61 protein-coding genes (2 of these 61 only partly in view) are annotated in these 54,652 nt (G+C 63.0%); 38 read left to right on the plus strand and 23 right to left on the minus strand.

Going from position 1 to position 54,652, the window contains the following annotated elements; genetic code table 11:
* From ABDW57_RS06300 to ABDW57_RS06310, 3 genes are all read left to right on the plus strand, one after another.
* Positions 1-1,670 carry the 3' portion of an EAL domain-containing protein gene (locus ABDW57_RS06300; protein ID WP_343729348.1) on the plus strand. Its footprint begins 514 nt before the window's first position, so only the last 1,670 of its 2,184 coding nucleotides appear in the window; its start codon lies beyond the left edge, outside the window; the stop codon is at positions 1,668-1,670.
* 15 nt (positions 1,671-1,685) lie between these two features.
* Positions 1,686-3,458 carry a DUF885 family protein gene (locus ABDW57_RS06305; protein WP_343729349.1) on the plus strand — a complete coding sequence of 591 codons (1,773 nt, stop codon included), beginning with the start codon at positions 1,686-1,688 and terminating at the stop codon, positions 3,456-3,458.
* A gap of 69 nt (positions 3,459-3,527) precedes the next feature.
* On the plus strand, positions 3,528-4,823 hold the full coding sequence (locus tag ABDW57_RS06310) for a DUF945 family protein (protein ID WP_343729350.1): 1,296 nt from the start codon (positions 3,528-3,530) through the stop codon (positions 4,821-4,823).
* Here the strand turns inward: ABDW57_RS06310 and ABDW57_RS06315 are convergent, their stop codons facing one another.
* Complete coding sequence (locus ABDW57_RS06315) at positions 4,824-5,468, minus strand: sigma-70 family RNA polymerase sigma factor (protein ID WP_343729351.1); 645 nt, start codon at positions 5,466-5,468, stop codon at positions 4,824-4,826.
* A 148-nt stretch (positions 5,469-5,616) separates the two neighbouring features.
* Between ABDW57_RS06315 and clpP the strand changes: the two genes are divergently transcribed.
* Positions 5,617-6,213, plus strand: a complete 597-nt coding sequence (gene clpP, locus ABDW57_RS06320; RefSeq protein ID WP_343729352.1) for an ATP-dependent Clp endopeptidase proteolytic subunit ClpP — start codon at positions 5,617-5,619, stop codon at positions 6,211-6,213.
* Positions 6,214-6,302: 89 nt separating this feature from the next.
* Here the strand turns inward: clpP and ABDW57_RS06325 are convergent, their stop codons facing one another.
* Positions 6,303-6,824 (minus strand): spore coat U domain-containing protein, encoded by a 522-nt coding sequence (locus tag ABDW57_RS06325; RefSeq protein ID WP_343729353.1) that lies wholly within the window; start codon positions 6,822-6,824, stop codon positions 6,303-6,305.
* A gap of 224 nt (positions 6,825-7,048) precedes the next feature.
* Positions 7,049-8,020 (minus strand): hypothetical protein, encoded by a 972-nt coding sequence (locus ABDW57_RS06330; RefSeq protein WP_343729354.1) that lies wholly within the window; start codon positions 8,018-8,020, stop codon positions 7,049-7,051.
* 172 nt (positions 8,021-8,192) lie between these two features.
* Here ABDW57_RS06330 and ABDW57_RS06335 point away from each other — a divergent pair, with 172 nt between their 5' ends.
* The 8 genes from ABDW57_RS06335 to ABDW57_RS06370 all read left to right on the plus strand — a co-directional run bounded on the left by ABDW57_RS06335 (position 8,193) and on the right by ABDW57_RS06370 (position 13,896).
* Complete coding sequence (locus tag ABDW57_RS06335; RefSeq protein WP_343729355.1) at positions 8,193-9,056, plus strand: urease accessory protein UreD; 864 nt, start codon at positions 8,193-8,195, stop codon at positions 9,054-9,056.
* 13 nt (positions 9,057-9,069) lie between these two features.
* Positions 9,070-9,372, plus strand: a complete 303-nt coding sequence (locus tag ABDW57_RS06340) for an urease subunit gamma (protein ID WP_155462509.1) — start codon at positions 9,070-9,072, stop codon at positions 9,370-9,372.
* An 11-nt stretch (positions 9,373-9,383) separates the two neighbouring features.
* Positions 9,384-9,710, plus strand: coding sequence for an urease subunit beta (locus ABDW57_RS06345; RefSeq protein ID WP_343729356.1), 327 nt, complete (start codon positions 9,384-9,386; stop codon positions 9,708-9,710).
* Positions 9,711-9,718: 8 nt separating this feature from the next.
* Positions 9,719-11,419, plus strand: coding sequence for an urease subunit alpha (ureC, locus tag ABDW57_RS06350; protein WP_343729357.1), 1,701 nt, complete (start codon positions 9,719-9,721; stop codon positions 11,417-11,419).
* A 2-nt stretch (positions 11,420-11,421) separates the two neighbouring features.
* A complete protein-coding gene (ureE, locus tag ABDW57_RS06355; RefSeq protein ID WP_343729358.1) occupies positions 11,422-11,922 on the plus strand; it encodes an urease accessory protein UreE in 501 nt (166 codons plus the stop codon).
* A gap of 109 nt (positions 11,923-12,031) precedes the next feature.
* Complete coding sequence (locus ABDW57_RS06360) at positions 12,032-12,712, plus strand: urease accessory protein UreF (protein WP_343729573.1); 681 nt, start codon at positions 12,032-12,034, stop codon at positions 12,710-12,712.
* Between the two features lie 10 nt (positions 12,713-12,722).
* Positions 12,723-13,337, plus strand: coding sequence for an urease accessory protein UreG (gene ureG / locus ABDW57_RS06365; protein ID WP_343729359.1), 615 nt, complete (start codon positions 12,723-12,725; stop codon positions 13,335-13,337).
* A gap of 10 nt (positions 13,338-13,347) precedes the next feature.
* The gene (locus ABDW57_RS06370; protein ID WP_343729360.1) at positions 13,348-13,896 is read left to right on the plus strand and encodes a HupE/UreJ family protein; all 549 of its coding nucleotides are present in this window, start codon (positions 13,348-13,350) and stop codon (positions 13,894-13,896) included.
* Positions 13,897-13,899: 3 nt separating this feature from the next.
* Here ABDW57_RS06370 and ABDW57_RS06375 read toward each other — a convergent pair whose 3' ends face one another.
* Positions 13,900-14,517, minus strand: coding sequence for a 1-acyl-sn-glycerol-3-phosphate acyltransferase (locus tag ABDW57_RS06375; protein WP_343729361.1), 618 nt, complete (start codon positions 14,515-14,517; stop codon positions 13,900-13,902).
* Positions 14,518-14,658: 141 nt separating this feature from the next.
* Between ABDW57_RS06375 and ABDW57_RS06380 the strand changes: the two genes are divergently transcribed.
* From ABDW57_RS06380 to ABDW57_RS06410, 7 genes are all read left to right on the plus strand, one after another.
* Positions 14,659-15,996: a sigma-54 dependent transcriptional regulator gene (locus ABDW57_RS06380; protein WP_343729362.1), complete on the plus strand. Its 1,338-nt coding sequence runs from the start codon at positions 14,659-14,661 to the stop codon at positions 15,994-15,996.
* 180 nt (positions 15,997-16,176) lie between these two features.
* Positions 16,177-17,136, plus strand: a complete 960-nt coding sequence (locus tag ABDW57_RS06385) for a hypothetical protein (RefSeq protein ID WP_343729363.1) — start codon at positions 16,177-16,179, stop codon at positions 17,134-17,136.
* A 50-nt stretch (positions 17,137-17,186) separates the two neighbouring features.
* On the plus strand, positions 17,187-17,483 hold the full coding sequence (locus tag ABDW57_RS06390) for a hypothetical protein (RefSeq protein WP_343729364.1): 297 nt from the start codon (positions 17,187-17,189) through the stop codon (positions 17,481-17,483).
* Positions 17,480-18,142, plus strand: a complete 663-nt coding sequence (locus ABDW57_RS06395; protein ID WP_343729365.1) for a C39 family peptidase — start codon at positions 17,480-17,482, stop codon at positions 18,140-18,142. The genes ABDW57_RS06390 and ABDW57_RS06395 overlap by 4 nt, the downstream gene beginning before the upstream one ends.
* Positions 18,143-18,155: 13 nt before the next feature.
* Complete coding sequence (locus ABDW57_RS06400) at positions 18,156-18,551, plus strand: hypothetical protein (RefSeq protein ID WP_343729366.1); 396 nt, start codon at positions 18,156-18,158, stop codon at positions 18,549-18,551.
* 9 nt (positions 18,552-18,560) lie between these two features.
* Complete coding sequence (locus tag ABDW57_RS06405; protein WP_343729367.1) at positions 18,561-19,619, plus strand: acetate kinase; 1,059 nt, start codon at positions 18,561-18,563, stop codon at positions 19,617-19,619.
* Positions 19,620-19,678: 59 nt separating this feature from the next.
* Entirely contained in the window at positions 19,679-20,623 is a 945-nt protein-coding gene (locus ABDW57_RS06410) for an MBL fold metallo-hydrolase (protein ID WP_343729368.1), read from the plus strand.
* A gap of 4 nt (positions 20,624-20,627) precedes the next feature.
* Here the strand turns inward: ABDW57_RS06410 and ABDW57_RS06415 are convergent, their stop codons facing one another.
* The gene (locus tag ABDW57_RS06415; protein ID WP_343729369.1) at positions 20,628-21,683 is read right to left on the minus strand and encodes an alkene reductase; all 1,056 of its coding nucleotides are present in this window, start codon (positions 21,681-21,683) and stop codon (positions 20,628-20,630) included.
* An 11-nt stretch (positions 21,684-21,694) separates the two neighbouring features.
* Entirely contained in the window at positions 21,695-21,985 is a 291-nt protein-coding gene (locus tag ABDW57_RS06420) for a metalloregulator ArsR/SmtB family transcription factor (RefSeq protein ID WP_343729370.1), read from the minus strand.
* A gap of 127 nt (positions 21,986-22,112) precedes the next feature.
* On the opposite strand from ABDW57_RS06420, the gene ABDW57_RS06425 reads away from it, so the two are divergent.
* Positions 22,113-23,111, plus strand: a complete 999-nt coding sequence (locus tag ABDW57_RS06425) for a hypothetical protein (protein ID WP_343729371.1) — start codon at positions 22,113-22,115, stop codon at positions 23,109-23,111.
* Positions 23,112-23,115: 4 nt separating this feature from the next.
* Here ABDW57_RS06425 and ABDW57_RS06430 read toward each other — a convergent pair whose 3' ends face one another.
* Genes ABDW57_RS06430 through ABDW57_RS06450 form a run of 5 tightly spaced genes read right to left on the minus strand, consistent with a single transcriptional unit; the run spans position 23,116 to position 28,351 of the window.
* Positions 23,116-23,313 (minus strand): hypothetical protein, encoded by a 198-nt coding sequence (locus ABDW57_RS06430; protein ID WP_343729372.1) that lies wholly within the window; start codon positions 23,311-23,313, stop codon positions 23,116-23,118.
* Between the two features lie 2 nt (positions 23,314-23,315).
* Positions 23,316-23,675, minus strand: coding sequence for a DUF1304 domain-containing protein (locus ABDW57_RS06435; RefSeq protein WP_343729373.1), 360 nt, complete (start codon positions 23,673-23,675; stop codon positions 23,316-23,318).
* 21 nt (positions 23,676-23,696) lie between these two features.
* The gene (locus ABDW57_RS06440) at positions 23,697-24,656 is read right to left on the minus strand and encodes a succinylglutamate desuccinylase/aspartoacylase family protein (RefSeq protein WP_343729374.1); all 960 of its coding nucleotides are present in this window, start codon (positions 24,654-24,656) and stop codon (positions 23,697-23,699) included.
* A gap of 51 nt (positions 24,657-24,707) precedes the next feature.
* Positions 24,708-25,079, minus strand: coding sequence for a hypothetical protein (locus tag ABDW57_RS06445; protein WP_343729375.1), 372 nt, complete (start codon positions 25,077-25,079; stop codon positions 24,708-24,710).
* Entirely contained in the window at positions 25,076-28,351 is a 3,276-nt protein-coding gene (locus ABDW57_RS06450) for a winged helix-turn-helix domain-containing protein (protein ID WP_343729376.1), read from the minus strand. The genes ABDW57_RS06445 and ABDW57_RS06450 overlap by 4 nt, the downstream gene beginning before the upstream one ends.
* A 147-nt stretch (positions 28,352-28,498) precedes the next feature.
* On the opposite strand from ABDW57_RS06450, the gene ABDW57_RS06455 reads away from it, so the two are divergent.
* Genes ABDW57_RS06455 through ABDW57_RS06465 form a run of 3 tightly spaced genes read left to right on the plus strand, consistent with a single transcriptional unit; the run spans position 28,499 to position 30,571 of the window.
* Positions 28,499-29,113 (plus strand): glycoside hydrolase domain-containing protein, encoded by a 615-nt coding sequence (locus ABDW57_RS06455; RefSeq protein ID WP_343729377.1) that lies wholly within the window; start codon positions 28,499-28,501, stop codon positions 29,111-29,113.
* Positions 29,114-29,115: 2 nt separating this feature from the next.
* Positions 29,116-29,403, plus strand: a complete 288-nt coding sequence (locus ABDW57_RS06460; RefSeq protein ID WP_343729378.1) for a hypothetical protein — start codon at positions 29,116-29,118, stop codon at positions 29,401-29,403.
* 13 nt (positions 29,404-29,416) lie between these two features.
* On the plus strand, positions 29,417-30,571 hold the full coding sequence (locus tag ABDW57_RS06465) for an acyltransferase (protein ID WP_343729379.1): 1,155 nt from the start codon (positions 29,417-29,419) through the stop codon (positions 30,569-30,571).
* On the opposite strand, the gene ABDW57_RS06470 is transcribed toward ABDW57_RS06465, so the two are convergent.
* Positions 30,534-30,983, minus strand: coding sequence for a hypothetical protein (locus ABDW57_RS06470; protein WP_343729380.1), 450 nt, complete (start codon positions 30,981-30,983; stop codon positions 30,534-30,536). The genes ABDW57_RS06465 and ABDW57_RS06470 overlap by 38 nt on opposite strands.
* A gap of 127 nt (positions 30,984-31,110) precedes the next feature.
* On the opposite strand from ABDW57_RS06470, the gene ABDW57_RS06475 reads away from it, so the two are divergent.
* Together ABDW57_RS06475 and ABDW57_RS06480 are read left to right on the plus strand one after the other, a co-directional pair.
* Positions 31,111-31,539 carry a hypothetical protein gene (locus ABDW57_RS06475; protein ID WP_343729381.1) on the plus strand — a complete coding sequence of 143 codons (429 nt, stop codon included), beginning with the start codon at positions 31,111-31,113 and terminating at the stop codon, positions 31,537-31,539.
* Positions 31,536-31,796, plus strand: coding sequence for a hypothetical protein (locus ABDW57_RS06480; protein ID WP_343729382.1), 261 nt, complete (start codon positions 31,536-31,538; stop codon positions 31,794-31,796). Before ABDW57_RS06475 ends, ABDW57_RS06480 begins: the two co-directional genes overlap by 4 nt.
* 59 nt (positions 31,797-31,855) lie before the next feature.
* On the opposite strand, the gene ABDW57_RS06485 is transcribed toward ABDW57_RS06480, so the two are convergent.
* Positions 31,856-32,725 carry a pirin family protein gene (locus tag ABDW57_RS06485; protein WP_343729383.1) on the minus strand — a complete coding sequence of 290 codons (870 nt, stop codon included), beginning with the start codon at positions 32,723-32,725 and terminating at the stop codon, positions 31,856-31,858.
* Positions 32,726-32,740: 15 nt separating this feature from the next.
* Positions 32,741-33,340, minus strand: coding sequence for an NAD(P)H-dependent oxidoreductase (locus ABDW57_RS06490; protein WP_343729384.1), 600 nt, complete (start codon positions 33,338-33,340; stop codon positions 32,741-32,743).
* A 119-nt stretch (positions 33,341-33,459) separates the two neighbouring features.
* On the opposite strand from ABDW57_RS06490, the gene ABDW57_RS06495 reads away from it, so the two are divergent.
* The gene (locus tag ABDW57_RS06495) at positions 33,460-34,368 is read left to right on the plus strand and encodes a LysR family transcriptional regulator (RefSeq protein ID WP_343729385.1); all 909 of its coding nucleotides are present in this window, start codon (positions 33,460-33,462) and stop codon (positions 34,366-34,368) included.
* Here the strand turns inward: ABDW57_RS06495 and asd are convergent.
* Positions 34,361-35,206: an archaetidylserine decarboxylase gene (gene asd / locus ABDW57_RS06500; protein ID WP_343729386.1), complete on the minus strand. Its 846-nt coding sequence runs from the start codon at positions 35,204-35,206 to the stop codon at positions 34,361-34,363. The genes ABDW57_RS06495 and asd overlap by 8 nt on opposite strands.
* Before the next feature lie 180 nt (positions 35,207-35,386).
* On the opposite strand from asd, the gene ABDW57_RS06505 reads away from it, so the two are divergent.
* From ABDW57_RS06505 to ABDW57_RS06535, 7 genes are all read left to right on the plus strand, one after another.
* Positions 35,387-37,588, plus strand: coding sequence for a TonB-dependent receptor (locus ABDW57_RS06505; protein WP_343729387.1), 2,202 nt, complete (start codon positions 35,387-35,389; stop codon positions 37,586-37,588).
* A 41-nt stretch (positions 37,589-37,629) separates the two neighbouring features.
* Positions 37,630-37,974, plus strand: a complete 345-nt coding sequence (locus tag ABDW57_RS06510; protein ID WP_343729388.1) for a hypothetical protein — start codon at positions 37,630-37,632, stop codon at positions 37,972-37,974.
* Positions 37,971-39,047, plus strand: a complete 1,077-nt coding sequence (locus ABDW57_RS06515) for a GAF domain-containing protein (RefSeq protein ID WP_343729389.1) — start codon at positions 37,971-37,973, stop codon at positions 39,045-39,047. The genes ABDW57_RS06510 and ABDW57_RS06515 overlap by 4 nt, the downstream gene beginning before the upstream one ends.
* Complete coding sequence (locus tag ABDW57_RS06520) at positions 39,048-39,962, plus strand: LysR family transcriptional regulator (protein WP_343729390.1); 915 nt, start codon at positions 39,048-39,050, stop codon at positions 39,960-39,962.
* Between the two features lie 171 nt (positions 39,963-40,133).
* A complete protein-coding gene (locus tag ABDW57_RS06525) occupies positions 40,134-40,424 on the plus strand; it encodes an H-NS histone family protein (protein ID WP_343729391.1) in 291 nt (96 codons plus the stop codon).
* A gap of 101 nt (positions 40,425-40,525) precedes the next feature.
* A complete protein-coding gene (locus tag ABDW57_RS06530; RefSeq protein ID WP_343729392.1) occupies positions 40,526-41,725 on the plus strand; it encodes an amidohydrolase family protein in 1,200 nt (399 codons plus the stop codon).
* A gap of 34 nt (positions 41,726-41,759) precedes the next feature.
* A complete protein-coding gene (locus tag ABDW57_RS06535; protein WP_343729393.1) occupies positions 41,760-42,380 on the plus strand; it encodes an LON peptidase substrate-binding domain-containing protein in 621 nt (206 codons plus the stop codon).
* Here the strand turns inward: ABDW57_RS06535 and ABDW57_RS06540 are convergent.
* Positions 42,377-43,336, minus strand: a complete 960-nt coding sequence (locus tag ABDW57_RS06540; RefSeq protein WP_343729394.1) for a DMT family transporter — start codon at positions 43,334-43,336, stop codon at positions 42,377-42,379. The genes ABDW57_RS06535 and ABDW57_RS06540 overlap by 4 nt on opposite strands.
* A gap of 83 nt (positions 43,337-43,419) precedes the next feature.
* Here ABDW57_RS06540 and ABDW57_RS06545 point away from each other — a divergent pair, with 83 nt between their 5' ends.
* On the plus strand, positions 43,420-44,769 hold the full coding sequence (locus ABDW57_RS06545; protein ID WP_343729395.1) for an erythromycin esterase family protein: 1,350 nt from the start codon (positions 43,420-43,422) through the stop codon (positions 44,767-44,769).
* Here the strand turns inward: ABDW57_RS06545 and ABDW57_RS06550 are convergent.
* Together ABDW57_RS06550 and trpS are read right to left on the minus strand one after the other, a co-directional pair.
* A complete protein-coding gene (locus tag ABDW57_RS06550; RefSeq protein ID WP_343729396.1) occupies positions 44,699-45,025 on the minus strand; it encodes a DUF1294 domain-containing protein in 327 nt (108 codons plus the stop codon). The genes ABDW57_RS06545 and ABDW57_RS06550 overlap by 71 nt on opposite strands.
* Positions 45,026-45,036: 11 nt before the next feature.
* On the minus strand, positions 45,037-46,086 hold the full coding sequence (gene trpS / locus ABDW57_RS06555; protein ID WP_343729397.1) for a tryptophan--tRNA ligase: 1,050 nt from the start codon (positions 46,084-46,086) through the stop codon (positions 45,037-45,039).
* A 253-nt stretch (positions 46,087-46,339) separates the two neighbouring features.
* Between trpS and ABDW57_RS06560 the strand changes: the two genes are divergently transcribed.
* Together ABDW57_RS06560 and ABDW57_RS06565 are read left to right on the plus strand one after the other, a co-directional pair.
* Complete coding sequence (locus ABDW57_RS06560; protein WP_343729398.1) at positions 46,340-46,552, plus strand: hypothetical protein; 213 nt, start codon at positions 46,340-46,342, stop codon at positions 46,550-46,552.
* A gap of 105 nt (positions 46,553-46,657) precedes the next feature.
* Complete coding sequence (locus ABDW57_RS06565) at positions 46,658-48,460, plus strand: CocE/NonD family hydrolase (protein ID WP_343729399.1); 1,803 nt, start codon at positions 46,658-46,660, stop codon at positions 48,458-48,460.
* A 6-nt stretch (positions 48,461-48,466) separates the two neighbouring features.
* On the opposite strand, the gene ABDW57_RS06570 is transcribed toward ABDW57_RS06565, so the two are convergent.
* From ABDW57_RS06570 to ABDW57_RS06580, 3 genes are read right to left on the minus strand one after another with little or no spacing between them, the layout of a single operon-like run.
* Positions 48,467-49,261 carry a transporter substrate-binding domain-containing protein gene (locus ABDW57_RS06570; RefSeq protein ID WP_343729400.1) on the minus strand — a complete coding sequence of 265 codons (795 nt, stop codon included), beginning with the start codon at positions 49,259-49,261 and terminating at the stop codon, positions 48,467-48,469.
* Entirely contained in the window at positions 49,258-50,478 is a 1,221-nt protein-coding gene (locus tag ABDW57_RS06575) for a TCR/Tet family MFS transporter (RefSeq protein ID WP_343729401.1), read from the minus strand. Before ABDW57_RS06575 ends, ABDW57_RS06570 begins: the two co-directional genes overlap by 4 nt.
* 17 nt (positions 50,479-50,495) lie before the next feature.
* Positions 50,496-51,155, minus strand: coding sequence for an HD domain-containing protein (locus ABDW57_RS06580; RefSeq protein ID WP_343729402.1), 660 nt, complete (start codon positions 51,153-51,155; stop codon positions 50,496-50,498).
* A 169-nt stretch (positions 51,156-51,324) separates the two neighbouring features.
* On the opposite strand from ABDW57_RS06580, the gene ABDW57_RS06585 reads away from it, so the two are divergent.
* Together ABDW57_RS06585 and ABDW57_RS06590 are read left to right on the plus strand one after the other, a co-directional pair.
* Entirely contained in the window at positions 51,325-51,819 is a 495-nt protein-coding gene (locus tag ABDW57_RS06585; protein WP_343729403.1) for a chemotaxis protein CheW, read from the plus strand.
* Between the two features lie 71 nt (positions 51,820-51,890).
* Complete coding sequence (locus ABDW57_RS06590) at positions 51,891-53,519, plus strand: methyl-accepting chemotaxis protein (RefSeq protein ID WP_343729404.1); 1,629 nt, start codon at positions 51,891-51,893, stop codon at positions 53,517-53,519.
* A gap of 56 nt (positions 53,520-53,575) precedes the next feature.
* Here the strand turns inward: ABDW57_RS06590 and ABDW57_RS06595 are convergent, their stop codons facing one another.
* Together ABDW57_RS06595 and ABDW57_RS06600 are read right to left on the minus strand one after the other, a co-directional pair.
* Entirely contained in the window at positions 53,576-54,247 is a 672-nt protein-coding gene (locus tag ABDW57_RS06595) for a ribonuclease HI family protein (protein WP_343729405.1), read from the minus strand.
* Positions 54,247-54,652, minus strand: the 3' portion of a protein-coding gene (locus tag ABDW57_RS06600) for a hypothetical protein (protein WP_343729406.1). The gene runs 338 nt beyond the window's last position; only the last 406 of its 744 coding nucleotides appear in the window; its start codon lies off the right edge, out of view; the stop codon is at positions 54,247-54,249. The genes ABDW57_RS06595 and ABDW57_RS06600 overlap by 1 nt, the downstream gene beginning before the upstream one ends.

Genomic DNA, 54,652 nt, shown 5'->3' on the forward strand with positions numbered 1-54,652 from the left:
TTGCCAGCCAGGTGTTTGAGGCTACCCAAGATGCCATTGTGGTGACTGATCGCGATGCCCGCATCGTCGCCACCAATCCCGCTTTCACGCAAATTTCCGGCTACACCGCCGAGGAAGTCAAAGGCCAGAACGCCGGCCTGCTGTATGCCGGCGAACAGGATTCCTCCTCCTTTGGCGCCATGGTGCAGTCGGTGGTGACCACCGGCCACTGGTCGGGCGAGATCCTGGCGCGCCGTAAGAACGGCGACACCTATCCCGGCCTGCTGAGCGCTTCCGTGGTGCGCGACGAGCACGGGCATGTCGTCAACCACGTGGCGGTGTTCATGGACATCACCGAACGCAAGGCCGAGCAGCACCTGATCGATTTCCTGTCCAACCACGATGCGCTGACCGGCCTGCCGAACCGCATGCTGGCGCGCCAGCGCTTCGTGCAGACGCTGGCTGCCGCGCGCCGCGAGGGCCGCTGCGTGGCCGTCATGTGCCTGGACCTGGACCGCTTCAAGAGCATCAACGATTCGTATGGCCACGACATGGGCGACAAGGCGCTGCAGGTGGTGTCCAGATACCTGAGCGAGACCGTGCGCGAGAGCGACACCGTCACGCGCCAGGGTGGCGATGAATTCCAGATCATTGTCGACGACGATACCCAGCTCACCACCACCATCGCGCTGGCGCAAAAGATTCTGGCCGGCCTGCGCAAGGAACTGGTGATCGACGGCCAGCAGATTACCGTCACCTCCAGTATCGGCATCGCCGTCAGCCTGACCGATGGCGAGAGTTTCGATGAGCTGGTGCGCAACGCCGACACGGCGCTGTTCCGCGCGAAGGAAATCGGCCGTGACAACTACGCCTTCTTCACCGAGCGCATGGATGCGGAAATCCGCGACAAGCTGGCGATCCAGAGCCAGCTGCGCGGCGCCATCGCGCGCGACGAGTTTGAGGTTCACTACCAGCCGCAAGTCTGCCTGAAGACTGGCGCCATGGTCGGCGCCGAGGCGCTGCTGCGCTGGGATAACGCGGTGCTGGGCAAGGTGCCGCCGAACCGCTTCATCCCGCTGGCCGAGGAGTATGGCCTGGCCAACTCGATCGGAGAGTGGGTGCTGGAGAGCGTGTGCGCGCAGATGAAGGTGTGGCACGACCAGGGCCTGGGCAAGATCAAGGTCGCGGTCAACCTGGCGGCGGGGCAGTTTGCCAACGACGCCACCGTGCCTTACGTGGAAAGCACGCTGCGCAAATTCGGCGTGGCGGCGGAATATCTGGGCCTGGAAATCACCGAAGGCACTGTGATGGGCGACCCGAACAAGGCCGTGGCGGCGCTGCGCCGCCTCAAGGACATTGGCGTCAGCATTTCGCTGGACGACTTTGGTACCGGCTATTCTAGCCTGAGCTATTTGAAGCGCTTCCCGATCGACGTGCTGAAGATCGACAAATCCTTCGTCGACGACGTCACCACCAACAGCGCCGATGCGGCGATCGCGCTGTCGGTGATCTCGCTGGCGCACAACCTGAATATGCGCGTGATTGCGGAGGGCGTGGAAACGCGCGAGCAGGTGCAGTTCCTGACCGAACGCGGTTGCGACGAGATGCAGGGGTATTATTTCAGCCGTCCGGTCAACGCCGACAGCTTCACCGCGCTGCTGCGTGAACGCCGTAATTTATTGAACATGTAATCGATCTGGAGATCTATGGATAAGAAGTTCAGCACCGCCATTGCCGGTGCAGTGATGCTGGTATGTCTCAACGCTGGCGCGGCCGCGCCGGCAGTCAAGGCCGGCCCGGCCGACGCCCAGTTCAAGGCGGTCTACACCCAGGAATGGAAATGGCGCCTGAGCCAGAAGCAGGAGGATGGCGAGGACGATGACGACAGCGGCGTATCGCCATCGCTGCCGCGCATCGACGCCGCCACCCAGAACAAGCGTCTGGCTTACTGGCAGGGCGTGATGAAAAAGCTGGACGGCATCAAGGAATCCAGTCTGTCGGCGCCGGAGCGCATCAACTATCAGGTGTACAAGGCGCAGATCGCCGCCTTCATCGCCGCCCAGCAGTTCCGCGAATATGAAAAGCCGCTGAATGCCGATACCGCCTTCTGGTCCAACATGGCCGGCACCGCGCGCCGCCCGATGACCAAGGAAAAGGAGTTCCGCGACTACCTGAAGCAACTGGCCGATGTGCCGCGCTACTTTAACGAGGAAATCGTCAATATGCGGGCCGGCATGGCGCGCGGCTTCACGCCGCCGAAAGTCACGCTGGTGGGCCGCGACGGTTCCATCACCTCGGTGACGGAAGCGAAAACCCCGCAGGACACCGTGTTCTACCTGCCGTTCAAGGCCATGCCGGCCACCATGCCGGCGGCGCAGCAGGAAGACCTGCGCGCGCAGGCGGTGAAGGTGATCCGCGATACCGTGATTCCGGCGCACCAGTCGCTGCTAAAGTTCATGCGTGAAGAGTACGTGCCCAACGCACGCGAGGAACTGGCGGCCGAGAGCCTGCCGGACGGTAAAGCTTACTACCAATCGAAGATCGTCGAATTCACCACCACCTCGCTGACGGCGGACCAGATCCACAACATCGGTCTGGAAGAAATGGCCAAGATCCGCGCCGAGATGCAGGACGTGATCAAGCAAGTCAAGTTCCAGGGCGATCTGCCGGCCTTCCTGCAGTTCCTGCGTACCGATCCGCAGTTCTACGCCAAGACGCCGGAGGAACTGCTGATGCGTTCCGCCTGGGTGGCCAAGAAGTTTGACGGCAAGGTATCGCAGTACTTTGGCTATCTGCCGCGCCGCCGCTTTGCCGTGATTCCAGTGCCGGATGATCAGGCGCCGTTCTACACTTCGGGCCGCGGCGGTCCGGGCGTCTATCTGGTCAACACCTACAACCTGCCTTCGCGCGCACTGTACAGCATGCCGGCGCTGACGCTGCATGAATCGGCGCCGGGCCACGCTTTCCAGATGCCGATTGCGATGGAGCAGAAGGGCCGCCCGCCATTCCGCAATGCCTATATCTCGGCGTATGGCGAAGGCTGGGCGCTGTACAGCGAACGCCTGGGCGTGGAAATGGGCATGTATGAAACGCCGTACGAAATCTTCGGCATGCTGAGTTATCAGGCCTGGCGCGCTTCGCGCCTGGTGGTGGATACCGGCCTACATAGCAAGGGCTGGACGCGCAAACAGGCGCAGGATTACCTGCGCGAGAATACCGCGCTGTCCAATCACGAGATCGAAACGGAAGTGGACCGCTACATTTCGTGGCCAGGCCAGGCGCTGTCCTACTATCTGGGCGAGATGAGCATCATCAACGCGCGCAAGAAGGCGGAGAAGGCACTGGGCCAGAAGTTCGACATCCGCGCCTTCCACGACACCGTGCTGCAACTGGGCTCGGTGCCGCTGCCGGTGCTGGAAGCGCGCATCGATCAGTTCATTGCTGAAGGCGGCAAGAACCCGTATCCAGACCTGCAGTGACAAAGTGCGTATTTCCGGGGCGGGTCGGGTGGCTACAATAGCGCACTTTTGACTTTCCCCGGTATCGCTTTGAAAAAGACTCTCCTTGCACTCACCACGGCCGGCGCCTTGCTGGCCATTCCCGCCCACGCTGACCAAGCCAGGCAGTTTCCGGAACTGCTCACCAAGGAACACGCCGCCACGCTGTCGCAGGCGATGAAGGAACTGCGCGCTGCGCAAGGCAATGAGCGCAATATGGTCAAGCTGCTGGACGCGCAGAGCAAATTTGAATTCTCGCCTGAGCTGCGCCCCAAGCTGAAGGAGATCTTCGGCACCGAACGTCCGTTCCCGATGCAGCGCGTGCCGGGCGCCAAAGGCCAGATCAATTACGTGGCCAAGCTGGCCCCCTACCTGTGGGTGCAAGGTAACGGCACGGACTTCAGCTGGACCGAGCTGACGGCAAACATCTCGACCGACAAGGCAGGCCGCGGCGTCAATGCGACCATGAAGTGGCCATCGCTGGTGATCGCGCGCCAGGAAGGTTCTGCCAACTTGCAGAACATGAGCATGGCCACCAGGCAGCAGCGCGGCGCTGATGGCGTTTCGTATGGCACCGCCACCTTCGGCATCGCTGCCATCATCGTGCGCGATGCGGCGGTGGGCGGCAAGGAAGCCAGGGAATTGATACGCTTTGAAGACATGCAGGCGCGTTCGGAATCCGTGCGTCGCGGCAGCATGGCCGAAATCGGCTATCGTTCGTCCACCAAGGCGATTGTGTTTGGCGCCGAGCGCGTCGAACGCGTCAACCTTGCCTTCCGCCTGACGCAGATTCCGGCCAAGGCAATGGCGGAACTGGACCAGTCGCTGCGCAAGCAGGAGGAAAGCCAGCTGGCGCCCGAGGCGCAGCAGGCGCTGATGATGCGCAAGCTGACGGAGTTCGGCAAGCGCCTGGTTCAGGCGGGTGCAGTGCTGAATATCGACGACATCAGCGCGGCGTATCGCGGCAATGTGGCGGCAATCAAGGGCCGCATCACGTTCCAGAAAGTGGTGGAGGCGGATTTCGACAGCGTGGCCACGCTGATGAAAAAACTGGTGGCGCATGTTGAGGTGCGGGTGCCGGTGGCGCTGATCCGTGAGGTCGGCCGCGCCATCACTAGCAAGTCGCTGCCTCCCGATACGCCGGATGCCACGAAGCAGATTGATGCCGCCGCGGATGGCCTTGTCAGCATGGTGGTCGGCAAGGCCGTGACTGGCGGCTTTGCCGTGGTCGAAAAGGACGAGCTGCGGTCAAACATCGACTTCAAGAACGGCCAGCTGACCATCAATGGCAAAGCCGTCGATCTGCCGAAAGTGAACTTCGGCGCCCAGCAGGCGCCCAAGGAATAGTCAGGCGGCCAGGGCGAGGCAGTACGCGGCATCGTTGGCGCAGGCGCTGACCGATACCGGCTGCCCATCGCCCAGCAGGGTGATCACCGCCGGCACGTCCATGCCGTTGATGGCGGACTGGAAGCGGCGCACCAGTTCGCGGTTGAGTTGTTCATCGCGTTCGGCTTCAGCGGCGTTTTCCCGCAGCCGGCGGCGTGCGCGTGCCACGTACTGGCGCGCATTTGCCGGCCGGGTGCCGAGCGCCGCGGCGATGTCGGCGTGTTCGCAGTCAAATACCTCGTGCAGCACCAGGGCCAGGCGCTCGGCCGGCGACAGGCATGACAGCATGCGCGCCAGCGCTGCGCCCAGTTCCGCGCGGCGCAGCAGTTCATCTTCCGGCAAGGCGGGGGCGGTCGCGGGCGTCAGCTCGGCAGCGGCGTGGGCCGCCGCTTCGTCGCGTACGCGCTTGCGCAGGCGGTCTATCGATTGATGCTGCACGACGGTGGTCAGCCAGGCGGCGGGGGTGATCAGCGCCGTCTGGTCAGCGCTCTGCCATTTGAGAAAACAATCCTGAACGATATCTTCCGCCTCCGCGCGGCTGCCGACGATGCGGCTGCTGATGGCTTCCAGGCGTGGGCGTAGTTGTTCAAACAGGGCGGCATCCATGGCGAATCTCCGGTGAGGGCTGGCTTGCCATGACGCCTGGCGCGGCGCGAATGTGACACGTTGGCGAGATATTTTTTCGCGCGTCACACGGCGGCGGGCGTCAAGCGTCAAGCGGGCAGTGATCCCACTTTACCGCAAAAGGACTGCCATGACTGCACTGATCCCAACCGTCATCGAACAAACCGGGCGCGGCGAACGCGCATTCGACATTTACTCACGGCTGCTGAAGGAACGTGTGATTTTCCTGGTAGGGGAGGTGACCGAGCAATCGGCCAACCTGCTGGTGGCGCAATTGCTGTTTCTTGAATCGGAAAATCCGGAGAAGGATATTTCCTTGTACATCAACTCACCGGGTGGCTCGGTGTACGCGGGCATGGCGGTGTACGACACCATGCAGTTCATCAAACCGGACGTGTCGACCCTGTGCACCGGCTTTGCCGCCAGCATGGGCTCCTTCCTGTTGGCGGCCGGCGCCATCGGCAAGCGGTATGCCTTGCCGAACGCCCGCATCATGATCCATCAGCCGCACGGCGGCTCGCAAGGCGTGGCGGCCGATATCGAAATCCAGGCGCGCGAGGTGCTGTATCAGCGGCAGCGGCTGAACACCATTCTGGCCGAACGTACCGGCAAGACGCTGGCGCAGATCGAAAAAGATTCGGACCGCGACAATTACATGTCTGCCCGTGAAGGTGCCGAATATGGTTTGATCGATCGCGTGCTGGCCGTGCGCGAGCAGGAACAATAACGAAACAAAAGGAGATTGGCGCGGGTTTGGGCGCTGGATGCTGCTGAAACGCGTAGCCTGATTTGAGGGCGACGGTCGGGGAAATCTGCTTAGAAGTACACGGTGGCCTGGATGGTCGACTTGTAGGTATCAGGTTGCGGCGTGGCCTGTGCCGGGATGGAGCCGAACACGGTGAGATTTTGCACGGTGCCGCTGCCGGTGCCGGAGACGGTGTCGGTGCCTTGCGTATTGCCCCAGTTGGCGCCGCCCGCGCTTTGACTCAGGGTGAAGGACACGGTGCTGGTGTTGGCGCCGGTGCCGCTCATGACGCGCGAGGCGACGCTGGAGCCAGTGCCGGTGCCGGCGTTCAGGCCGACGTTGTACGGGGTGGTGTTGGTGCAGGTGATATTGAGCGTGGTGTTGACGTTGACCGCGGTTGCCAGCACGCCTTGCGATTGACCGAAGTCCAGCGCATTGGCGGCGATGGTGCAGTCCGCGATGATTTTCAGCGAGACGTCGAAGTTGGCGCTGCGGCTGCCGTTGCTGTACGAGGCAGCACCGCTCAGCAGCGGCAACAGCGTGGCGCCGACCGCGGTAACGAGTGCAACGCGGGACAGGGACTTACTCATCATAATGACCTCCATAGGGTTAAGGGATGAGCGCGTTAAAAACTTTTATTTCCGCGCCCCAATGGAAGCCATTATTCTCCAGGTGCTGCAAACTCGCTTTTGTCCTATGCGAAACAAGTTTTGAGTCCGTAGAAAGCCCCAAAATATTTTGCTGAGCGGCACTTTTTTACAACAGCCGCCTTTTGCCGGAGGCGACAACGCTTGGCAATGCGGTGAAACGGCAGCTATCAGTCCCTGAACTTGACGATAAACGGGTAGCGCATGGCACAAGGCGTGCCATTACACCGGGCTGGCGAGAACTTCTGATTGAACAGGACAATCTTGATGACCTCAGTCAGCTCTGCGCTTGGCGAGGAGTAGATGGTCATGGTGCTGGCTTTGCCACTGGCATCCACATCGACGATGGCGCTGAATTCCCCCTGTGCCCTGACATTGCCCTGCGCTTTCGATAGCCAGCCCATGATCTCCGCTGTGCCTTTCTCCGGGTAAGGCGGCACATCGTCCGGATGCAGGAAAGGATAGTGCCGGCGGAACTGTTGCTGCTGTTGAGGCGTCATCTGCGCGTAGCCTTTGTCGAATGGCACGGCAGTCCCGTATGCCACATCGTCCGCAAACCGCTTGATGCTGTTGAGCGTGTTCTCTTTCAACCGGAATTTTTGTACTTCGCCGTCATCCTCTGGCGGTGGCACGAATTCGCTGGCGCTGACGGTGCGCAGACCGCCGGCGTAGGTGATTTTTCCATCGCCACCGCTTGGGTGGTCGTCCAGCCACGGGCCGTCGTAGCTGCCGCCCACCGGGTAGTTGATCACGCCACGGCCGTTGCGCAATCCGGCGCGCCATTCGCCGTCGTAGCGTACGCCATCCCTGGCGATGGCGCTGCCTTTGCCATCGCGTAGGCCTTTCTTGTACTGGCCTTCGTACTGTGCGCCATCCGGCGTCCTTTCGTAGCCCTCGGCCATCATGCCCTCGGCCATGCGGCCTTCAAAGCTGCCAATCTGCTGCTGCTTCACGAAGCGCCGCAAAGTGCCGGCGCCGTCGGCATAGCCGTTAAGGCAGGGACCTTTCCATTCGACGGTTTCGTTGGCCACCTCCACCTGGGTGGGCAGGATGACGCGGCAATGTTCGGCGCCCACCGTGGCGGCCTGGGCGCTGCCCATAGCCAGGAGCGCCAGGATGGCGGAAAAACGTGATGTTGACATGCGCTTATTATATGAACATTTCTGCGCATCAATACTATCCGATTCTAACGGCCTGTCGCACCAGTCTGGTGCGTTGTGCTGCTTAACGGTGCGTGGCGCGCGTGAAGAGGAGATTTTCTGCTGGCACAAGGATTGCATGGGACAGCACATTATTTAACATGTATGTGATTCCATGCCTGACTGCACCGCCCCGCGTGACCACGCCGCCAGTACTGGCCACAGTGCCTGGCAGGCCAGTCTCACCCTCGGGTTTGCGGACGATGCCGGCACCACGCGGCTGTTTAACAAAATCCATTACGGCCCGCTGCGCGTGCAGAAAGCCCTTTACCCGGAAGACGCCAGGGTCTGCCAGGCCATCATCGTCCATCCGCCGGGCGGCGTGGTTGGCGGCGATCAGCTGGCGATCGACATCGGCGTGGGCGACCACGCGCATGCCTTCATCACCACGCCCGGCGCGGCCAAGTGGTATCAGGCCAACGGCAAGGTGTCACACCAGGCTGTGCACTTGCATGTGAACGAAAACGCCGCCCTCGAATGGCTGCCGCAGGAGACCATCTTCTTTGATACCGCTAACGTGGTGCTGGACCAGCATGTGGAACTGGCGGCCGGCGCCACCTTCCTCGGCTGCGAAATCCTGTGCATGGGCCGCAGCGGTTCGGGCGAAGTATTCAACACCGGCAGCATCCGCCAGCGCAGCAGCATCCGCCGCGAGGGACGGCTGATCTGGTGGGAGCAGGGCGACATGATCGGCGGCCGGCTCGATAGTCCGCTCACGCTCAACGGCAGCACCGTGTGCGCCACGCTGATCGCCGCCAGCAAACCACTGCCTGCCGCTGTGCTGAACGACATCCGCGCCGACATCGCCGCCGACGGCGATCACGTTTTCGGCGTCACCCAAACCAAGGGCGTGCTGGTGGCCCGTCACCTCGGCGGCGACAGCGAAACCGCGCGCCGCCTGATGCTCACCGTATGGCGCCGCCTGCGCCCGCATCTGCTTGGACGCGAGGCCGTCACGCCGCGCATCTGGCAAACCTGAGAGAGAACACGATATGGACCTGACTCCACGCGAAAAAGACAAGCTGTTGATTTTTACCGCAGGCCTGGTGGCGGAACGCCGCCTTGCCCGCGGCTTGAAGTTGAACTACCCGGAAGCGGTGGCGCTTATCACCTGCGCCATCATGGAAGGTGCCCGCGACGGCAAAACTGTCGCAGAACTGATGTCCGACGGCACGCGCATACTCACGCGCGCCGACGTCATGGAGGGTATCCCCGAAATGATCCCTGACATCCAGGTCGAAGCGACGTTCCCCGATGGGAGCAAGCTTGTGACTGTCCACAACCCCATCCCCTAAAGGAGTTCATCATGATCCCAGGCGAATACAAGCTTGAAGAGGGCGAGATCGGTCTTAACGAAGGCCGCGAAACCACCACTGTCGTCGTCACCAACCAGGGCGACCGTCCGGTGCAAATCGGCTCGCATTTCCATTTTTTTGAAGTCAACTCCGTGCTCAAGCTGGAACGCTGGAAGGCTTACGGCATGCGCCTGAATATCGCCGCCGGCACCGCCGTGCGCTTCGAGCCGGGCCAGCAGCGCACCGTGGAACTGGTGAAGCTGGACGGCGATCAGGAAGTCTATGGCTTCAACGGCAAGGTAATGGGCAAACTGGCTTCCACACCACCCAAGGCATAAAGGCTCTCATGGCTACAATCTCGCGCCGCGCCTACGCGGAGATGTTCGGCCCCACCACCGGGGACCGCATCCGCCTGGCCGATACGGAACTGTTTATCGAAATCGAGAAAGACTACGCCATCTACGGCGAGGAAGTGAAGTTCGGCGGCGGCAAAGTGATCCGCGACGGCATGGGCCAGTCGCAGCGCGTGGCCGCCGATGTGATGGATACGGTGATCACCAATGCGGTGATCGTCGATCACTGGGGCATCGTCAAGGCGGACATCGGCCTGAAGAACGGCATGATCGCCGCCATCGGCAAGGCCGGCAATCCGGACATTCAATCGCATGTGACGATGGCGATCGGCGGCGCGACCGAGATTATTGCGGGCGAGGGCATGATCGTCACCGCCGGCGGCGTCGATACGCACATCCACTTCATCTGCCCGCAGCAGATCGAGGAGGCGCTGATGAGCGGCGTGACCACCATGATCGGCGGCGGCACCGGGCCTTCGGCCGGCACCTCGGCCACCACCTGCACGCCGGGGCCGTGGCATCTGCATTCGATGCTGCAGGCGGCGGACGCGTTTCCGATGAACCTCGGCTTCCTCGGCAAGGGCAATGTCAGTTTGCCGGCGCCGCTGGAAGAGCAGGTGCGCGCCGGCGCGATCGGCCTGAAGCTGCACGAGGACTGGGGCAGCACCCCGGCCGCCATCGACAACTGCCTGACGGTGGCCGACAACATGGACATCCAGGTCGCGATTCACAGCGATACGCTGAACGAAGGCGGCTATCTGGCCGACACGCTGGCGGCGTTCAAGGACCGTACCATCCACACCTTCCACACCGAAGGCGCGGGCGGCGGCCATGCGCCGGACATCATCGCAGCGGTGGGCGAGGGCAACGTGCTGCCATCATCGACCAATCCTACGCGGCCGTACACGGTCAACACGCTGGATGAGCACCTGGATATGCTGATGGTCTGCCACCACCTCGATGCGGCCATCACCGAAGATGTGGCGTTTGCCGAATCGCGTATCCGCCGCGAGACCATCGCGGCGGAAGATATCCTGCACGATATCGGCGCCATTTCGATGATGTCGTCCGACTCGCAGGCCATGGGCCGCGTGGGTGAGGTCATCATGCGCACCTGGCAGACGGCGCACAAGATGAAGGTGCAGCGCGGGCCGCTGGCGCCGGATAGCTCGCGCGCGGATAACTTCCGCGTCAAGCGCTATGTCGCCAAATACACCATCAACCCGGCCATCACCCACGGTATCGCGCACGCGGTGGGCTCGGTGGAAGTGGGAAAGATCGCGGACCTGGTGCTGTGGAAGCCCGCGTTCTTCGGCGTGAAGCCGTCCACCATACTCAAGGGCGGCATGATCGCCGCCGCGCAGATGGGCGATCCGAACGCCTCGATTCCAACACCGCAGCCGGTGCACTACCGGCCGATGTTCGGCTCCTACGGCGGCGGCTTGAAGAAGTCGTTCACCTTTGTGTCGCAGGCCGCGTATGACGCCGGGATCGGCGATGCGCTCAAGTTGAACAAGACGCTGATCGTGGCCAAGGGCATGCGCGCGCTGCGCAAGTCGGACATGATCCACAACGCGCTGGCGCCGAAGATGGATGTCAATCCCGAAACCTATGAAGTGCGCGCCAACGGCGAGCTGCTGGTGTGCGAACCGGCTGCCGTCCTGCCGATGGCGCAACGCTATTTCCTGTTCTGATTATGCTGACCTTACATACCAAGATTCCTCATGCCGATGCGATTGCCGCGCAACTGGTGCTGCCGTATGAACTGCGCGAGAAATGCCGTCTGCGCGCCACGCTGGACACCGGCGAAGACGTGGCGGTGTTCACCGTGCGCGGCACCGTGCTGCGCGATGGCGATCTGCTGACCGGCGAAGACAAGCGCGTGGTGCGTGTGGTGGCCGCGCCGGAGCCCACCTATAAAGTGACGTGCGCCGATGCGCACGCACTGCTGCGTTGCGCATTCCATCTCGGGAACCGCCATACGCAGGCGCAGGTGGGTGACGGCTTCCTGCGCATCCGCGCCGATGCGGTGTTGAAGGAGATGCTGGCGGGGCTGGGCGCGACGGTGGTGGAAGAGTCGGCGGCGTTTGAGCCGGAGTCCGGCGCGTATGGCGGCGGCCACGCGCATCATCACGATGGGCCGCTGGCGCCGATTCCGCTGCGCCAGAAGATCCACCGCCCGGGCGATCCGAAATGACGACCGGCGTGTCGTCCCGGCGCAGGCCGGGACCCATGCTGAGCATCGGGGCACGCGCTCCATGGGCCGCAGCGGCGGACCGCACCGCCTGCGCCGGGGCGACGTGGTGATGCAGGCGGCGGCGCTGCTGCATCTGCTGCAATTCGCCAGCCCGGCTTTGCCGATTGGCGCATACAGCTATTCGCAAGGGCTGGAGGCGGCGCTGGAAAGCGGCGCGGTACGCAACGCCGACAGCGCGCGCGCCTGGATCGTGCGCCATCTGCACGAGGTGGTGGCGCAATGGGAAGCACCCATCGCATGGCGTCTGATGCAAGCCTGGTCGGCGCGCGACTGGCACGCCGTCAGCGACTGGAGCGAAAAATTCATCGCCTCACGCGACAGCGCCGAATTCCGCGCCGAGACCATCCAGATGGGCTACTCGCTCACCAAACTGGTGGCCGAACTAGGCATTACCGATGCCGACATGCTGGCCCAGCTCCAGCGCGAGCCGGAAGTCGCTCTGCCCACCGCTTTCGGCTGCGCCGTCGCGGCCTTGCAGATCCCGCACGCGGAAGCGCTGCTGGCCATGCTGTTCGCCTGGGCCGAGAACCAGGTGCTGGTGTGCGTGAAGTCGGTGCCGCTGGGGCAGGTGGCAGGCCAGCGCATGCTGCTGTCGCTGCGTGAAGAAATCGAAGCCGCTGCCCGCCACGCGCAAACCGTCAGCGATGACGACATGTGCAACTGGGCGCCGGGCCTGTCGCTGCTGTCGATGCAGCATGAAGTGCAATACAGCCGTTTATACAGATCCTGAAAGACTACTTATGAATACTTCCAATCCTCTCCGCGTCGGCATCGGCGGCCCTGTGGGCTCCGGCAAGACCGCGCTGTGCGAAATGCTGTGCAAGGGCATGCGCGACCATTACGACATGGCCGTCATCACCAACGACATCTACACCAAGGAAGACATGGAAATCCTGCTGCGCGCGGACGCGCTGCCGGCCGAGCGCCTGATGGGCGTGGAAACCGGCGGCTGCCCGCACACGGCCATCCGCGAAGACGCTTCGATCAACCTGGAAGCCATCGCCCGCATGCAGGCCGACTTCCCCAACCTGGATCTGATCCTGGTGGAGTCGGGCGGCGACAACCTGGCCGCCACCTTCAGTCCGGAACTGTCCGACCTCACCATCTACGTGATCGACGTGGCGGGCGGCGAGAAGATTCCGCGCAAGGGCGGTCCCGGCATCACGCGCTCCGATCTGCTGATCATCAACAAGACTGACCTGGCGCCGCACGTTGGCGCAGACCTGGACATCATGGCGCGCGACGCCAGGCAGCAGCGCGGCAGCCGTCCCTTCATCTTCACCAATCTGCGCAGCGGCGAAGGCGTGACCAAGGTCATCGACTTCATCCGCGAACAAGGCCTGCTGGGCCACTAAGGAGAGAACCATGAAAAAAACCGTCACCGCTATCACGCTGGCCGTCGCCAGCACCGCCGCCATGGCACACACCGGCACCGGCGCGCACGCGCACGGCTTCCTGGCCGGCTTTGCGCACCCGTTCACCGGACTCGATCACCTGCTGGCCATGCTGGCAGTGGGCGCGTGGAGCGTGCGCCAGCCGAATGCCAAATGGCTGCCGGCCACGTTCATCGGCATGCTGTTGATCGGCATGGCGACCGGCGCGGCGGGCCTCACCGTGCCGGGACTGGAAACCGGCATCGCCCTGACGGTGGCCCTGATGGGCGTGCTGCTGGCTGCGGCCGCGCGTCTGCCGGCAGCCGTCAGCGCCGTGATGATCAGCGCCTTCGCCATCTTGCACGGCAACGCGCACGGCCACGAACTGCCGCAGACGGTCAGCGCGGTCGGCCTGCTGGCCGCCAGCCTGTTGCTGGTCTATGGTGGGAATCTGCTGGGCCGCGTCAGCCCGGCGCTGGCCGTGAAGGCCTCGGGAGCGGCCATCGCCGCCACCGGTGTGATGCTGGCGGCGACGGTGTAAGACTTACTTGCGCTCTTCGCTGCGGCGTTCCTGCAGCACGATGGGCGCTTCGTTTTTTGGATACAGGCCGCGATGGCCCGCGTACACGGCGGCAATCGCGGCCATGTCGGCCTGCTGGTCGCCGGTCAGATGCAAGTGATCGACCACGCCCAGCGTCTTGTTGGGATAATCGATATACACCAGGCACAAAGGCACCTTGGCTTCCAGCGCCAGGTGATAGAAGCCGCTCTTCCAGTGCGGGCGATAGCTGCGCGTGGCTTCCGGCGTGATGGCCAGCCAGTACCAGTCGGCCGCGTTCATGCGCTCGGCCTGCGCGCGTATCATGCCTTGCGGCGCGCTGCGGTCCACCGGCTCGCCGCCCAATGAACGGAACCAGCCGCCCAGCGGCGTCTTGAACAGCGAATCCTTGGCCAGCCAGCGGAACGGCAGGTTCAGCGCCCACTTGCCGAACAGGCCGACCATGAAGTCCCAGTTCGACGTGTGCGGATACACCACCACGATGCCGCGCGGCCCGGGCAGGGGGCGATACAGCATGCGCCAGCCGAACAGGTTCAGCGTGCGCAGCGCTGCGCGCTGGCTCCAGTTGGGCAGCGTGGCCGGCTTCAATTCGTCGTCGTTCATCTCACTACATCCCGTTTTTTTAATTTATGTGAACTATTGACAGGTTGTTATTCACCTGTTCAAAAAAGCAGCGCGCATTCTATATTGGGCTCGGCAGTGGCACAAGCTTGAACTTTTCACATCATTGCCCGTCCAACCAGCATGACGACGAAATCGATACTGTGCGTGGGCGTCGGCGTACCGGGTTTGCCGGAGGGCTGGGAAATCATCCAGGTGGCGACCCCGGCGGACGCGCGCCGTCATGTGCAGGCGCGGCCCTGCGCCGTAGGCCTGCTGCTGGTGCGGGAGGCCGACCAGCGCGACGTGCTGCACGGCTTTTTGCAGGAGCACTGGGCGCAGCACTGGATTGCCGTGCTGCCGCCGGCCCTGCTGGCACAGCCGGCGTGGCGCCAGCTGGTGCGCGATCACTGCGACGATTACCATACCTGGCCGGTGGACAACCAACGGCTGCGCCATGCCCTGGGCCACGCGCTCGGCATGGCGGTCTTGCGCGCGGACGATGCTGCTCCGCGTGCCGTGGGCGACGCCGCGCTGACCGGCCAAAGCGCTGCCATTACACGTCTGCGGCGGCAAATCGCCAAGGTGGCGGCGGCCAGCGCGCCGGTGCTGATCTGGGGCGAGAGCGGCAGCGGCAAGGAACTGGCCGCGCAAGCGGTGCACGCGCATTCGCCACGCCGCAAAGGCCCGTTCGTACCGATCAACTGCGGCGCCATTCCGGCCGCGCTGATTCAATCGGAGTTGTTCGGCCATGAGCGCGGTGCTTTCACCGGCGCCGCGCGCGACAAGCGCGGCCTGCTTGAAAGCGCGCAGGGCGGCTCGGTGTTCCTTGACGAAATTGGCGATCTGCCGATGGAACTGCAAGCCAACCTGCTGCGTTTTTTGCAGGAGAAGACCATCTATCGCGTCGGCGGCACGCGCAGCATCGCGGTTGATGTGCGCGTGATCGCCGCGTCGCACGTCAACCTGGAACAGGCGGTGCAGCGCGGTGCTTTTCGCGAAGACCTCTATTACCGGCTGAATGTGCTGGCGCTGGATGTGCCGCCGCTGCGCGAGCGGCGCGACGATCTGCTGCCGCTGGCCGAACATTTTTTCCATGCCTTCTCCGGCGAGCGTGCGCCGCGCGTGAAAGGATTCAGCAGCCGCGCGGCGCAAGCCATCCGTGAACATGACTGGCCCGGCAATGTGCGCGAACTGATTAACCGCGTGCGCCGCGCCATGGTCATGGCCGAAGGGCGCCTGATACTGCCGCAAGACCTCGGACTGAAAGGCACTACGGCGCCGGCGCCGCTGGCGCTGGACGACGTTCGCATCCGTGCCGAGCGCGACGCCATCGATGCCAGCCTGCTGCGTGCCGGCAGCAATATCACGCTGGCGGCGCGCGATCTCGGCGTATCGCGCATGACGCTCTACCGTCTGCTGGCCAAGCATGGCATCAACGCGCCGTCACGCGCTGGTTACACCGATGGACAGAGTGAATAAGCCACTGCACTGTCACGCAGGCGTGACGCGTTGCCGCTGTCCGGCGTGCGCCGCGTGCCGTGCCGGCAGAGATAGGCCTTGCAGATCAATGCTTTGCAAGCGGTGGCACCAAGTTTGCGAAAGAAGCCGGACCGGGATAGCTCCCGGTCCCATTCCTCAAACTGCAAGGTAGGAGCAACTATGAAAAAAACTCTGATCGGCGCCATGATTGCGCTGGCTTTTGGTGCGCAGGCTTACGCGCAAACGGCAACCACGCAATCGGGCGCAGGCCCGGCCGCCAACGACAACTCCAGCGCCACGCTCGATAACAGCACCCGCAACCAGAACAACAATAACAACAGCAGCGGCGCCGCCAGCGCCAGCGCGCTGGCGGGCGTGGCGGCCAATAACGGCGGTACGGCCACTTCGGCGTTCAGCAACTCGTTCAACACTTCCAGCGCCCACGCCGTCAGCACTTTGAACGGCACGGTAGGCGGCAATATGGTGAGCGGCATCGGCAATTACGCTGACAACAGCGGCAACAGCCGCGGCGGCGCAGCCAACGGCGGTGCGGGCGGCATGGCGGGCGGCGGCAGCGCTGTCGGCCTGGGCGCGAACGGTGGCGATGCCTATGCCGGCAACGGCGCGGCCGGCGGCGCGGGCGCCGCTGGCGCCAATGGCAGCGCCACCAATGGCTCGCCATACGTGGGCGGCAGCTACGGTGGCAACGGCGGTGCGGGCGGCGCCGGCGGCGGCGCGGCGGCCGGCAATACGGGCGCAGCTTCCGAAACCACAGGCGCCGGCGCGGCGGGCGGTGCGGCGAGTGCCGGCACGGCCAGCAATGGCGCGCCCACCAACGGCAGCGCCACCGGCGGCGCCGGCGCGGCCGGTGGTGCGGGCGGCGGCGGCAGCACCGCTGGCGCAGGCGGTGGCGGCGGCACGAATACCGGCGGGGCGGCCGCGGGTGGTGCCGGCGGCGCAGCCACGGGCGGCGCCAGCGGCGCGCTCACGGTGAGCGCCGGCACCTTCAACATGTCCAACAGCATGAGCAGTGTCGGCCAGTCGGCCGCCGGCATCATGGTGGCGTCGCAGAACAGCGGCATGGCGGCGCTGGTGCAGCAAAGCGTCAACGTGCAGTCCAACCTGTCGCTCGGACGATAAGCAACCGGGCGGGGCGCAGGCGTCCCGCCTTCATGAAAAGGAGGGCAGGTATGTATATCGCTTCCATATTGGCCGCCGGCCTGGTGCTGGCCGCGCCGGATTTCGACGGCGTGCCGGTGGCGGAGGAACAACTGGCCGCGCTGCATGCCGGCGCGGACACGGTCAGCAACGAGATGCGAGTGAACGGCACGGTGGCCGGCAATGCCGCGCTCAATGTCAACAGCGGCGCCAATACCATCAGCAGCGGGGCTTTCAGCAATGCGGCAGGCTTGCCGGTGGCGATACAAAATTCCGGCGCCAATGTGCTGATACAAAACGCCACCATCATCAACATCCAGCTGCAATGAAGCTGCTCCTGCTGTTGACGCTGGCCTGCGGCGTCCATGCCGCCGACCTGCCGGCAGTGGGCAGCGGCGCTTATGTGCTGCCGGTCACCAGCCTGAAAGCAGCGCGCTTTCGCTCGACCGTACGCCAGCATTTCGATTTCAGCTGCGGCTCGGCAGCGGTGGCGACGCTGCTCACGTATCACTACGACAGGCCGGTGTCGGAGCAGCAGGCATTCGACGCGATGTATGCACTGGGCGACCAGGACAAGATCCGCCACGAGGGGTTCTCGATGCTGGACATGAAACGCTATCTCGCGCAGCTCGGTTTTACCGCCGACGGCTTCACGCAGCCGCTGGACAAGCTGGCGCAGGCGCGCCGGCCGGCCATTGTGCGCATCGCGGAAAACGGCTACTGGCATTTTGTCGTCATCAAGGGCGTGGATGCGCAGCGCGTGCTGATCGGCGATCCGGCCGGCGGCACGCGCGCCATGCGTCGCGCCGACTTTGAGGCGGCCTGGCCGGACCGCCTGCTGTTTGTCATCCACCAATGGCCGGGCCGGCCCGGCTTCAATCTGCCGGCCGACTGGGCAGTGGTACCGCGCGCGCCACTGGACCAGGCCATCAATCGCGCCAGCCTGAGCGACATCACGCTGCCCAAGAATGGCAGCGGCAACTTTTAAAGGAGGCGCTGCCATGCGCAATCTCTTATGCGCCGTGCTGCTGACCAGCGCCACGGCTGCGCAAGCCCAGCAGGCCGTGGACGACGCGCTGCTGGCGCAGGTGCGCGGCGGCTTTGAGCTGACCAACGGCTTGCTGGTGTCATTAGGTGTCGAACGTTTGGTTTCGATCAATGGCACTGTTGTAGCGAGTACCCATTTTTCCATCCCCGATATGACACAGTTGAGCGCTGCGCAGGCGCAGGCTGCCACGGACGCCATGGCAGCCGTGCTGGTGCGGAACAGCCGCAACGATCAGGCAATCCGCAGCCAGACCACCATCAGCACCACGGTGGCCAACCTGACGTTGCTGAAGGCGCTTAACTTTGAAGGCGGTCTGCGCGCGGCACTCGCCGGCGCGGTCGGCAAATAGGGGAGGAGTATGCAAGCAAACGCACATTGGCTGGCCGCAGCGCTGCTGGCCAGCGGCGCCGCCATGGCCGCGCCGGAGCAGGTCGGCAGCGCGCCGCCGCAGGATGGACGCCCACCCGCCGTGGCGCCCTTGTTTGAGCAGCCGGGCGTGCTGACGCCACATGGCAAGCTGGTGCTGGAGCCGTCGCTGCAGTTCGGCTACTCGTCCAGCAACCGGGTGGTGCTGGTGGGTTACACGATCATTCCGGCACTGCTGATCGGGCTGGTCGACGTGCGCGAGATCAAGCGCAACACCAGCACCGCCGCCATCACCGCGCGCTACGGCCTGAGCAACCGTGCCGAGCTGGAGCTGAAAGTGCCGTATGTGTACCGGTCCGACTCCACCGTCAGCCGCGAGCTGTTCACCGGCACCGGTGTGGACCGCGTGTTCGATACCAGCGGGCGCGGCGTGGCCGACGCCGAGCTGGCCGTGCGCTACCAGCTCAACCAGGGCGGCGCCGACCGGCCGTATTATGTGGCCGGGCTGCGCTTCAAGTCACGTACCGGCACCGATCCGTTCAGCGTGGTGACTGATTGCAGCCAGCGCTGCGTCGGTCCCAACGCCAGCGGCACCGGGCTGCCGCTGGAACTGCCGACCGGTTCCGGCTTTTACGCCTTGCAGCCCAGCCTGACGTGGCTGTTTGCCAGCGATCCGGCCATCCTGTTCGGCAGTGTCAGCTATTTGTACAACGTCAAACGCAACAATGTCAGCCGGCGGGTGCTGGGCGGCGAATCCGAGCCGCTGGGCCGGATCGCGCCGGGCGGCGTGTTGGGCTTTAACTTTGGCATCGGCCTGGCGCTCAACGACCGGGCGCTGATCAGTTTTGGCTACGAGCACAGCGCGATTGCCCGGACCCGCCAGAATGGCGTGCCGGTGGCCGGCTCGGTGCGCACCCAGCTGGGCACCTTGCTGACGGGGTTTTCCTACCGCGTCAACGCGCGCCGTACCATCAACGTCGCGGTTGGGGCCGGGCTGACGCGCGACACGCCGGACGTGCAGTTATCGTTCCGCTTGCCGATGACCTACTGACGAAATTCTTGTATTTGAGGTATTGTAGTGCTCCTGACAATTTCTAAAATAGGGGAGCCATGAGCACACGTACCTTGACCGTCATTGCCGCGCTGCTGATCAGCGCCACTGCGCAGGCGGGCGCGCCCATGGCCCGGTTCCAGGCGCCGGGCTTTTACCGCACCACCTTGGGCGACTTTGAAATCACGGTGCTCAACGACGGCACGCTGGACCTGCCGGTGGAAAAACTGCTCAAGCAGCCGCCGGCCAAGACCATTGCCGCGCTGGACAAGTCTTTCCAGAAAAGCCCGGTGCAAACCTCGGTCAACGGCTTCCTGATCAATACCGGCAGCAAGCTGGTGCTGATCGATACCGGCGCGGCCAGCCTGTTCGGGCCGACGCTGGGACAACTGCTGGGGAATCTGAAGGCGGCCGGCTACAAGCCGGAGCAGGTGGACGAGATCTACATCAGCCATATGCACGGCGATCACGTCGGCGGCCTGGCGTCAAACGAGCAGCGCGTGTTTCCGAACGCGGTGGTGCGGGCCGGCAAGCTGGACGCCGATTACTACCTGAATCCCACCAACCTGGAAAAGGCCTCGGCCGATGCCAAGGATAATTTCCAGGGACCGATGGTGTCGATCAATCCGTATATAAAGGCCGGCAAGTTCCAGCCCATCATTGCCAACACCGAGCTGGTGCCGGGCATCAAGTCCTACTTCAACGGCGGACACACCCCGGGCCACATCACCTATGTGGTGGAGAGCAAGGGGCAAAAGCTGGTCTTGCTGGGCGACCTGCTGCATGTGCAGGCGGTGCAGTTTGACGATCCCGGCGTCGGCATCCAGTTCGACATGGACAGCAAGATCGCCATTGCCGAGCGCAAGGAAGCCTTTGCGGCCGCGGCCAAGGAAGGTTATCTGATCGGCGCCCCGCACCTGTCCTTCCCTGCACTGGGCCATGTGCGTGCCAACGGCAAGGGCGGTTACGTGTTCGTGCCGGTGACGTACACGCAACCGCGCTAAGGCATCAGGCCAGCGCCGGATAGTCGGTGTAGCCTTCTTCGGTGGCGCCGTAGAAGGTTTCCGCCTTCCATGGATTCAGTGGGGCGTCCGCTTTCAGGCGCTCCACCAGGTCCGGGTTGGCGATGTAGTCCTTGCCGAAGGCGACCGCGTCTGCCTTGCCGCTTTCCAGCAGCTCCTGTGCCACCACCTTGTCCAGCTTTTCATTGGCGATGAATACGCCGCCGAATTCCTGCTTGATCAGCGGCGCCAGGCTGTCTTCGCCGACGGCTTCACGTGCGGCGATGAAGGCGATCTTGCGCTTGCCCAGTTCGCGCGCCACGTAGCCAAAGGTCTCGGCCGGGTTGGAATCGCCCATGTCGTGCGAGTCGCGGCGCGGCGCCAGGTGCATGCCTACCCGGTCCGGACCCCAGACTTCGATCACGGCATCGGTCACTTCCAGCATCAGGCGGGCGCGGTTTTCGATCGGGCCGCCGTACTGGTCGGTGCGCTGGTTGGTCTTGTCTTGCAGGAACTGATCCAGCAGATAGCCGTTGGCGCCGTGGATCTGCACACCGTCGAAGCCGGCTTTTTGGGCGTTCTCGGCGGCCTTTTTGTAGGCGGCCACCACGCCGGCCAGTTCCGCCGTCTCCAGCGCGCGCGGCACCGGGTAAGGGCGCTGCGGACGCAGCAGGCTGACGTGGCCTTCCGCCGCGATCGCGCTGGCCGAAACCGGCGCCTCGCCGTTCAGGAAGCTCGGGTCGGAGATGCGGCCCACGTGCCACAGCTGGGCGAAGATGACACCGCCCTTGGCGTGCACGGCGGCGGTGACCTGCTTCCAGCCTTCCACCTGTTCATCGGACCACAGGCCCGGCGTGTTGGCGTAGCCCACGCCTTGCGGGGTGACGGCGGTAGCTTCGCTCAGGATCAGGCCGGCACTGGCGCGCTGGGCGTAGTACTTGGCCATCAGGGCGTTCGGCACGCGGCCGTCGCCAATCGCGCGGGCGCGGGTCAGCGGCGCCATGACGACGCGGTTTTTCAGAGTGAGGTCACCTACGGTGATAGGATCGAACAGAGTTGGCATGATGAGCTTCCCTATAGTTGCATTTGGTCGATGAAGGCCTGGATCACGGCTTCATCCCGTTTGAAATAATTCCACTGGCCGACGCGCTGCGACGTCACCAGCCCGGCCTTGACCAGCACCGCCAGATGGGCCGACATGGTCGATTGCGACAGGCCGGCGCGGCGGTCGATCATGCCGGCGCATACCCCCAGGTTCAGCGGATGCTGCTGTTCCGAGAAGTACAGCTCCGGCTCCTTCAGCCACGCCAGGATCTGGCGCCGCATCGGGTTGGCAAGGGCTTTGTGAATGGCGTCGATGTCCATGGCTGGTATATGTATCGTGTTTTTCCGATTTCAATATCGTCATATTACGATATAAAAGAAAAACGTGCTGGCGGCCGAAAAATCCTTTATGTTTATGGAATATTGCTGGAAATCTAACGAGGGCCGTATGTCGAGTCATTATCTGGATGTGGCGGTAGGCCTGTCCTACACCTTCCTGGCGGTGAGCCTGCTGTGCAGCGCCACCCGGGAAGCGATCGCCTCGCTGTTCCAGACGCGCGCCAAAGTGCTGCTGGACGGCGTGCTGACCATGTTGCACGAATCGTCCGCCAAGCCGCGCGTGCGCGGCATTGTGCCGTCCATTTTGCGGCTGTTCCGGCGCCAGGGCGGTTTCCGGCTGGACCGGCTGGGTGCGAAATCGCTGACGGCCGAGGTAATGCGGCATCCGCTGATCAGCGGCATGGCGCAGCGCGGGCGCCTGCCGTCGTATATTCCATCAGCCATCTTTGCACGCGCGTTTGTCGCCACGCTGACCAGCAAATATGGCAAGGGCAAGACCGCTGCTGCGCTGCTGGACAGCGTCGGCAATGAAGGCTTGACGCGCACCCTGCTGGCCATCATGGGCGAGGGGCCGGATGATGCGGCCGCGCTGGAAAATGCCGTGCGCATCTGGTACGACACGGTGATGGAGCGCATCAGCGGCTGGTACAAGCGACGCTCGCAGTTCGTGCTGTTCCTGATCGGGCTGTTTTATGCGTGCGTGATGAATATCGATGCGCTGCAGTTGTCGCAGCGTCTGTGGAGCGATTCGGCGCTGACGGCGCAACTGGTGCAAAAAGCGGAAGCGGCCAAGCCGGCGGTGCTGCCGCCAGCGGCGCTGGAGCAGGTCAGGCAGGCCAAGGCGCAGTCGCAAGAGTTGCTGGGCTTGCCGATCGGCTGGCCATCGTCACGCTTTGAGAGTGTGAGCGGCACGGCGGCGTTTCTGGCCGCGCTGGCGTTCGCGCTGATGGGCTGGGTGGCCACCGCGTTTGCCGCCTCGCTGGGCTCGCCATTCTGGTTCGACGGCATCGGCTGGCTGCTGGCCCTGCGCGGCACCGGCGCCAAGCCGGCAGCGGAGACCACGGCGCCGCCAACGGTGGTGGTCACGCTGCCGAGCTTGCGCAAGTAGACGCTTATTTGCCGCGTTCAGCGCACTTGGCCGATTGGATCGCGCGCTCGGTGATGCTGTCGATGCGCTTGATGGCGTCCGTTGTGCAAGAGGCCTGATCGACCGCGCGCACACGCGGCTTGCTGTTGACTTCCTGATAGCCGGTGAAAGCCAAGCCCACTGCCGCGCACAGCAGCAGTATCCAGTTGATCCTGGTCTGCATGTTCAGGCGGCGAAGTGCAGCGCCAGGCCGATGACGGCGGGCAGGGTCTGGATCAGCAGGATGGAGCGCTTGACAGTGAGGCCGCCCCACACGCCGGCCACAGCCACGCAGGCCAGGCCGAACACGGTGAAGGCGGAGGCGATGGCGGCGTCCGGATGGACGAAGCCGGCCACCAGCGCGGCCACCAGGAAGCCGTTGTAGCAGCCCTGGTTAGACATCGCCGCCTTGACGATCTCGGCCTTCTCCATGCTGAGGCCGAACACCCGGCGGCCGCGGGAATTGAACAATACGGTTTCCAGCAAAACGATATACACGTGGATCAGCGCCACCAGGGCGGTGACGATTTGCGCAGCCAGCTGCATGTAGGACTCCTTGTTTTAATTTTAGAATGATGGATTGGCGCGGGTGAGATAGTACCATTCGCTGTTGGCGCCGGCGGCGCTGTCGGGGAACAGGATGCGGCCGTCGTGCTCGGCCAGCACCGGCGTGCCGTCGGCGCGGCGGCCGATTGCCTCGCCCTGTCTGACCGGATCAAAGCTGGACCAGTTGCGGCTGAAGGTATCGTCGGCGTGCTGCTTGTCGTAGACGGCCACCATGCTCAGGGCTTCCATGTCTTCTGGCGCAATCGGTTGCGGCGCGGGGGCGTCGATCAGGCCGAGGAAAGCCAGGGTGTTCAGAATGGCGCGGTAGGCCACCTCGGGCGCTTGCGGATCGTGGTGCTGGCCGCACTCCAGCGTCAGCGCGTAGCCGCCGGTGGAACGCATGTATTCGGTGGTGCCCATGCCGTAGCGCAGGACGGTTTGCAGTTCGCTGCTGCCACGCAGGCGGCGTTGGACGCCGGCACCATAGGTGCGCAGCCAGCCATCGACAAAACGGCGCACACCGAGGCGGCGGGCGAGGGCGCGCTCCTTTTCTTCATGCTGGAACGGCTCCAGCGGCCCATCATTGTTGCGCGGCCCGACCATCACAAACGGTTCGCTGGCGGCGTTAAAGGAATGCAGGTCGAGCAGGACTTCATGCTGCGCCAGAAGAGGACACAGCCAGTTGGCCACGCGGTCTTCAAAATCCTGCGGCTGCGCAGTCGGGAACAGATTGCGGTTGAGGTTACGCTCGCCGGCGCGCTCGCCCTTGGCATACGCCAGCGGGTTGGCCACTGGCACAAACGTCACCGCTCCGCGCCGCACCAGCAGCGCGCCGCTGTCCAACGCCTGCATCACGCGCAGGATAGCCTGGGTGCCGCAGGTTTCATTACCGTGCACGGCGCCGGTGATGATCAGCCGCGTACCGGGCTGTTGGCCACTATATGCGACGGCTTTAAACTGTAGTTTGTCTATCTCCGACATGGTATTCCTGTCCGTCCGATGCAGCCTTGCGGCCGCATCGGCGTTTGAGGCTTAATCCGGTTCGTTGCGCACTTCAGGATCATGGCTGAACTGCACGCCGTCTTCCGTTTCAAAGTTCAGGGTGATGTTGAGCGTCATTTTAGAGGTGTTGGCATCAATAAAGCTCAATTGTTTGCCGCTCAGGCTGCGGCTCGGCGTGCTCAGCTGGTTATTGTCCGCCGGGCTAACGGTCATTGGATTCTTGCTATCGAAGACAATTTTGTGTTTGCCGCTGTCAAAAATCTGGTAGTTGATGACCGTGTCTGGTTGCGTGATATACGGCGCTACAGGTGCGGTTTCTACGACATAATTGTTCGGGGTATCCCCCTCGCGAACTTTGATCAGAATATTCAGGAAGGGCGTGGATTGCGTGAGCTTGGTCATGACTTCACTTTCTTCAGTGGGTGGGTGGAAATATATTGCAAATAGCCCGGGTCGCGATAGGACATTGCGTCAAGCTGCTTCCGTTGCGCTGCCGCTTGTTCAATTTGGTTCAGGCACGCATGCGCCTTGACCCACGGGGCCAGTATCCGGTAGTCGCCGCTGCTATTGACCAATGGGCGGAGAATGGTCCGCACGGTTTCGCAATGCGTGAGCGCCTGCGCATCCGTTTCTTCCTCGGCGAGTTCCGCATTTAGCAGCAAAGCGTCAACCAATCGTCGGCGTATGGCCTGATCGTTGGGGGACGCGTCGTAAAGTTTCTGCAGCCTCCCGATGGCCAGCTGCAAGTTCTCTCCGGCTTGCGGCCGTTTCGCTTCGCGCATGAGGATTGCCGCTTTGCGTAGTTGAACATTTGCAAGCATCACCTGCAAATTCACCTTTTTGGGTTCCATGCTGATCAACTCGTTGAAGCGCCGCTGCAGCTGATCCAGGCGGGACAAGGTTTGCGCTGCCGGCGCGCGGCGCGCGTCTTCAATCTCTATCGATCGCAGCTCGGCAATGTACAGATTGCGTTGCCAATTACGATTGCTGGGATCTTTGACGACGATTGATTGCAGCAGCGCGTACGCCTCCGCGATGGCTTCACGGCTGCCCGCCATATCGCCACGCGCTTGCCGTAGCTCTGACTGATGCGACCATGCCGATGACAGATCATTTATCCACAGCGTCTCAGCGGGATTGGTGTCATGCAATGATCTGAGCAGCGTCAATTCGCGTGCCCCCAGGGCTGCCGCCTGCTCCAGTTTGCCTTGCTGTATGTGGGCGCGCGCTTGCCACGACAGGCTGTTGGCCAAGTCTGCCGCCAGCCGTGTGTTGTTCGGCGTTTTGGCGTAAGCGCGTTGCTTCAGTTCGACCGCCAGCGAGAATTCTGTCACCGCACTGCGCACGTCGCCGCTGAGCAGGGCGACGCTGCCGAGATTGCTGTGGGCATAGGACTGCTCAATCCAGACGTCGACCGAGCCAGGCGCCAGTGCGGCCTGACGGTCGGTGTGCTCCCGGTACTCGTCGAAATATTTGCGTGCCTCAGGCCACTCTTTTTGATCCAGGTGGATCTGTCCAAGCCAGAACGCGTTCTCGCCTGCGGCCTTGCGCAGAGCCAGGCTGTCTGGCGTGCCGGCCAGCTGTTTGGTGATGATGGCGCGACCAGCCTGCAGCGCGGTATTTGCCCCGACCGGATCGCCGCGCGATATCCTGACTTCCGAGATAAGTTGCAAGGATTTGGCGCGTTGTAGTGAGGCTGTTTCGCTGCTGCCGTCCAGCGTTGGATCGGAGAGATATCTGAGCGCGCGATTGCTGACGCTGTCCAGCAAGTCCAATTTACCGAGTGGTCGCAGCTTTTCCGCAAATTCGCCTAACATGTAGGTCATCAGGCCTTCCGCCTCGGTGCGGTGCGCTTCGGCCTGGGTCTGGGCCGAGCGGGCGGTCAGGCCGAGGGCGGCCGCCAGGACGGCCAGGCTGGTGACGATGGCCATCACGCCGATCCGCATGCGCTCGCTGCGCCGTTCGCTTTGCAGCGAGGCCTGGATGAAGCTGTGTTCCTGCTGCGTCAGGCTGAGGCCGCTCGTGGCCAGCAGCTGGCGCGCCTGGTTGGTCTGGGTGCCGGACGGCAGCAGCATGTCGCGCTGGCCGCCGCTGTCCTGCCAGCGCCGCGCCTGGGCGCTGATGCGGCTGCGCACCTGCAGCGCCTGGCGGTGTTCCTCGATCCATTCGACCACGCGCGGCCAGCGCCGTAGCAGCGCTTCGTGCGCCAGGCCGAAGCTGGGGGCACCGCCCTGCAGGTCGCTGACGAACAGGTGGGCGTCGACCAGCGCCTGCACCAGCTTGTTCTCGGCCTCGTTGCGCAGAACCGACCATGGCACACGGCGCGAACTGACGGTGGTTTCATCTTCCGCCATCAGCACCAGCTGCGACAGCACTTGCGGCAGGGCGGCGATCTGCGCCGCGCCCAGCGCGGAAATCACTTGCTCGGCGCGGGCGCCGATCGCGCCTTCCAGGCCGCCCATGGCATAGAAGGCTTCGTGGCTCAGCGCGCCGTCGGAACTGCGCTGGCGGTACAGCTCCTGCAGGCAGTACTGCAGCAGCGGCAAGCTGTCGGCGCCGGACAGCGCGGCGCGGCACAGCAGCTCGTCCAGTCCCTCGCCTTGTTCATCGACGGTGTAGCGCAGCTGCGCCACCTGTGCCGGGTGGCGCACGATCTGGCCGATGTCGGCGTTGCCCGGCGGCGTCAGGTCGTAGTGGCCGCCGCTCAGTTTCAGAGTCATCAGCGCCGGATAGGACGCCAGTTGCGGATAGAAATCGTTGCGGCAGGCCAGCACCAGCAGCATACAACCGGAGCGTGCCAGCTGGTCCAGCACGGTGATGAAGACGGCGCGCTCGACGTCGCTGACATGCGGCAGGCGGAACACGGCTTCAAAGCGGTCGATGAACACCAGCAGGCGGATGGTCGGCAACTGGCGCTGCAATTGTTCAATCAGCAGCGGCAAGTCCTGCGCCAGGCGCTGGGCCAGCGTGGCCGCGCTGGTGTTTTCAAACAACAGCTTGCCGTCGATTTCCGCATCCAGCAGCACGCTGGCCAGGGTTTCCAGCAGGCCGGACTGGCCCATGTCGGCGCAATCGAGCTGGACGTGGCTGCTGATGGCAATCCCGGATTCGGCCGGCGCGGCGCCGGCTTTCAGCGCCGGGATCAGGCCGGCCTGCACCAGCGAGGTTTTACCGGCGCCAGACGGTCCCAGCACCAGCACCATGGCGCAGGCGGCCTGGGCTTGCGCCACCACCACCTGCACCAGCTGGTCGACGCTCAGCTTGCGGCCGAAGAAGATGGCGGCGTGCTGTTCTTCAAACGCTTCCAGGCCGCGGAATGGCGAGGCGTGCAGCCAGCTGCCCTGGCTGACTTCATCGTCGTAGCTGAGCTCGGCCAGCAGGCGGTAGCCGCGCTTGCGGATGGTTTCGATGTAGCGCGGTTCGGTGGCCGAATCGTCCAGCGCGCGGCGCAGTTGGGTGATGATTTTGTGAATCGCGTTGTCGCTGGGGGCGACGTCACCCCAGCAGGCGTCCAGCAGGGTCTCGGCCGAAATCACCACGTGCGGGTGACGGCAAAGATACAGCAGCACGTCCATGGCCCTGGGCTCCAGCTGGCGATTGAGTACACCACAGCTGAGCGTATTGGTGGCGGGATCGACGCGCCATTGACCAAAGCGGAAACTCTTGTGCTTCATCCTGCCTCGAATATGCCTTTGTAATCAGTAACTTAAGAATCGGAAGGTTTTCCGAAGGCCGCTTCGGCGGTGCTTGGGTAAAGTTACGACAGAGAAAATATAACATTATCTCGATGGAAATAGTTGAACATTTACCACGGAGCCACAATGACTGTTTTAACCGGCGTGAAAGCACCGTTTGAGTTGACGCAATACGCAATAGCAATCAAGCAACAAGGGATCGACTTCGTGATCCGCCATTACAGCCATCAGTCCGGCAAGAGTCTGTCGCTGGCCGAAGCGCGCGCGCTGACCGATGCCGGCCTGCAGATCGGCGTCATGTGGGAAACCCCGGAGGCGCACCTCGGCTACTACACCCGGGCCCAGGGCTGCGCGGATGGGGCGGCCGCCTATCTGGCGGCGCAGTCGGTGATCGGCCAGCCATCCGGCTCGGTCATCTACTTTGCCGCGCCGGATCCGGCCGAAATGGACGCCGCCCGCCGCTACTTTGAGGGCATCAACCAAGCTTTCGGCGCGGCGGCGGCGGCGGAGCGGCACTACAAGGTGGGGGTGTACGGTGGCGGCGCCTGTTGCGAGGCGCTGCTGGCTGCCGGCCTGGCCAGCGTCAGCTGGCTGGCGGCCGGCGGCGAGCGCGATTACACCGGCTACAGCCTGCGCCAGCAGGCCGGCGCGTTGTTGCCGGTAGACGACGGCCAGCGCATCAGCGTCAGCATGGTCAGCAACAGCCCCGAGCGTCCGGCTGGCTTGTTCCGGGTGTTGTAACGATGAATATCTGCTTTACCGAGACCCCGTCGCGCAAGACCGTCAAGCCGTCGCGGACGGTGTTCCTGAACAATACCGGCCAGGATGCGACCCTGAAGTTTGTCACCGCGCCGGATCACGTGCTGGCGGCGTACGCCATCAGCACCGGCATCAGCGCGGCCATCGACCATATCCGGCTGGGCGATACCGACTATTATTCCTGCCACAGCCAGAATGTGGTGATTCCCGGCGACTGCACGGCGGTACTGTCGCTGTCCAACCGCGTGCTGACAATGACGATATCCAACTGATAAGATACGGCCGATGAACGTCACCCCCATCGGCCGCAATCCCGGCCTCGACACCTTGCGCGCGCTGGCCATCGTGCTGGTCTTCGCCAACCACTACATGATCTTCGTCAGCGGCGGACCGACCTTGGGCTGGGTGAGCGAGATAGGCTGGGCCGGCGTGGACTTGTTCTTCGCGCTGAGTGGCTACCTGATCGGCAACCAGATCCTGGCCGGCATCCGCAAGCAACAGGCCGGCAGCGAGCGCTTTTCGCTGGCGCGCTTTTATGCACGCCGCCTGTTGCGCACCTTGCCGAATTTTTACGTGGTGCTGGCGCTGTACGCCTGGTGGCCGGCCATGCGTGGCCACAGCGTCCTGCCGCCGCTGTGGCAGTTCCTGACCTTTACCCAGAATATCCATCTGACGCCCGGCACGGCGTTTTCGCATGCGTGGTCGCTGTGCGTGGAGGAGCAGTTCTATTTCCTGCTGCCGGCGCTGGCGCTGGGGATGGCCATGTTGCGCAAGCCACTGGCCTGGGCGTGGACGACGGTCGTAGCCGCGCTGCTGGCCGGCATGACGATACGCAGCCTCACGTGGAGCGGCATGTCGGCCGGGGAACTGAACAGCGGGCAGTATTACACGCAGATTTATTACGCCTCATGCTGCCGTTTCGATGAACTGGTGTGCGGCGTGGCCCTGGCGCTGCTGAAAAACTACCACGCCGCCGCCTGGACGCGCCTGACCTCATTCGGCAACTGGACTCTGGCCGCCGGCGCGGCGCTGCTGGCGCTGACCTGGAGCCTGTTGCTGGAAGATCACTATGGCCACATCATGACGGTGTACGGCTATCCGCTGCTGGGCCTGAGCTATTGCCTGCTGTTGACGGCGGCGCTGAGTCCCGGCTCGCTGCTGCAGCGCTGGCGCGTGCCGGGCGCGGCCAGTCTGGCGCTGTGGTCGTACGCCATTTATCTGACCCACAAGCAGCTGTGCGTGCTGCTGCGCGCGCCGTTGCAGGCGCTGGGCTGGGGCGCGGAGAGCTGGCAGGCGCTGATGATCATGAGCGCGGCCAGCGTGCTGGTCGGCTGGCTGCTGTACCTGCTGGTGGAAACGCCGTTCATGAAACTGCGCGACCGTTACGTGCCGTCCAACTACCTCAATGCATCTCGATCACATCAAACGGTGACTGCGTAGAGCCGAGGAAGGCCATCACGGCGCGGCCGCGGTCGCCCATGTCGTGGCCACGGGTGGTATCGACCACGCTGCGCAGGCCAGGGATGATCTCGCTGATGTGCGGGCTTTCATAGGCCTGCACCAGCAGCACGGCCAGCTCGGTGGCGCGGCCGCGGTTGTTGCGCATGCGCTCCTCCAGCACCGCCAGCAGCGCGCGCTGCATGCGCGGCGTCGGGTTCTCGATATAGCCAAATACCAGCGGCGTATTGCTGATCGCCTCGCACAGGCGGCGTTCGATCTGCTCCGGCTTGACGTCGGAAGCGATATCGAAATACGCGCCATTCCAGCGCGTGCGTTCATACGGGTGGCCGGGCGGGAAAGAGTCGGCCGTCTCAAAGCCCAGCCAGTGGCTCAGGCGGCGCAGCCATGTCATTAAGGTTTCCATTATCCCGGCATTTTATCCCGAGACGGCAGGATGAGGTGGCGCAAGCTTGACAGCTCTCGCTCTGGATATGCTTTGTGAGCAGCTGACTGTTTCAGCGATCACCTCAGGAGGGACCATGGCATCTGATTTTTATAAATACTTCAAGGACAATATGGACGGTCTGGGACTGGATTGTCCCGAAAGCCTGTTCGCCACCAAGGGCACAGCCGTCAACACGGCAGTTACAATTTTATCCGCCATTCAGCAGCATGGCACCAAGGTGACGGTTGCCGAGTTGATAGGAGCCGGGACTGGGCTGGAAAAGCTGATTTATCTTGGCGCCTTGCGCGCTTCGTTTTATGTCGGCGCCGTTATCGGAAGCATTGCAGTGGCGACGGGGCGCTCACTGGCTGGCGGCATTTCGTTGTCGGATGTACTTATAGCCGCTCGTAGCAACAATTTGCATCGGGCTTGGCTGCCTGGAGTTCTCATGCATGGGCCGGGGATTTACAAGCCAGAGGTGAAATCCAGGAGCTTGTATCGTCAGTCGTGGAGCCGGTCATGAGGCTGGCTTTGTACGGCTGTTTTTTTGCGGTGTTGTCATGGGCATCATGGCATTGGTGGGGAGATTTCTTTACATTCGCGGTGCTCATGATTTTGGTACTGTGCTATATGGTCGACAATATCCAGTTGCGACGACAGATTCAATGCTTGCTGGCGGAGCGAGATCAACGCGAGCGTAAGCAGGCGCTGCAGGATGTGGCAGGCAGCTTGAGCGCGCTGCGCGATAAAAAAAGGGCCGGCGTAAGCCGGCCCAAGTAGGGAAGGGAGAGTCGGCAGCCGCAGGCGCGGGAGACCCCGCCTGGCGGCTGTGGTAACTGTTACGCCTGCGCTTCCTCGCCCAGTTTGCCGGCGCGGAAATCTTCAACGGCGGCGAAGATTTCCGCCTGGGTGTTCATCACGAACGGGCCGTATTGTGCGATTGGCTCGTTCAGCGGCTGGCCGGCAATCAGGATGAAGCGGCTGGCTTCATCAGTGCTGACGATGACACCATCCGCGCCCTTGGTGTTGGCCAGGATCGCCATGCGGCCCGACGCCACTGCCTTGCCATCCACGTTCACCGATCCGCGATAGGTGAAGAGGAAGGCGTTATGCCCCTCCGGCAGCACCTGGCTGAAGCTGGCGCCGGCCGGCAGATGCACGTCCAGATACAGCGGTTCGGTCACTGCACGCTGCACCGCGCCGTCCACGCCGTGGCTGCGGCCGGCGATTACCTTCACCCTGGCGCCTTCGGCGGTGTCAAACACCGGCACCTCGGCGCCGTTGAAGTCGCGATACCACGGATCGCGCAGCTTGTCCTTGGCCGGCAGATTGAGCCACAGCTGGAAACCTTCCATCACGCCGTCTTCCTGCTCCGGCATCTCCGAGTGGATCACGCCGCGGCCGGCCGTCATCCACTGCACGCCGCCGTTGGTCAGCAAGCCTTCGTTGCCGGCGCTGTCCTTGTGGCGCATGCGGCCTTCGATCATGTAGGTGACAGTTTCAAAGCCGCGGTGCGGGTGGCTGGGGAAACCGGCGATGTAATCGTTGGCCTGGTCGCTGCCGAAATTATCCAGCATCAGGAACGGGTCCAGGCGGCGCTGCAGCGATTGGGTGAGGACACGGTTGATCTTCACGCCCGCGCCGTCCATGACGGCCTGGCCGGTGATGATGCGTTCCACGCTGCGTGCGGTGTTTACTTGATCGGTCATGTCCTTCTCCTTTGATTAAACCAGAATGGCGTTGATTTCTGCTTCTGCCTGGGCTTGCGCCTTGGCCACTGCTTCCGGACCCATGCCCATGCCTTCGGCAAACACGTACTGCACATCGGTCAGGCCGACAAAGCTCAGGAACATCTTGATGTGCGCCAGTTGGGTGTCGGTAGCGGCACCGCGGTGCAGACCACCACGCGACAGGGCCAGGTAGACTTTCTTGCCAGTCAGCAGGCCGACCGGGCCGGTTGGGCCGTACTTGAAGGTCACGCCGGCGCGGGCAATCGCGTCGAACCAGGTTTTCAGCTGGGCGGTGATGCCGAAGTTGTAGGTTGGCGCACCGATCACGATCACATCCGCAGCTTGCACCTGGGCGATCAGGGCGTCGTCGAGTGCCACGCGGGCGGCTTGTTCGGCAGTGCGCTGGTCGGCCGGGGTGAACAGGGCTTGCAGGGCAGGCTCGTCCAGTACCGGATGCGGATCAGCGGCCAGATCACGGCGGGTCAGGGCGGCGCCTGGGTTGGCAGCGCGGATTTTGGCGACCAGGGCATCCGCCAGGCGGGTCGATTCGGAACCGGTGCTGCGGGCGCTGGAGTTGATTTGCAGAATGTTCATGGTGGTGCTCCTTCCGTATTTGGTTGAGTGCTGCGTCGATGGAGTAACTTTAATCGTTTCAAATGCCATGCGGAAGCCGTTAAAATGGATAACATTAATCCATCAATGGAACAATAACCATGGAAATCGATCCTGGGGACCTGCTTTTGTTTGCGCGCATTGTGGAATGCGGCAGTTTCAGCCTGGCGGCGGAGCGGGTACAACTGCCCAAATCCACAGTCTCGCGCCGCATCACGCTGCTGGAGGGGAAACTGGGCGAGCGCCTGCTTCAGCGCACCACGCGCAAGCTGGTGCTGACCGAATTTGGCGCCGGCCTGCTGGAGCATGCGCGCAGGGTGGCGGACGAAACCGAGGCGGCCGGCGCGCTGGCCCAGCACCGGCAGGGCGCGCCGAGCGGCCTGCTGCGGGTATCGATGCCTGCCGATTTTGCCAATGTCGCGATGACGGCCATGCTGGCGCAGTTCATGAACCGCTATCCCGCCATTTCGCTGGAACTGGATTTGTCGCCGCGCCGGGTGGACCTGGTGGCGGAAGGGTTTGACGTGGCCATCCGCATGGGGGCGCTGCCGGATGACGCCACGCTGGCGGCGCGGCGCATCACCTTCAGTTCCTGGGCGCTGTATGCCTCGCCGTTGTACACCAATCTGCGCGGGCTGCCGGAGCATCCGGACGACTTGTACAAGCACGATCTGTTGAGTTTGCCGCCACGGGTGCATGGACTGATACGCTGGAGCATGGCGCGCGGCAAAACCGAATGGCAGCGCGACTTGCCGGTGCGTCTGCTGGCCAATTCGCCGGAATTGCTGGTGCGGATGACGGCCACCGGGATCGGCATCGGCGCCTCGACCGAGGCAGTGGCGCGACCCTATCTGCAGCGGGGCGAACTGGTGCGGGTGCTGCCGGAATGGTCGTTCCCGCAGGTGACGGGCTGGGCGGTGTTCCCAGGGCGGCGGCTGATGCCGGCCAAGACCCGGGCGTTTATCGACATGCTGGAAACGGCCTATGCGGGCCAGGGCGGGGCTACTTGAGCTGCGCCATTTCCTCGCCCAGCTGAACCGGGCCGCCTGGCTGCCAGGCGGGATTGAACTTCAGCACGTCCTTCTGGAACAGCATCACGACCGTGGAGCCGAGCAGGAAGCGGCCCAGCTCATCGCCTTTTTTCAGCACGATGTTCTGGTCGTCATACTTCCACTCGGTGATTTGCGGCAGGCGCGGCGGGTTGACCACGCCGTGCCACACAGTCGCCATGCTGCCGACGATGGTGGCGCCGACCAGCGTCATCACGAACGGGCCGTGGGCGGTGTCAAACACGCACACCACGCGCTCGTTGCGGGCGAACAGGCCGGGGATGCCGCGCGCGGTGGTCGGATTGACCGAGAACAGCTCGCCCGGCACATAAATCATGCGGGTCAGCTTGCCGTCGATCGGCATGTGGATGCGGTGGTAGTCGCGCGGGCTCAGGTACAGGTTGGCGAAGCTGCCGTGCTGGAACTGCGCGGCCAGTTGCGCGTCGCCGCCGACCAGGGCGGTGGTGCTGAACTTATGGCCCTTGGCCTGGAAAATCTGATCATCCTCAATGTCGCCAAACTGGCTGATGCGGCCGTCGACCGGGCAGATGTAAGTGGCATCGGCCAGCGGGCGGGCGTCCGGGCGCAGGGCGCGGGTAAAGAATTCGTTAAACGTCTTGTAGTTGGCGATTTCCGGATCGAGCGCCTCGGCCATGTTGACGTTATAGCGGCCGACGAACCAGCGGATCAGCCAGGTCGTCCGATTGCCGGCCCGCGCGCCCGCAACGCGGCCGGCGAGATTGGTCAGCGCGCCCTTGGGGAGCAGATATTGCGGCAAAACGGCAAGACGGTCGGACACGATAGCAATCCATACAAATTAACGATCGCGCATTATAACGCTCAACTCCGGGGTCAGGTCCGCCATTTCTACACGAGCCCTGCCGTAGCCTCGGCTACGGCAGGGCTCGTGTAGAAATGGCGGACCTGACCCCGGAGTTGAGGCATAATTACTCATCCTATAACTTGCCTGATTTGTATTATGCCGATCCGCCTGACTCCTGTTGCTGCCGCTCTTGCTCTTGGTTTCGCCGCCGGCGCGGCACGCGCCGACGTCGAGCAGCCCAGGCAGGGCGAGATGCAGAAGGTGGAGATTAAGGGCTCGGCTGCCAAGTATGATGCGCGCCGCGACGATACCGCTAGCAAGACGGTGGTCAATGCCGAGGAAATCCAGAAGTATGGCGATACCTCGGTGAATGATGTGCTCAAACGCTTGCCCGGCATTACCATCGGCGGCGCCCCCGGCCGCAACGGCGGCGAGATCCGCATGCGCGGCCTCGGCGCCGGCTATACCCAGATTCTGATCAACGGCGAACGCGCGCCCGCCGGCTTTTCCATCGAGTCGCTGGCGCCCGAGGTGATCGAACGGATCGAGGTGCTGCGCGCGGCCAGCGCGGAATTCAGCACGCAGTCGATCGCCGGCACCATCAATATCGTGCTGAAGAAGGCGCTGAAGGCTTCTCAGCACGAGCTGAAGTTCAGCCAGGCGCGCGGCGGCAAGTCCAGCTCGCCCAGCATGAGTCTGCAGATGTCGGACAAGCGCGACGGCATGTCCTATTCCTTCGGCGGCAATGCCTGGCGCTATATGTCCAACCGCACCACGCCGACCTGGGAAAACGGCGCCGATGCCGAGGGCCTGCCGAGCTACGCGCGCGCGTCCACCTGGCAGGATCAGGGCCGCGGCCAGGGTTTCAATTTGTCGCCGCGCATCAACTGGACGCTGGACAACGGCGACACGGTCACTTCACAAACCTTCTTTAACTGGAATACCTACGCCAGCAACAGCCACGGCCGTACCGAGGTCGAGTTCGGCCAAGGCCCGGATTACGACCGCACCGACAATACCTACAGCAATCACAACGCTTTCGGCCGCACCGATCTGAACTGGGTGCGCAAGCTGGAGGAGGGCGCCAAGTTTGACCTGAAAGCCGCCGTCAGCACCGCCCGCAACACCGCCGATTCGCTGCAATTGGCCGGTAACCAGGGCCTGCCGGCCACGCTGTTCCGCACCGTTCACAGCGATAGCGATGAGCAGGGCTTCAGCACGCAGGGCAAGTATTCAACGCCCTATACCTTCGGCAAGGCGGCCGAAGGCGAGGCCGAAGCCACCGAGCACGCGCTGTCCATGGGCTGGGATGCCGGCGTCACCCAGCGCGATGACAGCCGCGTCCAGCGCGACGCCGATCTGCCGGGCAGTTCGCCGATCAACAGCGACGAAGGCTTTACCGCCAAGGTCACGCGCCTGGCTCTGTATGGGCAGGATGAGTGGAGTATCACGCCGCTGTGGTCGGTCTACACCGGTCTGCGCTGGGAAGGCCTGGATACCCGCGCCGATGGCGGCAGCATCGACGCCGTGCAAAACCGTTCCAGCGTGTTCAGCCCGCTGATGCAGACGCTGATCAAGCTACCCAACAAGAAGGATCAGGTGCGGCTGGCGCTGACCCGCACTTACAAGGCGCCATCCACCGCCGCGCTGATTCCGCGCAAGTTCACTTCGACCAACAATAGCCCGACCGAGCCGGACCGTCGCGGCAATCCCAATCTGAAGCCGGAGCTGGCGCTGGGCCTGGATGCCTCGTTCGAGCATTATTGGGGGGATGGCGGCCTGCTGAGCGCCAGCGCCTCGGTGCGCCGGATTGAAAACTACACGCACCAGGGGCTGTTCTACCAGGATGATCGCTGGGTCTCGACCGCCATCAATGATGGCCGCGCCGAAACCCGCGGCATCGAGCTGGAAGCCAAGTTTCCGGCCAGCGTGCTGATGGACGATGCGCCCAAGCTGGACCTGCGCGCCAGCATCAGCCGCAACTGGTCGCGCGTGGAGAGCGTGCCCGGCCCGGACAACCGCCTGGACCAGCAAGTACCGCTCAGCGCCACGCTCGGCATCGATTACAAGACGCCGGACGGCCAGATGAGTACCGGTAGCAATTTCAGCTTCCGCAATGGCGGCCTGGCGCGCCTGAGCGGCACGCAGGGCGGCTACACGTCGGTACGGCGCGATCTGGACGTCTACGCCTTGTGGAAGCTGGACCCGCAAAACAGTCTGCGGGTGGCTGTGTCCAATCTGTTGGCGCAGGACTACACCACCGAAAGCCTGTACAACGACGCCACCGGAAGCATCAACCGCACCACGGTCTCCAGCGGCGAAACCCAGCTGCGCGTAACGGTAGAGACCCGCTTCTGAGGGTGATATGATTCCTTGGTGAATTTATTCGCTTGGGGACTATGCCAAATAACCCTGACGCCACTGATATTCCGCCGCCGGACGAAGCCAGTCTTCGCCTGGCGCTGGCCGGGGTGCGCGATTTGCAACGCACCGTCGCGGCCTTGCGCTCGGAGCTGGAGCGGGCGCACCAGGAGCGTCAGCGCCAGGTGCAGGACGCGGCCTCGGCCGCTCAGGGCGATATTGTGCAGTTACGCGACACCATCGTTGCCCTGCGTACCAGCCTGGAGAAAGCCGCACGTGAGCGCATCGACGCGCTGCAGGCCGCCGCCGCTCATCATGCGGAAATCGCCCAGCTGCACGAAACCATACGCGCCATCCGCACGGCGCTGGAGGCCAGGGCATGAAAACCGCCGACCAGCCTGCCCTCAACGCCCAGCGCAAGCGGCTGCGGCAGGTTGAGTTGCTGCTGGAAGTGTCGCGCCGCATGGCCGCTTATGACACGCTGGACGAAAACCTGACTGCGCTGGTGGAGGTCACCACCGAGGAGCTTGACGCCGAGCGCGGCACGCTGTTCCTCAACGATGCCGAAACCGGCGAGCTGTTTTCCCGTGTGGCTCAGGGCAATATCCAGCGCGAGATCCGGTTTCTTAATCACACCGGCATTGCCGGTCACGTATTCACTACCGGCGAACCGGTGATCATTGCCGATGCGTACGCCGATCCGCGGTTCAACCGCTCCATCGACGAGCAGACTGGCTTTGTCACGCGCACCATCCTGTGCGTGCCGATCAAGACAGTCAAGGGCGAGATCATTGGCGTGTCGCAGACCCTGAACAAGCGGCGCGGCAAGTTCACCCGCAGCGATCTGCAGCTGCTGGAGGCGCTCACCACACAGGGCACGCTGGCGCTGCAAAGCGCGGGCTTCCTGGAGAGCATGAAGAAGATCCGCCGCCAGGAGATGGAATTTATCGACGTGGTGTCCGAGGTTACGGCCGATATCAAGCTCGGTTCGCTGCTGCAAAAGGTGATGGGCGAGGCGACGCGTCTGCTCAATGCCGAGCGCTCCACCCCGGTCGGCCACGAGGACGACGCCGACCGCGCGGTGCGCGCTGCCATTGCCATGGTCAACGAGCTGCGCGCCTGGAATCTGGCACGCGCCGGCGAGGGCAAGCCGCCGGTGGAGATTGGCATCAGGTTGAATACGGATCAAGTGGTGTCCGGGAGTATCGGCTCCAGGAAGCGCATGGATTACACCATCATCGGTGACGGCGTGAATCTGGCGGCGCGGCTGGAATCGGCCTTCCTGCAAAGCTATCGCAAGCGCAACTGGAATGCCGCTGGTAAATTGTTTGAAGAAGTGCTGGCGTTGAATCCACGCGACCAGGTTACGGAATTATATGTGGGCCGTTGCCGCCACATGGCGGTAAATCCGCCGCCGGCGGAATGGGACGGCACATTTATCATGGAATCCAAGTGAATGAAAATACCCCGGAGTACGCTGGAGCAGTGGCAGGTATTGCAGGCGATAGTTGAATGCGGCGGTTATGCGCAGGCGGCGGAAGCGTTGCATCGCAGCCAGTCGTCGGTAAGTTACATGGTGGCCAAGCTGCAGGAGCAGCTGGGCGTGGAATTACTGGAAATCGATGGCCGTCGCGCACGGCTGACTAAAAATGGCGAGGCGCTGTTAAACAAGGCGCGCGAGTTATTGGGCGATGCTTTTCAATTGGAGCAATTGGCCAGTAGTCTGGCCGAGGGCTGGGAGCCGCAAGTCAGTATCGCTGTCGATAGCCTGTTCCCGGTGGAGCTATTGGTGCAGGTGCTGCGCGATTTTGAGCCGTGGGCCAGGCATACCCGGGTTAATCTGGAAGAGACGGTGTTATCCGGCTCCGAGGATGCATTATTGGAAAAACGCGTGGATATCGCCATCGTCAGCCGTATTCCATCGGGTTTTCTGGGCGACGCGTTAATGGATATTGAGTTTGTCGCGGTGGCCCATCCTTGCCATCCGCTGCACGCGCTGGGACGTGAGCTGGAAGTCGATGATTTAAGCCGTAACCTGCATATCGTGGTGCGCGATTCCGGCACCTTGAATCCGCGCGACCATGGCTGGTTGAATAGTAATCAGCGCTGGAGCGTTACCAGTCCGCATACGCGAATGGAAATGATTTGTAATGGAATTGGCTTTGGCTGGCTGGCCGAGCACAAAATCCAAAAACAATTGGAGGAGGGATTGTTGAAGCCCTTGCCCTTGCGCGTGGGGCAGCGCCGTAAGCTGTCCTTATCGCTGGTGGTGGCCAATCCGGAATTGGCCGGGCCCGCCACATGTCGTCTCGCTAATTTAATCCGTAAAGTTGTCGTGGACGGAATTCAGCTGCGCCCACTATGCGAATGAAACCGGCTTTTATATTCTCCGACAGTGGTAGAAAATATTCATTTTTATCGCTATATTGGGATATATCTGGAGTGCGGCCGCAAAGTTATGGTAAATTGCGCCTATCAAATGTCACAGATTGTCACTTGTGGTGTTTTTTAGAATCTAACCTATCGAAAAGAAGGAATTAAGATGACGACTTACCAGGAATACAAAGCGAAGATCGCTGAACTGGAGAATCTGGCCGAAACCGCCCGTAAAAATGAAATTGCACAGGCGAAAGAGAAAGTCACTGCGATCATGCGTGAATACGGCCTGACCATCGCGGATCTGGGCGGCGTAGCCAAGGTTAAAACGTCCAAACCCCGCGCACCGGTGCCAACCAAGTATCGTGACGACGCCACCGGCCAAACCTGGACCGGCCGCGGCCGTGCGCCGAAATGGCTCGAAGGCAAGAACAAAGACGATTATCTGATTAAGTAATTCCGCGGAAGGCGGAGTTTATATTGAAGCGCAATCGTTTCGCCGTCTTATTCTCCGCCCTAATCGGCATAGTTTCTCCAGCGGCTGACGCGGCGGACACGTTGCTCAGCCCTGCGCGGGTCTGGACTGGCGAGGGCCAGCCGCACGCCAATTGGGCGGTGCTGATCAGCGGCGACAGGATCGCCGCGGTCGGTCCCGCCGACAAAATCACCATTCCTCCCGGTGCCGAGCGCATCAGCCTGCCGGACGCCACCCTGATTCCCGGTTTAATGGATTTGCACTCGCATGTGCTGCTGCATCCATATAACGAAACCTCCTGGGATGATCAGGTGTTAAAGGAAACGGTCGAATATCGTACCTTGCTGGCAGGGCGCCATGCCGCCGCGACTTTGCAGGCCGGATTTACCACCTTGCGCGACCTGGGCACCGAAGGCGCCCTGTATGCGGATGTCTCGATTAAAAAAGCGATTAACGACGGCGTGATACCCGGACCGCGCCTGTTTATCGCCACGCGGGCGATTGTTGCCAGCGGCAGTTATGGACCGTCACCGCGCGCTTACCGCGCCGACGTCGATTTACCCAAGGGCGCCCAGGAAGCCAGCGGTGCCGATGAGGTGGTGAAGGCGGTGCGCGAGCAGAGCGCGCGCGGCGCCGACTGGATCAAGGTCTACGCCGATTACCGCACCGGGCCGGATGGCAGCGCGCACGCCACCTTCTCGCAGGCGGAATTGAACGCGCTGGTGCAGGCCGCGCATGAATCCGGCCGCAAAGTGGCGTCCCATGCCAGCACCGATGAAGGCATGCGCCGCTCCGTCCTGGCCGGCGTCGACACCATTGAACATGGTTACGGCGGCAGCGAAGCCACTTTCAAGTTGATGGCCGAGCGCCACGTGGCGTACTTCCCGACGCTGACCGCACCGGAAGCGACCAGCGAATACTTCCAGAAATACCAGTGCGGCGGCGCCGCGACACCATCAATGCAGGCGGCGGCACGCGCTTTCCAGCTGGCGCGCAAGCTGGGCGTAGTGATCGGCAACGGCAGCGATGTCGGCGTGTTCGCCCACGGCGACAATGCGCGCGAGCTGGAGTGGATGGTCAGGCTGGGCATGACGCCGGTCGAGGCCTTGCGCGCGGCCACCGTGGTGAATGCCGCGGCGCTGGGCCAGCCGGCACTGGGACAGCTGCGCGAAGGCTATCTGGCCGACGTGGTGGCGGTGCGGGGCGATCCGACCCAGGACATCGGCGCCGTGCGTAAAGTGCAATTAGTCATCAAGAACGGCACGATTTTCCGCCGGCCATGAGCCGGGGTCAGCCATTTCGTGAGATGATAGCGAAATGCCATCGATTCCTCTTTTTCCGCTGAAAACCATCCTGTTCCCTGACGGCCATTTGCCGTTGCAGGTGTTCGAGGTGCGCTATCTCGATCTGGTCAAGCGCTGCATCGCCAAGGGCGAAGAATTTGGCGTGGTGTCGCTGCTGGACGGCAGCGAAGTGCGCGTGCCGGATCAGCATGAAACCCTGTCCGACTGCGGCACCATGGCGCGCATCCTCGACTGGAGCGCGCCGCTGCCGGGCTTGCTGCAGATTTCCTGCATCGGCACCACCCGCTTCCAGATCAAGTCGGCCGAGCAGCTCAAGCACGGTTTGTGGATGGCCGAGGTGGAAGAGGTGGCGGAAGACATGGTGGTGCCGATTCCAAGTGAGCAGCAGGACGTGGCCAACGCGCTGGGCGCGCTGATCCGCTCGCTGCAGAAGAAGCAGATTTCCACCGCCAATATGTCGCTGGCGCCGCCGTACCGGCTGGACGAGGCCGGCTGGGTGGCCAACCGCTGGTGCGAGCTGCTGCGGCTGGACATGGAAGAGAAGCAGCGCCTGCTGCTGCAGGAAAATCCGGTGCTGCGGCTGGAGCTGGTGCAGGACGTGCTCAGCGAGAACGGCCTGCTCGACAATCACTAATCGGCGTGCGCTTCGCTGGGATCGTCCAGCGCATGCACGCGCACCGACCACATCACGCCTGCCACCAGCAGCACCATGGCCGCAATCTCCAGCGCGCGCGGCAACTGTTGCTTGTAGATGAAGCCGTACAGCAGCGCGAACAGCGTTTCAAACAGGATCAGCTGGCCGGACAAGGTCAGCGGCACTTTGCGGCTGGCGACATTCCACAGGTGGTTGCCGATCACTGAGGCGCCCAGGGCCAGCAGGGCGTTGACGATCCAGAACACGCCCCAGTCACGGCCGCTGGCCGCCGCTGCCGCACCGGTCACGTCGCCATGGAAAATGGCCAGCGCCGCCAGTGCAATCACCAGCGCGATCAGGCCGCTGGAAATGCCGTACAGGGAGGACCATTCACCACTGCTGAAATGGGGATTGCGCTTGAGGTAGCGGGCGTTGTCGACCGAGTACCAGGTCCAGCACACCAGCGCGCCGGCCGCGCACAGCACGCCCAGCAGCTTGTAGTTGCGCGGCATGCCGTTGCCGGCGTCATGGGTAAACACGTCGATGTTGATGCAGGCGATGCCGGCCGCCACCAGCAGCAGCGGCAGCGTCAATTGCTTGAGCGGCACCGAGCCGTGGTCCTTGTGACCCATCAGCGTGACGGAAATCGGCAGCACGCCGATGATCAGCGAGGTGGCCGCCACCCCGGCGAACTTCACGCCGAGCGCCAGCAGCATGTAGTAGACGATGTTGCCGGCCAGCGCGTGCTTGACCATGGCGATGATGTCATCGCGGTCAAGCCGGCGCAGCAGCGGCTTGAGGCGCGTGCCCATCAGGGCGGCGGCGATCAGGCCGTAGGCGATGTAGCGGCCGCAGGCCATTTCCAATGGCGTGAACGCGCTCAGAAAGACTGGCGTGACAAACACCATGCCCCACATGGCTCCCGCCAGCAATCCGCATAACACCCCGTTCCACATCAGCGCACACTCTTTCCAAAGCACAAAAACAAAATAAACCATAGAGTGTCGCATATCTGGGTGAAATGTTGGAGGGCCAGATCATGTCAGAGCAGGAAAACATGGCGGCACTGCGCCAGCAGGCCTTGCCGCTGGAGACCGATGACGAGCTGGACGCGGTCATTGACCACATCGGCCAGGCCTCGCTGGTATTGATGGGCGAGGCCAGCCACGGCACGCGCGAGTTCTACCGCCTGCGCGCGGACCTCAGCAAACGGCTGATCGTGGAACGCGGCTTTGATGCCATCGTGGTGGAGGCCGATTGGCCGGACGCGCTGCAGGTCAGTCGTTTCGTGCAAACGACCGGCAGCGACCAGACTGCCGATCAGGCCCTGTCCGGCTTTGAGCGCTTCCCGCAATGGATGTGGCGCAATGACGATATCGTCGACCTGCTGTACTGGATGCGCCTGCACAACCAGCACGTGCCGGCAGCGGGCCGCCGGATTGGCTTCTTTGGCATGGATTTATACAGCCTGCACAAATCCATGCGGGCGGTGGTGCGCTATCTGGAGCACGCGGACCCGGAGGCGGCGCGCCGCGCGCGCGAGCGCTACAGCTGTATCGATCACATTGCACTCGACCCGCAGCATTACGGCTACGCCACCTCCTTTGGCATGCGCAAGGATTGCGAAGATGAAGTGGTGCGCCAGCTGGGTGAACTGACCGCGCAGGCGATGCGGCATATGAACCGGCCCGGCGCGTCGGTGCCGGATGAACTGTTTTACGCCCAGCAGCATGCGCGCGTGGCGCAGAATGCCGAGCGTTATTACCGTGCCATGTTCAGCAGCCGCGACGAATCCTGGAATATCCGCGACACCCACATGGCCGATACCCTGGATGCCTTGCACGCTCACATCTCGGCGCGCAAGGGCAGCCCGGCGCGGCTGATCGTCTGGGCCCACAATTCGCACCTGGGCGATGCGCGCGCCACGGAAATGGGGCGCGGCGGCCAGCTCAATCTGGGCCAGCTGATGCGCGAACGGCACGGTCTGGAGCAGACCTATCTGCTCGGCTTCACCACGCACGAGGGCACGGTGACCGCAGCCAGTGAATGGGACGGCCCGGCCGAACTGAAACGCGTGCGGCCGTCACTGGCCGGCAGCGTGGAGGCGCTGATGCATCAGCTGGGCGAGGGCGCGATGCCGCGCTTCCTGCTGCCGCTGCGCGGGCGCGACAGCGTGCGGGCGGCTTTGCCGGCGCCGCTGCTGGAGCGCGCCATCGGCGTGATCTATCGTCCGGAAACGGAGCGCATCAGCCATTACTTCGAGGCCGACGTGGCGCGCCAGTTTGACGCATTGATCCACGTCGACCGCAGCAGCGCGCTCAAGCCGCTGGAGTATTCCGCGCATTGGACGGCGGACGAGTTTCCGGAGACATATCCGTCAGGACTGTAGCGGTGAGCGCGCCCACTGCCGCCACGTTCAGCAGCACGGTCAGCCAGAACGGGATCAGGAAGCTGGTCTTGCTGGACTTGTGGCGCAGCCATTGCTGCGCCAGCAGGCCGCCGGGCCAGCCGCAGCACAGCCCCAGCAACAGCAGGGTGCGTTCAGAGATGCGGCGACGCTGCTGCTGCGCCGCCGACTTGTCGATGGCGTAGGCGATGAAGCAGGCCGCGCTGGCGACGCCGTAGAACGACGCCAGCCACAGCAAGGTGAGGTCGATCAGAAGTAGCTCAGGCCGAGCGCGGCCTTGACTTCGTCGGCGGTTTGCGCCGCCACTTCGCGCGCGCGCATAGTGCCTTCTTTCAGGATCTGCATGATGTAGCCCTTGTCCTTGGCCAGTTCCTCGCGGCGGGCGCGGATCGGCGCCAGCATGTCCTGCAGCACGGCTTCCAGGCGCTTCTTGACGATGGAGTCGCCCAGACCGCCACGCACGTAGTGGGCCTTCATTTCTTCCAGCTTGTCTTTTTCCGGATCGAAGGCGTCCAGGTAGATAAAGGCGACGTTGCCTTCCAGGTGGCCCGGATCTTCCACGCGCAGGTGCAGCGGATCGGTGTAGACCTTCTTCACGGCGGCGGTGATGTCAGCGGCGCTGGCGCCCAGGTTGATGGTGTTGCCCAGCGATTTGCTCATCTTGGCCTTGCCGTCGATGCCCGGCAGGCGGCCGATGTCCGGCACCAGCGCCTTGCACTCGACCAGGATCTCCTTGTCGGCAATGCGGTTGAAGCGGCGCACGATTTCGTTGGTTTGCTCGATCATCGGGATCTGGTCTTCACCGACCGGCACCAGCGTGGCTTTGAAGGCCGAAATGTCGGCCGCCTGCGACGCCGGGTAGGTCAGGAAGCCGGCCGGAATGTCGCGCTCAAAGCCGCGCAGGGCGATTTCGGTTTTCACGGTCGGGTTGCGCTCCAGGCGGGCCACGGTGACCATGTTCAGGTAGTAGAACGTCAGCTCGGCCAGCTCCGGAATCTGCGACTGGATCAGGATGGTCGACTTGGCCGGATCGATGCCGACGGCCAGATAGTCCAGCGCCACTTCGACCACGTTGCGGTGCACTTTGTTGGTGTCGTCCATATTGTCGGTCAGGGCCTGGGAGTCGGCCAGCATGATGAACTGTTTGAACTGGTGCTGGTATTCCACGCGGTTGCGCAGGCTGCCGACGTAGTGGCCCAGGTGCAGCGGGCCGGTCGGACGGTCGCCGGTCAGAATGATTTGCGGACCTTGCGGGGCGACGGCGACGGCTTCGGTGTTGGACTGTTCAGGCAGACTCATCAGGGTTCCTTGGGGTGGCTATTGCGTTGCCCCGGCCTGGATGTAAAAACGCCACCAGACGAGGGCGGCGTTGATAAAAATATCACATCACTATGGGTAGACAGTGGCCGCTCGCGCTAGGAGCGGCGCCAATACGTGCAGGCGTGAAGTGGGGCATAAAAAATCATGGCCGTATGGTTGCAGTTTGGTGGCTATCTGTCAAGGTCGGGAACTATCCCGCGTGCCAGCCGGTCTAAGCCAAAAAGGAAAAAAAATGGCCAACAACTTCAATATGGTGGCATTCATGGATGCACTGGTCGAGGGGGGATTTTCTGCGAGGTTTCAACTGATCGATTCGCCGTTGTTGACCAGGGATTATCTGGACATGCGACTGACGCAATGGAAGTCGGAGATGATCCAGTGGATGGTTGGCTTGGTGGTTGTGCAATCTGGCGTGACGGCAGTACTCTTTAAACTCTTGCATTAGTGGTATATTGCTCCTTTAGAAACTTTTTCTGGAGCTGATATGCGTCGTGGTGTGCTTGCAGCCTTGCTTGTCCTGTCTTTCCCCGCTTTTGCGCAGACGCCGGCCATGGCGCCGGATATCCCCGCCAAGTTCGACACCACCATTCCCAATGCCGACTACATCAAGCGCGATGTGATGATCCCGATGCGCGACGGCGTCAAGCTGCACACCGTGATCGTGATCCCGAAAGGCGCTCAGCGCGCGCCCATGATCCTGAGCCGTACGCCGTATAACGCCAGCGGCCGCGCCAGCCGCAACACCAGCCCGAGCATCCAGGCCATCGTCGGGCAGGGCGATGAAACCATGGTCGGCGAAGGCTACATCCGCGTGTTTCAGGACGTGCGCGGCAAATACGGTTCGGAAGGCGACTACGTGATGACCCGGCCGCTGATCGGCCCCCTCAACCACACCCGCACCGACCACGCCACCGACGCCTGGGACACCATCGACTGGCTGGTGAAGAACGTACCGGAATCAAACGGCAAGGTCGGCATGATCGGCTCTTCCTACGAGGGCTTCACTGTGCTGATGGCCCTGACTGACCCGCATCCGGCCCTGAAAGTGGCGGTGCCGATGAGCCCCATGGTCGATGGCTGGCGCGGCGACGACTGGTTCCACAACGGCGCCTTCCGCATGCCCAACCTGAGCTACATCGCCGGCCAGACCGGCGCCAAGGGCGGCGGCAAGCAGCTGGCCACCGGCGTCTACGACGATTACGAAGGCGTGCTGCGCGCCGGTTCGGCCGCCGATTACGCCGCCAGATTCGGCCTCGATCAACTCAACTTCACCAAAAAACTGTTCGAACATCCGGCCTACGACAGCTACTGGCAGCACCAGGCGCTGGATAAAATCCTCGCCAAAAAACCGCTGAAGGTGCCAACCATGACCGTGGTGGGCTACTGGGACCAGGAAGACATCTACGGCGCCTACGCCGTCTACGAGACGCTGGAGCAGAAAGACACCGACAACCGGAAGAACTTCCTGGTGGTCGGCCCATGGCGTCACAGCGGCGTGAATTACGACGGCTCCAGCCTCGGTGTGTTCAAGTTCACCGGCGACACCGCGCTGGAATTCCGCCGCGACGTGATGCAGCCTTTCCTCGATCAATACCTGAAGGATGGCGCGCCGGCTGCCGATACGCCGCCAGTGCTGTTCTATCAGACCGGCGTGAATCGCTGGCAGAAGCTGCCGCAATGGCCGCTGACCCGGCAGCTTAAGCCGCTGTACCTGCAAAACGGCTTGAAGCTGGGCTTTGACGCGCCACAGGATGGCTACGACGAATACGTCTCCGATCCCGCCAAGCCGGTGCCGTTCGTACCGCGTCCGGTACGCATGGGCGACGGCAATGTGTGGCGTCCATGGCTGGTGAGCGATCAGCGCGCGGTTTCCGACCGCACCGACGTGCTGACCTACGTGACCGAACCGCTGAAAACCAAAGTGCAGATCGCCGGCCAGACCATGGTCAACCTGATGGCATCGACCACCGGCACCGATGCCGACTGGGTGGTGAAACTGATTGACGTCTACCCGGACGAGGTGCCGTCGCAGCCGGAGCTGGGCGGCTACCAGCTGGGCATCGCCATGGACATTTTCCGTGGCCGCTACCGCAACAGCCTTGAGACGCCAGCGCCGGTTCCTGCCAATGAAGTGCAGCGCTACCGCTTTGCGCTGCCGAACGCGAACCACGTATTCCTGCCCGGCCACCGCATCATGGTGCAGGTGCAATCGAGCTGGTTCCCGCTGTACGACCGCAACCCGCAGACCTATGTGCCAAACATCTTCTACGCCAAGCCTTCCGACTACAGGAAGGCGACGCTGAAGGTGTATCACAACAGCGCGGTCGAGCTGCCGGCGGTGGAAGCGAAATAAGCCTGGTCAGCGCGGACGCACGCTGTCATTCAGCAGGTCCGCGCGGAAGTAGTGCAGGTAGCCATCCATGATCTGATTGGATTTACCGGCTTTTTCCAGCATGTCGCGGATCAGCGCATGGTCTTCCGGCTTGAGCGCGTTGGAGACGTAGGCCCCGCTTTGATGCCACGGCAGCTCTGGGATGGCTTCCATCTTCAGCTTTTCCTGCAAGCCGTTCACGCGCGGATCGCGGCGGATGGCGCCGGCCATCAGGGTGGGGCCCATGATGGTGACATCGGCCGATCCCGCATGCAGCAGGCGCGCAATGCCGATCACGTCGACCTCCACGAACAGGCGGCCCTGCTTTTGCAGTTCGTCGACCAGCGCCGTGTAAGCCTCGCCGTAGTCGAAGCCGCGCACCACCGCCACGCGCAGGTCTTTGCGCGCCAGCAGATCCTGCGCGCTGGTGATCGGCGCGCGGCCATTGTTCACCGAGATCAGCATGGCGCGGTGATTGATCATGGGGATGAAGGTGCCCAGCTGATCGCGTGCGGCGGTGCGCGATGCCGGCACCAGCACGTCCGCCAGGCCGGCCTTGAACAGCGCCACCTGGCGCGCGCGCGGCACCACGGTAAACACGAAGTGGCAGCCGATTTTGGGACCGGAGGCGCGCAGCAGGTCGGGATAGATGCCCTTCACGCTGGCGCCCTCGATAATCACGCTGGCGCCGTTGGCCGACACCGGCGCGGTGATATCGCGCGAGCAGCCCGCAAGCGCGTCATGCGCCAGCAGGCAGGCGGCGATGGCAAGGGCAGGCTTCATGCCTGCACCGCGTGTTTGCTGAAGTAGCGCTGCGCCACGAAGATGGCCAACGTCTGCATCATGGCGCACAGGTAGAAGGTGCTGCCCACGCGCCAGTCGTTGGCGGCCAGGTGGCTCACTTCACCCAGGATGGCGGAACCCAGCAGCGGCATGAAGATGACGCCCACGCTGCTGATCGACTGCAGTGATCCCATCAACTCGCCCTGCTCGTTGGGCGGGGTGCTCTTGGAGATGATGCTTTGCAGGGCGGGGCCGATGGCAAACGACAGCACATTGCAGATAATGAGCACATACATCATCCAGCCCTGCGTGGCCAGGCCATACAACAGGTAGGTGATGGCGCCCGACACCAGGCCAAGCACCGACAGCCGCACTTCGCCAAAGCGCTTGATCAGCACCCCGAGCAGGCCGGCCTGCACCACCGCCGCCGTCAGGCCGACGCAGAACAGGGCCGCGCCGTTCTGTCCCGGCGTCCAGTTGAAACGGAAGGTGGTGTACAGCACCCAAGTGGTCTGCAGCATCATGGCGGCCAGCGTCACCAGCGTGTAGGTGACGATCAGGCCGCGGATATCGGCGCGGCGCCCCAGCTTGATCAGTGCGGCGAACGGATTGATCTTGGCCAGCGTGAACGGTGCGCGGCGCGCTTCCGGCAGCGATTCGGGCACCACAAAATAACCATAGGCGAAGTTGGCCACCGACAGCGCACCGGCCACGTAGAACGGCAAGTGCAGATCGACCGTACCCAGCAGCCCGCCCAGCATCGGCCCGCAAATGAAGCCGAGGCCAAACGCGGCGCCGACCTTGCCGAAACTCTTGGCGCGGTTTTCCGGCGTCGAGATGTCTGAGGCATAGGCCGACGCCACCGACATGCTGGCCGACGACATGCCGCCGATCACGCGGCCAATGAACAGGCAGGCCAGATTCGGCGCCCATGCGGTGGTGAAGAAGTTGATCGCCATGCCGGCCATGGAATACAGCAGCACCGGGCGGCGGCCGACGCGGTCGCTGATGGCGCCCAGCATGGGCATGAAAATAAACTGCATCAGGCCAAAGGTGGCGCTCATCACGCCATACCAGTAGGCCTGATTTTCGCGCGTGCCGGTGAATTCCCCCACCAGCACCGGCAGCACCGGCACAATCAGCCCGATGCCCAGCATGTCGATGAAAACGCAGATCAGTACAAAATTCAGATTGCCCGGAGATGCAGGTTTGGTCATGGGGATTCGATGATTGGTTACGGCGCGGCCGGGCTGGCGGCCCATTCCGCGATGAAGGTGTCGCGGAAGGCGATCAGTTCCTTGAGGCGGGTCTCGCCCATCCGGCGGCCGGCAGCGGTCTGCATCTTGCCGGGCAGGGTGGCCAGCTTGGTGTCGATGTGGTCCAGCGCATAGGCCTTGTCATCCAGGTCGCGGTGCAGCGCCATCGGATCGTCCGGGTGCGCCAGCGCCGAATCCATGCGGCCGGCCGTGTAGAACAGGCGCGCCAGGCCGACCGCGCCCAGCGCATCCAGCCGGTCGGCATCCTGCACGATTTTGGCTTCGATGGTCTCGGCACGGATGCCGGCCGAGAAGCTGTGGCTTTCGATGGCGTGCGCCACCGCCGCCAGTTTATTCGGCGGGAAGTCCAGTTCGGCCAGCTGGCGGCTGGCCAGCAGCGCGGCCTTGCGCGAGGCAAGGTGGCGTTCCGGATCGTTCTTGGGCAGATTCACCAGGTCATGCAGATAGCATCCGGCCAACACCACCAGGGCGTCGGCATCCGGATAATCGTCCAGCAGCAGGCTGGCGTTGCGCCAGACGCGGTGCAGGTGGTTGGTGTCGTGCGCGCCGTCTATCCCTTGGGCCGCGTTAGCCAGAGCGACAAGGCGTGGGTGCCAGCTGTTGAGCAAGCTATTCATCGTTCTCCCTGAGTGTGGACGATTTTGGCTCAAATCATACACCATGGTGGAAATCATAATCTGGAAATTGCAATAACGTTATTTATTGCTAAGGCGCATTTATTTGCTGCGAAGGAACTTTACTTGGGGTAACATTATGGGTAATCACTTTAGCAATGAAGGAAAAACCATGTCTAATGTCAGCGAACTGCACGCCACGGCCACCAACGCCGGCGAATATCTGGCCTTTACCCTGGGCCAGGAGGAGTACGGTCTCGATATTCAAAAGGTCAGCGAAATCCGCAGCTATGAGACGCCGACCCGCATTGCCAACGCGCCCGAATTCGTCAAGGGCGTGGTCAACCTGCGCGGCATCATTGTGCCGATCGTGGACATGCGCATCAAGTTCAAGCTGGGTACGCCGACGTACGACCAGTTCACCGTGGTCATCATCCTCAACATCGGCCACCGCGTGGTGGGCATGGTGGTGGACCGCGTGTCGGACGTGACCACGCTGACCCCGGAGCAGATCAAGCCGGCGCCGGAAATCGGCTCGGCCATGAATACCGAGCATATCGTTGGCCTGGGCACCATTGACGAGCGCATGCTGATCCTGGTCGACATCGACAAGCTGATGTCCAGCGCCGACATGGGCCTGATCGACACCACCGCACTGGCAGCGTAATCACGTGCGGGCATGCCCGATGCTGGTTCCGTAGCTTTGTTTTTGATTTACTCTGAGAGGTAGGTGCAAGAATGAATATGTTGGCGAATATCAGTATCGGAAAACGCCTGGCCCTGGGTTTCGCGATCATCCTGGCGTTTGCGATGCTGATCACCGGCATTGGCGTGTGGCGCCTGCAGGGCGTGGCTTCGGCCACCAGCGAAATGATGCAGGTGCCGCTGGCCAAGGAACGCATGATTTCCGACTGGTCGGGCAAGATTGATAGCGGTATCCGCCGCACCACCGCGATCGCGCGCAGCAGCGATCCTTCCCTCGGCGCTTATTTTGCCGAAGAATCCAAGGCTTCCTCCGCCGTTTCCTCCGAGCTGCAAAAGAAAATCGAGACGCTGATTTCCGACGCCGACGAGAAGGAGCTGTTTACCCGTATCGGCGAGCAGCGCAAGGTGTATCTGTCCTCGCGCGACCAGATCGCCAAGCTGAAAACCGCAGGTGAACTGGACGAAGCCAACAAGATTTTTGACAACGTTTTCCGCCCGGGCACGGCCAAGTACCAGGAATTGATCGTCGAACTGCTGAAGATGCAGCGCGCGAAGATCGACGCGGCAGCCCAGCATATCGAGGATATCGCCTCCAGCAGCCGCAATCTGCTGTATGTGCTGGCGGCCCTGGTGCTGGCGTTTGGCGTGACCTGCGCCTGGCTGCTCACCACCGGCATTACCGGTCCGCTGCAGGAGGCGGTGTCGGTGGCGCGCCGGGTCGCCAGCGGCGACCTGACCGGCCATATCGACGATAGCGCCAAGGATGAAACGGGCCAGCTGCTGTCGGCACTGAAGGAGATGAATGCTTCGCTGCTCGGCATTGTGACCGATGTGCGCAGCGGCACCGATCACATTACCACCTCGTCTTCTGAAATCGCGCAGGGCAATCAGGATCTGTCGCGCCGCACCGAGCAGCAGGCAGGTGCGCTGGAGGAGACTGCGTCTTCGATGGAGGAGCTGACTTCCACCGTCAAGCATAATGCGGACAATGCGCGCCAGGCCAATCAGCTGGCGGCATCGGCGGCGCAGGTGGCTGTCAAGGGCGGCGAGGTGGTGGCGCAGGTGGTCGGCACCATGGATTCGATCAATCAGTCGTCCAGCAAGATCGTGGATATTATTGCGGTGATTGACGGGATTGCGTTCCAGACCAATATCCTGGCGCTGAATGCGGCCGTTGAAGCGGCGCGCGCTGGTGAGCAGGGACGCGGCTTTGCGGTGGTGGCTTCGGAAGTGCGCAATCTTGCGCAGCGTTCGGCGTCGGCCGCCAAGGAGATCAAGGCGCTGATTGGCGATTCGGTGGAGAAGGTGAATCTGGGCAGCAAGCTGGTGGCCGATGCAGGCACCACGATGGATGAAATTGTCGCCAGCGTACATAAGGTCAGCGACATGATTTCCGAGATCACGGCGGCCAGCAACGAGCAAAGCGCCGGCATCAACGAAGTGAATCAGGCCATCGGCTCGATGGATGCGGTGACGCAGCAGAATGCGGCGCTGGTGGAGCAGGCCGCGGCAGCGGCGGAATCCATGCAGCAGCAGGCGGCGGCACTGGCCCAGGCGGTCAGCGTGTTCAAGGTGCATGACAGCGTGACGCCATTCACGCCGCGCAGCGCCCGCGCGTCAGCCAGCCGCCCGGCCCTCGAACTCTCGCGCCGCCGCGCGTAAGGCAAAACGGGATCGGCGCCGCCGGAGGGGCGCATCCTCGCTGCTTGCCGCCGGATTCAGCCGGCAGCGGTGGGGCTGGCGATGGCCTGCTGCGATAGACGGTCGGCGTCGCCGTTGCGGTGGCGCGGCACCCAGCGCAACTGCACCTGGCCCAGCGCCGCCATCAACTCCACCACGCGCGCGCGATGCGCCTCCAACCCCTTGGCGCCACGCGCCGCGCCCAGATTCACATCGTTTACCACCACCTGGCTGTCGCCGCAAATCGCAAGCTCCGTCGCGCCCATCTTGACGGCCAGCTCCAGCAAGGCTGTCAGCGCCAGATATTCCGCCTCGCTGCTATTGCCATATCCCGCACGCCGGCTGATCTCCATCCGCTGCCCATCCGGCCCGCACAGCAGGGCGCCAATCCCGATCTGCCCCGGATTGGGATGGGCCGATCCATCAAACCATCCACGCCAGGCGGCCGATGACTGCAAGCCCGCCTTGCGCAGCGCAAGCTTGTGCGCGGCATGGGCCTGTCTTGCCAAACGCCTTTCCTCATCACGCAGCCGTAATTGCTCGCGTTGATGCAGCAGCTGCGCCAATCCGGCCGCACCCGCTGCCAGGGTCAACACCTGGAGCAAGGCCTGCGCCTCAGTCACCTGCATGCGCGCCACCAGACGACGCGCGGCCACGCGCTCGCCCTTGAAGGCGGCCGTGGCCAAGGTGTCAAACTCAAAATGATCCATTAATCGCGACGAGGGTTGTCCGGACGACGATCATACCTGTTTGGTACGCCGTCGCCATCGCGGTCACGGTCGTAGCGGTTCGGGACGCCGTCATGATCGCGGTCGCCGCGGCCGCCGTGGTGGTCGTAGCGGTTGTCATGCCGATCGTAGCGGTTAGGGATGCCGTCATGATCGCGGTCGCCGTTCGGTCCGCGCTCCCAGCGCGCCTCTTCACGGAACCAGCGGCCGTCGCGCTCGATCCAGCGCGGCTGTGCATACACGTAGCCCGGGCGCGAAGCGATCCAGTTACCGCCGATCCAGACGTGGCGGTTGCCGCGCCATTCCCAGTAGCCGGGCGCCCAGATATAGCCGGGGCGCGGGTCGGGAATGCGTTCATAACGTGGTGGAGGCGGCGCGACCGTAATG

Source organism: Duganella sp. (assembly GCF_039595735.1).
GTDB lineage: Bacteria > Pseudomonadota > Gammaproteobacteria > Burkholderiales > Burkholderiaceae_D > Rugamonas.

Bases quoted from the DNA above. Each gene is read 5' to 3' on its own strand.
- ABDW57_RS06475 (WP_343729381.1), top strand. From the start codon at position 31,111: ATGGCATCTGATTTTTATAAATACTTCAAGGACAATATGGACGGTCTG.
- ABDW57_RS06565 (WP_343729399.1), top strand. From the start codon at position 46,658: ATGGCGCCGGATATCCCCGCCAAGTTCGACACCACCATTCCCAATGCC.
- ABDW57_RS06370 (WP_343729360.1), top strand. From the start codon at position 13,348: ATGAAAAAAACCGTCACCGCTATCACGCTGGCCGTCGCCAGCACCGCC.
- ABDW57_RS06335 (WP_343729355.1), top strand. From the start codon at position 8,193: ATGCCTGACTGCACCGCCCCGCGTGACCACGCCGCCAGTACTGGCCAC.
- ABDW57_RS06520 (WP_343729390.1), top strand. From the start codon at position 39,048: ATGAAAATACCCCGGAGTACGCTGGAGCAGTGGCAGGTATTGCAGGCG.
- ureE (WP_343729358.1), top strand. From the start codon at position 11,422: ATGCTGACCTTACATACCAAGATTCCTCATGCCGATGCGATTGCCGCG.
- ABDW57_RS06380 (WP_343729362.1), top strand. From the start codon at position 14,659: ATGACGACGAAATCGATACTGTGCGTGGGCGTCGGCGTACCGGGTTTG.
- ABDW57_RS06525 (WP_343729391.1), top strand. From the start codon at position 40,134: ATGACGACTTACCAGGAATACAAAGCGAAGATCGCTGAACTGGAGAAT.
- ABDW57_RS06460 (WP_343729378.1), top strand. From the start codon at position 29,116: ATGAATATCTGCTTTACCGAGACCCCGTCGCGCAAGACCGTCAAGCCG.
- ABDW57_RS06505 (WP_343729387.1), top strand. From the start codon at position 35,387: ATGCCGATCCGCCTGACTCCTGTTGCTGCCGCTCTTGCTCTTGGTTTC.
- ABDW57_RS06415 (WP_343729369.1), bottom strand. From the start codon at position 21,683: ATGCCAACTCTGTTCGATCCTATCACCGTAGGTGACCTCACTCTGAAA.
- ABDW57_RS06410 (WP_343729368.1), top strand. From the start codon at position 19,679: ATGAGCACACGTACCTTGACCGTCATTGCCGCGCTGCTGATCAGCGCC.
- ABDW57_RS06345 (WP_343729356.1), top strand. From the start codon at position 9,384: ATGATCCCAGGCGAATACAAGCTTGAAGAGGGCGAGATCGGTCTTAAC.
- ABDW57_RS06465 (WP_343729379.1), top strand. From the start codon at position 29,417: ATGAACGTCACCCCCATCGGCCGCAATCCCGGCCTCGACACCTTGCGC.
- ABDW57_RS06455 (WP_343729377.1), top strand. From the start codon at position 28,499: ATGACTGTTTTAACCGGCGTGAAAGCACCGTTTGAGTTGACGCAATAC.
- ureC (WP_343729357.1), top strand. From the start codon at position 9,719: ATGGCTACAATCTCGCGCCGCGCCTACGCGGAGATGTTCGGCCCCACC.
- ABDW57_RS06305 (WP_343729349.1), top strand. From the start codon at position 1,686: ATGGATAAGAAGTTCAGCACCGCCATTGCCGGTGCAGTGATGCTGGTA.
- ABDW57_RS06450 (WP_343729376.1), bottom strand. From the start codon at position 28,351: ATGAAGCACAAGAGTTTCCGCTTTGGTCAATGGCGCGTCGATCCCGCC.
- ABDW57_RS06430 (WP_343729372.1), bottom strand. From the start codon at position 23,313: ATGCAGACCAGGATCAACTGGATACTGCTGCTGTGCGCGGCAGTGGGC.
- ABDW57_RS06580 (WP_343729402.1), bottom strand. From the start codon at position 51,155: ATGAATAGCTTGCTCAACAGCTGGCACCCACGCCTTGTCGCTCTGGCT.
- ABDW57_RS06510 (WP_343729388.1), top strand. From the start codon at position 37,630: ATGCCAAATAACCCTGACGCCACTGATATTCCGCCGCCGGACGAAGCC.
- ABDW57_RS06330 (WP_343729354.1), bottom strand. From the start codon at position 8,020: ATGTCAACATCACGTTTTTCCGCCATCCTGGCGCTCCTGGCTATGGGC.
- ureG (WP_343729359.1), top strand. From the start codon at position 12,723: ATGAATACTTCCAATCCTCTCCGCGTCGGCATCGGCGGCCCTGTGGGC.
- ABDW57_RS06485 (WP_343729383.1), bottom strand. From the start codon at position 32,725: ATGACCGATCAAGTAAACACCGCACGCAGCGTGGAACGCATCATCACC.
- clpP (WP_343729352.1), top strand. From the start codon at position 5,617: ATGACTGCACTGATCCCAACCGTCATCGAACAAACCGGGCGCGGCGAA.
- ABDW57_RS06480 (WP_343729382.1), top strand. From the start codon at position 31,536: ATGAGGCTGGCTTTGTACGGCTGTTTTTTTGCGGTGTTGTCATGGGCA.
- ABDW57_RS06540 (WP_343729394.1), bottom strand. From the start codon at position 43,336: ATGTGGAACGGGGTGTTATGCGGATTGCTGGCGGGAGCCATGTGGGGC.
- ABDW57_RS06590 (WP_343729404.1), top strand. From the start codon at position 51,891: ATGAATATGTTGGCGAATATCAGTATCGGAAAACGCCTGGCCCTGGGT.
- ABDW57_RS06340 (WP_155462509.1), top strand. From the start codon at position 9,070: ATGGACCTGACTCCACGCGAAAAAGACAAGCTGTTGATTTTTACCGCA.
- ABDW57_RS06595 (WP_343729405.1), bottom strand. From the start codon at position 54,247: ATGGATCATTTTGAGTTTGACACCTTGGCCACGGCCGCCTTCAAGGGC.
- ABDW57_RS06545 (WP_343729395.1), top strand. From the start codon at position 43,420: ATGTCAGAGCAGGAAAACATGGCGGCACTGCGCCAGCAGGCCTTGCCG.
- ABDW57_RS06575 (WP_343729401.1), bottom strand. From the start codon at position 50,478: ATGACCAAACCTGCATCTCCGGGCAATCTGAATTTTGTACTGATCTGC.
- ABDW57_RS06560 (WP_343729398.1), top strand. From the start codon at position 46,340: ATGGCCAACAACTTCAATATGGTGGCATTCATGGATGCACTGGTCGAG.
- ABDW57_RS06315 (WP_343729351.1), bottom strand. From the start codon at position 5,468: ATGGATGCCGCCCTGTTTGAACAACTACGCCCACGCCTGGAAGCCATC.
- ABDW57_RS06515 (WP_343729389.1), top strand. From the start codon at position 37,971: ATGAAAACCGCCGACCAGCCTGCCCTCAACGCCCAGCGCAAGCGGCTG.
- ABDW57_RS06385 (WP_343729363.1), top strand. From the start codon at position 16,177: ATGAAAAAAACTCTGATCGGCGCCATGATTGCGCTGGCTTTTGGTGCG.
- ABDW57_RS06440 (WP_343729374.1), bottom strand. From the start codon at position 24,656: ATGTCGGAGATAGACAAACTACAGTTTAAAGCCGTCGCATATAGTGGC.
- ABDW57_RS06535 (WP_343729393.1), top strand. From the start codon at position 41,760: ATGCCATCGATTCCTCTTTTTCCGCTGAAAACCATCCTGTTCCCTGAC.
- ABDW57_RS06325 (WP_343729353.1), bottom strand. From the start codon at position 6,824: ATGATGAGTAAGTCCCTGTCCCGCGTTGCACTCGTTACCGCGGTCGGC.
- ABDW57_RS06405 (WP_343729367.1), top strand. From the start codon at position 18,561: ATGCAAGCAAACGCACATTGGCTGGCCGCAGCGCTGCTGGCCAGCGGC.
- ABDW57_RS06435 (WP_343729373.1), bottom strand. From the start codon at position 23,675: ATGCAGCTGGCTGCGCAAATCGTCACCGCCCTGGTGGCGCTGATCCAC.
- ABDW57_RS06390 (WP_343729364.1), top strand. From the start codon at position 17,187: ATGTATATCGCTTCCATATTGGCCGCCGGCCTGGTGCTGGCCGCGCCG.
- ABDW57_RS06400 (WP_343729366.1), top strand. From the start codon at position 18,156: ATGCGCAATCTCTTATGCGCCGTGCTGCTGACCAGCGCCACGGCTGCG.
- ABDW57_RS06375 (WP_343729361.1), bottom strand. From the start codon at position 14,517: ATGAACGACGACGAATTGAAGCCGGCCACGCTGCCCAACTGGAGCCAG.
- ABDW57_RS06570 (WP_343729400.1), bottom strand. From the start codon at position 49,261: ATGAAGCCTGCCCTTGCCATCGCCGCCTGCCTGCTGGCGCATGACGCG.
- ABDW57_RS06360 (WP_343729573.1), top strand. From the start codon at position 12,032: ATGCAGGCGGCGGCGCTGCTGCATCTGCTGCAATTCGCCAGCCCGGCT.
- ABDW57_RS06395 (WP_343729365.1), top strand. From the start codon at position 17,480: ATGAAGCTGCTCCTGCTGTTGACGCTGGCCTGCGGCGTCCATGCCGCC.
- trpS (WP_343729397.1), bottom strand. From the start codon at position 46,086: ATGAGTCTGCCTGAACAGTCCAACACCGAAGCCGTCGCCGTCGCCCCG.
- ABDW57_RS06425 (WP_343729371.1), top strand. From the start codon at position 22,113: ATGTCGAGTCATTATCTGGATGTGGCGGTAGGCCTGTCCTACACCTTC.
- ABDW57_RS06585 (WP_343729403.1), top strand. From the start codon at position 51,325: ATGTCTAATGTCAGCGAACTGCACGCCACGGCCACCAACGCCGGCGAA.
- ABDW57_RS06495 (WP_343729385.1), top strand. From the start codon at position 33,460: ATGGAAATCGATCCTGGGGACCTGCTTTTGTTTGCGCGCATTGTGGAA.
- ABDW57_RS06490 (WP_343729384.1), bottom strand. From the start codon at position 33,340: ATGAACATTCTGCAAATCAACTCCAGCGCCCGCAGCACCGGTTCCGAA.
- ABDW57_RS06445 (WP_343729375.1), bottom strand. From the start codon at position 25,079: ATGACCAAGCTCACGCAATCCACGCCCTTCCTGAATATTCTGATCAAA.
- ABDW57_RS06470 (WP_343729380.1), bottom strand. From the start codon at position 30,983: ATGACATGGCTGCGCCGCCTGAGCCACTGGCTGGGCTTTGAGACGGCC.
- ABDW57_RS06420 (WP_343729370.1), bottom strand. From the start codon at position 21,985: ATGGACATCGACGCCATTCACAAAGCCCTTGCCAACCCGATGCGGCGC.